Here is a 54736-nt window from a genome sequence, read left to right as displayed (position 1 = left end):
GCGGTGCCCTTCATCGGGCGCGCGGTCAGATGCCCCTCGGCGGTCAGCGCAAAGAACAGCTCGGGCGAACGAGAGAGCAACACCGGGCCACCAAGATCGACAAAGGCCCCATGTTCCACCCTCTGGCGCTGGCGCAGCCAGGCATAAAGCGCGGCGGGCGTGCCGGTATAGCGCCCCTCCAAGCCGAAGGTCAGGTTGGCCTGATAGATATCCCCTGCGGTGATAAAGTCCTGCACCTGCGCAAAGGCGGCCTCATATTGGTCAAAGTCCCAGTCCGGTGTCAGCTCAGAAAGGCTTGCATCCCCCGCCGCGTCCGCGAAACGGTGCGCATCGGGTGCGTCAAACACCCCGAAGCGCAGCAGGGGCAGCCCGCGCTCCGCAGGCATCAGATCGCGCAGCTTGTTCGAGCCGAGGTACCCCAACTCATAACTCGCATAGCCCGCAAGCCATGCGCCGCCCGCCTGCGCCGCCTCAAGAGCTGCGAAGGCTGCGGGCACCTCTGCAGGGGTCTCGGCACTGATGATCCGCTGTGGTGCGCGAAAAGCCGTGCCGTTCCCCAAAGGGCCAGTGTCAAAGAGGACGCAAGGACCAGCCATCCCCGGCCCTAAAAATCCGCAGGCACGCGCATATCGCGCAGGGGGCGCACGATATCGATGGATTCTTGGTAGATCGGATGCGCTTTATAGGCGGCCAAAGCCTCGGCATCCGGGAATTCGGCATAGACGACCACATCCACATCCCCCGACAGCGCATCAACACGGGTGTTTTCGCAGATCTCGAAGGTTGTCGAATGCGGGATGTCGGCCAGTTTCCAAAGCCCTGTCACGATCGCAGGAATGTCTTTAGGGTCTTTGGCCGAGAAAAAGACCACGTGACGGATGAAATTTCGTTTGGTCAAGGTGCGTCTCCTTTGGCGGTTTGTTCCCCGATAAATTGCCGCAGGGTCCGGGACAACGGGTGATCGTGCTCTTGGCCGCAAAATGCCGCGCTTGACGGGTGGCTCATTTGTGATCACAACCGCTTCATGAACCTCAGCGCCCGCCCTGTCGAGGCCACACCACTGGCCCATGATCGTGTCTACCGCCGCATGCGTGCGCGGATCATGCACGGCGATCTGCCGCCCGGTCACGCGCTGACCCTGCGCGGCATCGGCAAGGAATATGAGGTCTCCATGACGCCCGCGCGCGAAGCCGTGCGGCGTTTGGCGGCAGAAGGCGCGCTGACGATGTCTGCCTCGGGACGCATCTCCACCCCCGAACTCAGCAACGAACGGATCGAAGAATTGGCCGCCCTCCGCGCGCTTCTGGAGGTCGAACTCGCCTCTCGTGCCTTGCCGCGCGCACATATGGCGCTGATCGAGCGGATGCAGACCATCAACACCAATATCGCCGAGGCCGTGGCCCACCGGGATGCTGTCAGCTATATCCGCACCAACCTCGAATTTCACCGCACGCTTTATCTGCGCGCTCAGGCCCCGGCGATGCTCGCCATGGCTGAGACGGTCTGGCTGCAGCTGGGCCCCACCATGCGCGCGCTTTATGGCCGCCTGCGCCGGACCGAGCCGCCGCATTTCCACCGGCTGATCATCGCCGCCCTGCGCGCCGGGGACGAACCGGGCCTGCGGCTGGCCGTGCGCTCCGATGTCACCCAAGGCCTGCGGATGCTGGCCAGCTAACAGCCGCCCCCTGCTCAACTCGCCGCACCCTTTTTGGGCGGCGCGGGAGGTTCGACCATCCAATGTGTGCCGGTTGATAGGATGCAACTCATTCCATCGGGCCGGCTTATCAGAATCGTGAAGCTGCCACTCTCTGCAGAGGCAAAGACTTCAATCAACGCGTTTGGGTTCTGAAGGCCCCGCGCAGAGAGGGTCTCGCCATAGGCGGTTTCCAGTTGGGCGGCGAGCCCCGCGCGCGGGGCGCAGGCCAAAGCCTGAGCCCAAGCCGGTGGTCCGGTGCAGGCCATGCCAAAGAGCAGAGCGGCGGTGAGAATACGTTTATACATGACAGACTCCTTTGTGATACAAACAAGGGCGTCTGGCGGCACAGGGGTGTCGCAGACGCCCTGTACTATAAATATCGGGTGCGTGGAGGCCGTTTGCAAATCACACCGGCTCACTTATGCGGCGCTTGACAGGCGCGCGGCAGAGGCGCATCTACGCTTCATGGAAAAGACCTGCTTCACATCAGTCTATTATCCCCGCTCCTAAACGGCGCGGCACCTAATCCCATATCCACAAGCCGCCACAGCGCGGCTTTGCTTGTCTCCCTGTGGCGATCACAGAAAGACACGACATGCCCCCCATTCGCCCCGTTCATAAATCCGACCTGCCAATGGTGCTTGATCTAACCCATGCGCTGGCCGCCTACCATGGCGACACCGCCACACTCACGCTGGCCGCACTGGAGCGAGACTGCCTCGGGCCATCCCCCTGGCTGACCCTTTTGGTGGCCGAAGGCGCGACCGGGCTGCGCGGCTATGCTGCGCTCTGCCCGCAAATGCAGTTGCAATTCGGCGCAAGAGGGATGGACCTGCACCATCTCTTCGTCTGCGACACAGCGCGGGGGCGCGGCATCGGCAAAGCACTGGTGGAAGCCGCACTGGAGCACGCCAAGGCGCAGGGCTGCAGCTATGTGACCGTGGGCACAGATACAAAAAACCGGCGCGCGCAGGGTTTCTACCGCGCCGCCGGTTTCGATCAAATCACGCTTGATCCGCGCTTTCGGCGGCGGCTGGCTTAAGCTGCCAGTCCTTTTCGTCCCATCTCAAGGAACTTGGTCCGGCGCTCTTTGACCAAAGTCTTGCCGTCCTTACCGTCGAGTTCCTTGAGCATGGCTTCGATCGATTTGCCTACCGCCTTGATTGACTCTTCGGCATGACGATGCGCGCCGCCCATCGGTTCGGGAATGATCCGGTCAATGACACCAAGGGTCTTCAGCTCATTCGCCGTCAAACGCATCTGCTCAGCCGCTTCGCGCATCTTCTCGCTGTCTTTCCACAGGATCGACGCACAGCCTTCGGGCGTGATCACCGAATAAACCGAATGTTCCAGCATCGCGACGCGGTTCGCCGTGGCAAAAGCCACCGCCCCGCCAGAGCCGCCTTCGCCAACGATCACACTGATCAGGGGTACACCGATCTGCAGACATTTTTCCGTCGAGCGGGCAATCGCCTCAGACTGGCCACGCTCCTCCGCGCCCTTGCCGGGATAGGCACCGGGCGTGTCGACGATGGTGACCACAGGCAGGTTAAACTTATCCGCCAGTTCCATCAAACGCACCGCCTTGCGATAGCCCTCAGGCCGCGCCATGCCGAAATTGCGCTCGATCCGGCTCTTGGTGTCATTGCCCTTCTCATGGCCAATCACCACCACCGGCGTATCGTGAAACCGCGCCAGCCCGCCCATGACGGCCAGATCATCTGCGAAATTCCGGTCGCCCGCCAGGGGCGTGAATTCCGTGAAAAGAGCCTCAATATAGTCTTTGCAATGCGGCCGCTCTGGATGACGCGCCACCTGACATTTGCGCCAAGGCGTCAATGAGCCATAAAGGTCTTCGAGCATCCCCGCGGCTTTTTTATCCAGCGCGCGGGCCTCATCGGTGATGTCCATTTCTTCGTTGGACCGGGCCAGCGCCCGCAGCTCTTCCGCCTTGCCTTCGATCTCGGCCAGCGGTTTTTCGAAATCCAAATATTGGGTCATTGCATGCTCCGGCTTGTTGCCCTGTTATATGGAGCGCAACGCGCCGGTTTGCAACGCGGGTTTGAAAGGCAGGCAGGCCCACGCCCTTACCTCTTCATCCTTTCTCAAATACCCGCGGGGGTCCGGGGGCAGGGCCCCCGGCGATCTGCCGCAGGCGCTTAGCTCCCGGCGATCATCTCGGACTGCCGCACAACAACCTCAGCCTGTTTGATGCTGGCGATGTCCACCAGACGCCCCTTGTAAACGGTCGCCCCTTCGCCCTTCGCCTTGGCCTCTTCCATCGCCGCCAGAATCTCCCGCGCCTCGGTCACGGCCTCTTCGGAAGGGGTGAAAACCTCGTTGCTCAGCGCCACCTGTTTGGGGTGGATCGCCCATTTGCCCACCATCCCCAAGGTGGCCGAGCGCCGCGCCTGTGCCCGGAAACCTTCGTCATCAGAGAAATCGCCAAAGGGCCCGTCAACCGGCAGCACGCCATGGGTGCGGCAGGCGGCGACGATGGCGGCCTGCGCCCAGTGCCACGGGTCCGACCAATGCTTTTGCTCACCGCGCTGCATATAGTAGTTTTCCTGCGTGCCGCCGATGCCGGTGGTCTGCATCCCCATCGAGGCGGCGAAATCCGCGGCCCCCAGCGACATCGCTTGCAGGCGTGGCGAAGCGGCGGCGATCTCTTCCACATGGGCGATGCCCGCCGCGGATTCGATGATCACCTCAAAACTGATCTTCTTCTCGCGGCCCTTGGCGGTTTCCACCGCGGTGACCAGCGCATCCACCGCATAGACATCCGCCGCACAGCCGACCTTCGGGATCATGATCTGATCAAGGCGCGGCCCGGCCTGTTCCAGCAGCTCCACCACGTCACGATACCAATAGGGCGTGTCCAACCCGTTGATCCGGACCGAAAGCGTCTTCATGCCCCAGTCGATCTCCGAGATTGCCTTGATGATATTGGCGCGCGCGCTGTCCTTGTCCGAAGGTGCCACGCTGTCTTCGAGGTCGAGGTTGATCACATCGGCATCCGAAGCTGCCATCTTTTCAAAGATCGCCGGACGGGAGCCGGGGCCGAACAATTGGCAGCGGTTCGGGCGAGCAGGGGCGGCAGGCTGAATGCGGAAGCTCATGGGGCACCTATAGGTAATAAAGTTTCATCATGTGTCTTCATTCTGGTATGAAATTGCGCCGTCAATCGCAAGGAGGTTTTCGCAGTCGCAGCATTTCGATGATTTTTGTGGCCTCACGGCGCAGCGCACGAATTTTGCGCAGCCAGCGGTAATTTGCGGGAAATGCTGCGCATTTGTATGCAGATGCGTCGACAACGCCACGCACTTGCGTATTCTCGCGCGCAATATGCGGACAAATTCAATGCCGGAGGCCTGCCATGATCAAAACCCCTTATCTGCTGTTTTTGGGCGACGCGCCCGATGCCCTGTCTGCCAAGGTTGCCCAAGGCATCAAAGACTGGCGCCCCGACAACGCGGTCGGCCAGTTCCGCATGGACGGCTGCAAGGCCGATCTCGGTCTGCAAGACATGACTTTGGCCGAAGCGCGTGATGCAGGGGCAGAGACTTTGGTCATTGGCGTCGCTAATCGCGGCGGCAAAATAAGCGCGGCATGGAAAGAGGTGCTGATTGAGGCGTCGAACATGGGTTTCGATATCGCATCGGGACTGCACAACCTTTTGCGCGATGAGGCCGATCTTGTTGCGGCAAGCGCAGCCAACGGCACCACCCTGCATGACGTGCGCGTGCCGAGCGTGGAATACCCCATCGCCGACGGTAAAAAACGAAGCGGCAAGCGGGTCTTGGCCGTGGGTACCGATTGCTCGGTCGGCAAGATGTACACGGCCTTGGCACTGGATGATGCGATGCGCGAAAAGGGCATGAAAAGCACCTTCCGCGCCACGGGCCAAACCGGCATCCTGATCACCGGCGAAGGCGTGCCGCTGGACGCCGTGATCGCCGATTTCATGGCCGGGTCAGTGGAATATCTCACCCCCGCCAATGACGATGACCATTGGGACATCATCGAAGGGCAGGGCAGCCTGTTCCACGTCTCCTACTCAGGCGTGACCATGGCGCTAATCCACGGCGGCCAGCCCGACGCGCTGATCCTCTGCCATGAGCCGACCCGGACCCATATGCGCGGCCTGCCGGACTATTCCCTGCCCAGCTTGGAAGCGGTGCGCGACATGGCGTTGACGCTGGCAAAGGTGGCGAACGCCGCCTGTCAGGTCGTCGGCATTTCGATCAACACCTACCACATGTCCGAAGCCGAGGCGGATGCCTATCTGGCCGAGGTCGAAGAACGTCTTGGCCTGCCTGCGGTCGATCCCTTCCGTCAGGGTGCTGCACGACTGGCCGATGCGCTGGCGGCGCTGTGACCATGCAGATTGACGTTACCGCAGACACATTCAAACTGGCGCAGGTCTTTACCATCAGCCGCGGTTCGCGGATCGAGGCCAAAGTTCTGACCGTCCGCATCACCGATGGCGGCGTGACCGGCTGGGGCGAATGCGTGCCCTATGCCCGCTATGACGAAACCCTCGAATCGGTCACGGCTGAGATTAACGGCCTGCCGGGCGATATCACCCGCCAAGCGCTCTATGATCTGCTGCCTGCCGGGGCCGCACGCAACGCGGTCGACTGCGCGCTATGGGATCTGGAGGCCAAACGCGCAGGCAAGCGGGTTTGGGAATTGGCCGGGCTGACCGCGCCGGGGCCAGAAATCACGGCCTATACTCTATCGCTGGACGCGCCCGAGGCGATGCGTGCGCAGGCGGCGAAGCACAGCCATCGGCCACTGTTGAAGATCAAACTGGGTACGCCCGACGACATGCCCCGGCTCGAAGCGGTGCGCGCCGGTGCGCCCGATGCCACCATCATCATCGACGCCAATGAGGGCTGGTCGGCTGAGGTCTATGCCGATCTCGCCCCGCATCTGCTCCGTCTAGGTGTGGCGCTGGTAGAGCAACCTTTGCCCGCAGGGGACGACGACGCGCTTTTGGGTATGGATCGCCCCGTGCCCGTCTGCGCGGATGAAAGCTGCCATGACCGCGCCAGCCTGGGGGGCCTCAAGGGCAAATACGATGTGATGAACATCAAGCTCGACAAGACCGGCGGGCTGACCGAAGCGCTGGCCCTGCGCGATGCGGCACTTGCCGAAGGCTTCGACGTGATGGTCGGCTGCATGGTCGGATCGTCGCTGGCGATGGCCCCCGCGACGCTTGTCGCCCAAGGCGCGAAGGTCGTGGACCTTGACGGCCCGCTGCTTCTGGCCGAAGACCGCGAGAATGCATTGAAATTCGACGGCGCGGGCGTGCATCCCCCCGTGGCCGCGCTTTGGGGGTGACCATGAGAACTGTCTATGTAAACGGCGAATATCTGCCCGAGGATCAGGCCAAGATCTCGATCTTCGACCGGGGATTCCTGATGGCCGATGGGGTCTATGAGGTGACGAGCGTGCTGGATGGCAAGCTTATCGCTTTTGACGGCCATGCCGAACGGCTGACGCGCTCGATGAACGAGCTCGACATGCGCGCGCCGGCGACCACCGAAGAACTGCTGGAAATTCACCGCGAGTTGGTGCGTCTCAACGACATCAAAGACGGGTTGATCTATCTTCAGGTCACGCGCGGGTCGGATGGTGACCGCGATTTCGCCTTCCCCGATCCCGAGACCACCGCGCCCTCGCTGGTGCTGTTCACCCAGTCGAAACCGGGCCTTGCCGACAACCCTGCCGCCCGTGACGGCATCCGCGTGATCAGTATCGAAGACATCCGCTGGGGCCGTCGCGACATTAAAACGGTGCAGCTTCTCTACCCATCGATGGGTAAGATGATGGCCAAGAAAGCCGGTGTCGAAGACGCGTGGATGGTCGAAGACGGTTTCGTCACCGAAGGCACCTCGAACAACGCCTATATCGTGAAAGACGGCAAGATCGTCACCCGCGAGACCTCCAGCGACATCCTGCACGGCATCACCCGCAAGGCGGTGCTGGAACTGGCCCGTGAAGCGCAGATGCAGGTGGAGGAGCGGAACTTTACCATCGAAGAGGCACAGCAGGCGGATGAAGCGTTCGTGACCTCCGCCAGCGCTTTCGTGACGCCGGTGATAGAGATCGACGGGGCCAAGATCGGCAGCGGCACGCCGGGCAAGCTCGCTCCGCGTCTGCGCGAAATCTATCTCGAAGAGATGCGCAAAACCGCGATCTGACGGTCAGAACCGCGACAAAACCAGCCCCGCCGCCACCAGCGCGGCGGCGGCAATGCGGGTGGGGGTGATGGCCTGCACCGTCAGGCCCAAAAGCCCGGTCGCATCAATCACCAGTGCTGCGCTCAACTGGCCGAGGATCAGCGCCGAGATCACCGTCAGCGCTCCCAGCGTCGGGATCGCCCAGAGCACAGACCAGACGTAGAACGCGCCCAGCACCCCGCCCAGCAGCAAGACCGGCGAGGCCGAGGCCGCGCGGGGCAGGGCGCCCAACTCGCCTCGCAGCAGCAACACCGCCAGCAGGATCGCAAAACCGACGCCAAAAGATACCGCCGCCGCAGCCACACCGCTGCCGATGTTGCGGCCCAAGGCGGCGTTGATCGGCGTTTGCAAGGCCACGGCGGCCCCGGCGATGGCGACGACGATAAGGGCGAGGATGGGGGTGTTCATGGCGGCTCCGCTCTGCTTGGCCCCAGCATGAGAGATGTCCCGCCGGGTGCAAGGGCTTTCGCAGCGAGCGCCCGCGCGGCTAGACTGGCGCAAAGAGGAGGCCGCAATGCGCAGAGAGATTGATCGAGCAGAGATGGAAGCCTTCGTGGGCCGTGAATTGGGCGTCTCGCCGTGGTTCATGATGGATCAGGCGCGAATCGACGCTTTTGCCGATGTGACCGAAGATCATCAGTTTATTCATGTGGATCCCGTCCGCGCAGCAGAAACCGATTTCGGTGGCACCGTGGCGCATGGGATGCTGACACTGTCGATGATGTCGGGCATGGCCTATGGCGCGCTGCCGGTGATGGCGGGGGCAAAGGCGTCGATCAACTACGGGTTCGATAGCGTGCGTTTCATCGCGCCTGTGCATTCCGGCAAACGGATCCGGGGGCGGTTTACTTTGGCCGAAGCGCAGACGCGGGGGCGGGGCGATCTGATGACGCGCTTTGCTGCGACGGTTGAGATTGAAGGCGCAGAGCGGCCCGCGCTCAAGGCAGATTGGCTTGTGCTTTATCAGTTCTAGGCCAAGCTATTGGGTCGGTTGGCGCCTGGGATAGTGGCTAATGCGGGCGCACAGGGTAGCACGCCCGCTTTGCGGTCTTACTCACGCCGCGCGTTATGCAGGCGGTTCAACCTTTCCCGACATTCTCTTCGAACGCTGTCTTGAACGCTTCTTTCTGGCTGTCCTTGGCTTCGGTCTGATAGTTGGCTTTCCACTCGTCCATGGTCATCCCGTAGAATAACTCGCGCGCTTCTTCTTTGCCCATATCGATGCCGCGCTCGTTTGCGGCTTCTTGATACCAGCGCGACAGGCAGTTGCGGCAGAACCCGGCGAGGTTCATCATGTCGATGTTCTGCACATCGGTCCGGTCTTCCATCAGGTGTTTTTGCAACCGGCGAAAGGCAGCGGCTTGGAGTTCGATCTCTTGTTGGCTGGGCATGACAGCTTCCTTCTCATATCACTGGACGGCACCGCGATGGACCGTCATTCTGATGAAACCTTTGACAGGCACTCATGGGGGCGCTAGGCCACCGGATAGGCAATGTTATCGTTAACATTCGCCGTGGGGACATAGGACACGAAGGAACAGATATGAGACGTTTGCGCAATGTAAAGATCGTGGCCACACTCGGGCCGGCCTCAGAAACCCGAGAGGTGATCGCCGCATTGCACAACGCCGGTGCGGATGTTTTTCGGCTCAACATGAGCCACGGCAGCCATGAAGAAATTCGTGAAAAGCACCGGATCATCCGCGATATCGAGAAAGAGACCGGCGGCGCGATCGGCATTCTGGCTGACCTTCAGGGGCCAAAACTGCGTGTAGGGGTCTTTGAAGGCGACGGGCCGACCTTGGAAGAGGGGGCGACTTTCCGGCTCGACCTTGATGAGACGCCGGGCGATATGAACCGTGTCTGCCTGCCCCATCCTGAGATTTTCGCAGCCCTTGAACCGGGCGCGAGCCTTTTGGTCAACGACGGCAAGATCCGTCTCAAGGTGCGCGACTGTGGCCCTGACTTCGCCAATTGCGAGGTTGTGACCGGCGGCGTGATCTCGAACCGCAAGGGCGTGAACGTGCCTGACGTGCTGCTGCCGCTGGCCGCCCTGTCCGAGAAAGACCGGGCTGATCTAGAATTCGTCTGCGAGTTGGGTGTTGATTGGCTCGCCCTCAGCTTTGTCCAGCGGCCCGAAGATGTGACCGAGGCACGTGATCTGGTCAAAGGCCGGGCGGCGATCCTGTCGAAGATCGAAAAGCCTTCCGCCGTGGAGCGGTTCGAGGCCATATTGGAGGTCAGCGATGGCATCATGGTGGCGCGCGGCGATCTGGGCGTGGAACTGCCCGTGCAGAACGTGCCGCCGATCCAAAAGCGTCTGGTGCGCAAATGTCGTGCGGCGGCCAAGCCGGTGATCGTGGCGACACAGATGCTCGAATCGATGATCGAAAGCCCGATGCCGACCCGCGCCGAGGTGTCGGACGTGGCCACTGCGATCTATGAAGGCGCGGATGCGGTGATGCTGAGCGCGGAATCAGCCGCCGGTGATTATCCGTTAGAAGCCGTGGCGACGATGGACAATGTTGCCCAAGAGGTTGAGGCCGATCCAACCTATACGCAGATCATTGAATCTTCGCGCACAGCCGAACGCACCACCGTGGCAGACGGCATTGTCGCCGCCGCACGCGAGATTGCGGAGACAACGGATATCAAGGCGATCTGCTGCTTTACCCAGTCGGGCACCACCGCGCTGTTAACCGCACGCGAACGGCCCCGTGTGCCGATCATCGCACTGTCTCCGCTGGTGAACACCGCCCGTCGTCTGGCGCTCAGCTGGGGGACGAATTGCATCATCACCGATGGGCATGACCGGTTTAAACTCGCGGTCCTCAGCGCGGCGCGGGCGGCACTGTCTGAGGGGTACGCGGGTCCTGAGGATCACATCGTGGTGACCGCCGGTGTGCCCTTCAACGTGCCGGGCAGCACCAACATCCTGCGCGTGGCCCCCTGCGACGAACGTTTGATTTACGCAGCCGATCCGGAGTAACCTCTTTCCCAGATAGGGGAGGGTGGAATGAATTCTGATCTGGCTCTGGTCTTTGGCATCGTTCTGGCAGCGCTGTCGATACCCTCCATCCTTTCTGCGGTGACAGATCGAAGGTCGCCGCGGGTCTCGGCCCTCGCGATCCTGATTGCCGGGGCGCTGATCCTTTACGCGATCAACAAAAGGCCCGGCGGCTATGCCTTTGCCGATGTGCCGAATGTCTTCGTCTCAGTCGCAGCGAAACTACTGCCCTGAGGGCGCGCCAAAACCTCTTGCATCCGCTCCCGACCCCGCCTATACGGCGCATCTTAGCCTGCACGACCGGCCGAAAGTGGCATGCCGAGTCGTGTTTATACCGAACTCAAAAGACGGAGACGGAAATGCCCAAGATGAAGACGAAATCGAGCGCCAAAAAGCGCTTTAAGGTCTCGGCGACTGGTAAGGTCATCGGCAGCCAAGCTGGCAAACAGCACGGCATGATCAAGCGGACCAACAAGTTCATCCGTAACGCACGCGGCACGACAACTTTGTCCGAGCCCGATGCAAAGATCATCAAGGGCTTCATGCCCTACGCCCGCTGATATAGGAGAGCCGAGATGTCCCGAGTAAAAGGTGGTACAGTCACCCACGCGCGTCACAAGAAGATCATTAAAGCCGCAAAAGGCTACTATGGTCGGCGCAAAAACGTCTTCAAGGTCGCCACACAGGCGGTCGACAAGGCCAACCAATATGCAACGCGTGACCGCAAGAACCGCAAGCGCAACTTCCGCGCCCTGTGGATTCAGCGGATCAACGCCGCCGTGCGCAGCCACGACGAAGCACTGACATACAGCCGCTTCATCAACGGTCTGTCGCTGGCCGGTATCGAAGTGGACCGTAAGGTTCTGGCCGATCTGGCCGTGCATGAGCCCGAAGCCTTTGGCGCGATCGTCAAGCAGGCACAGGACGCACTGGCAGCCTAAGCTGACTTTGCACTGAATTCGCGAAAGCCCCGCCCCACGGCGGGGCTTTTTGCGTTTCGGGCAGTGGCAAAAGGCCTGACAACAGGCACCTCAAGGAAATGTCATCGAACCACCCCGTCGCCCATCTGTTGTGCCTGCAGGACACATTCAGGAAGGATGACACTCAATGACAATTTCCCTACGCCACCTACTGACCGGCGCTGCGATTGGCGCACTGGTTCCCGCAACAGCTTTTGCTGAAGCGCATGCCGATAAAGACAAGGTCGTTCTGCAAGCACAGACGCAGGAGTTCATCGACAGTCTTAAAGGTTCGACCCCCATCAACGAACTGTCTCCCGAAGAGGCTCGGCAGGTTTTGATCGACACGCAGACCAAGGCGGATGTCGAGATGCCCGAGGCTTCGGTCGAAAAGATGACACTGGAAATCGGCCCCACCGGCCAGACCGATGTGGTAGTGGTAAAGCCCGCGAATGCCGGTGACGAAGCTTTGCCCGCCGTGCTTTACTTCCACGGTGGCGGCTGGATTCTGGGCAACTTTACGACCCATGAACGGATGATCCGCGATTTGGCAAATCAGACAGGCGCGGCCTATGTCTTTGTCGATTACGCTCCGGCGCCGGAACAGAAACACCCGGTTCAGCTTGAGCAGGACTTCGCAGTGCTGAAACATGTGGCCGAGAATGCGGCAGACTTCGGGATCGATGCCAACCAGCTAGCTCTGGCAGGTGATTCCGTTGGCGGCCAGATGGTCGCAGTCGTCGCGCAAATGGCCAAAGAACAGGGCGGTCCGGAGTTGGATGCGCTGGCGATGATCTATCCGGTCACCACCGCTGATCTGAGCAGCGGCTCTTACCAAGAGTTTGCGGATGGCCCGTGGCTGACGAAAGCCTCGATGGAGTGGTTCTGGAACGCCTATCTGCCCGAGGACGCGGATCCGGCGGACCCAATGATCTCGCCGTTGAATTATGACAGCGCAGCGCTTGCCGATCTGCCGCCTTCGCTGGTGATTACTGGTGCCAACGACGTATTGCGCGACGAAGGGGAAGCATTCGCCGCCAAACTGATCGAGGCCGGGGTGGAGACCGAAGGTACGCGCTATGACTTTTCTATCCATGACTTCGCTATGCTCAACCCCATCTCGGGCACTCCTGCACCTGAAGCAGCGATTGAGCAGGTGTCAGGTTTCTTGAAGGATCACTTTACCAAGTGATCCTCGCGTCAATGACATGTGAAAGCTCCGCCGCTCGGCGGGGCTTTTTACCGTTCAGGGTCTCAGCCCACGCAGAGGGTCGGTCTTAATCTTGCCCTAATAAACCCTTGCCACGGTCACGCCCCTTCCTCAGCCGTTAGACAATATGCCTCATCGACGGGTCACTGTGCAGAGCCTCTGCACAGGTGCCGCAGCAATTGGTGCTGTCAGTCTGCAGGATATTTATAAAGGGTGGGGATATTCATGCCCGGGATTACTATTAATAGATTGGGTGAGGATCCGCATGAGACGGTGCATGGGATCCGCGATGATACCAGTTCACGCGGCGTTGATCTGGAAGGCGCGAAGGTCACATTGATCTATGCGGATGGAACTTCCGAAACACTCACTTGGCATGCGACGGACCCTTACACCAACGGCGCGGCAGTTGGCGATGATACGCAGATGTCCTTTGGCTATGACTGGCACCAGCTGGAGACGACCAAGCCGTTGGCTTCAATGGAGATTGACCTTCAGCCTGCCAGTTCCGTTTTTGACACCACCCGCACGTCGGACGACGATCCGAACGGCGGCTCCACCCCCAGTTCGCTTGAGGGGTTTCCCTTTCGATTGGGGGAGGAATCTCAGGATTTGGCTGGTGACCTTGAAGTCACCTATTCCGGTATCGTTAATCTGGCAGGCAGCCCGCCTGCCGGGGATCTTTTCACCACGATGACCGTTGATTTCTCAGGTCTGCCCGAAGGAGGATTGCTGGGAAGTCTGAGATGGAATTCTGACATCGATACAATGCGCGAGAAGGGCGATCTGGTCTCGGCGAGTGTGGCCTGTTTCACGCGGGGCACGTTGATCACCACGGCACTGGGGGACTTGCCGGTTGAGACCTTAGGCCCCGGCGCGCGGGTGTTGACCCAAGGCAGCGGCTATCAAGAGCTTGTCACGGCGCTCCGACGCTCAATCGAGGCGTCGGAACTGGCGAAGAACCCCAAACTCTTCCCCATCCGGATCACTGCCGGTTCATTGGGCGCGGGCCTGCCCAAACGCGACCTTATGGTCTCGCGTCAGCACCGCATGCTTGCGCGGTCCGGTATCGTAAAGCGGATGTGTGGCGCCATGGCGGTACTGGTCGCCGCGATCCGCCTGACCGAACTGCCGGGGGTCTACGTTGAGGATAAGGTCGCGCGGGTGGAGTATTTTCACCTGATCTTCAAAAAGCATGAAGTCATCTACGCCGAAGGTGCGCCGACCGAGAGTTTCTTGCTGAACGCGGAGACGGTGCAAACCATCGGCCACGCGCAGCGCGAAGAGTTTGCCGCGCTCTTTCCGGCCGCTGTAGGGAACGACGGTTTCGGCACCCCTGCGTATCAAGTCCCCTCAGGGGGCCTACAAAGGCGCTTGATTGAAAAGCACAAAAGGAATGGACGGATGCTTTTATCCGTCTAGCGTGTCGGGGTCATAAGGGTTGTGGCTGCTCGGCGTCAGGCTGATGCCGTCTTGTGCTGCCCTATGCGATATTGCCTCTTCCGTTCGGCCCAGTTGCACGGCGATCACGCCGGTCGCTGTGCCCTCTGCCGCTAAAATGCGAAGCTGGTCGAGGTCGGCCTCATTCCACGGTGCGCCGGTACTGCGGTCGTAGTCTGCCATGTCAGGGGCTCCTTCCAAGGGGCAAACGCGGCGAAGCCATCGACGGTTCCTCAGATGGAAGAGGGGGCACAGTGCTGCGCCCCCTTGATTCCGTTATTTCAGCAAAGCCAGCATCTCTTTCGCCGCTTCTTCCGAAGAGGCGGGGTTCTGGCCGGTGACCAGCTTGCCGTCGACCAGCACGTAAGACGCCCAATCGTCGCCTTTGCTATACTCGCCGCCGTTCTTCTTCAGCATATCCTCAACCAAGAAAGGCACCACATCGGTAAGGCCAACGCCCTCTTCCTCGGTGTTGGTAAAGCCGGTGACGCGCTTGCCGGAAACCAGCGGTTTGCCGTCATGTTCGGTGTCTTTGAACACGGCAGGCGCATGGCAGACTGCACCAACAGGGCGGTCGGAAGCCCAGAAAGTTTCGATTAGGCGCTTGCTGTCAGCGTCATTGGCGAGATCCCACAGCGGGCCGTGGCCGCCGGGGTAGAAGATTGCATCGAAACTCTCGGCGTCAACATCGCCCAGCACTTTGGTCGAGGCGAGCGCTTTCTGTGCGGCGTCATCGTCTTTGAACCGGCGTGTCGCGTCAGTCTGGGCGTCGTCGCTGTCGCTGTTGGGGTCGAGCGGCGGCTGGCCGCCCTTGGGCGAGGCGAGGGTCACATCGGCGCCCGCGTCCTTGAAGACGTAGTAGGGTGCGGCAAACTCTTCGAGCCAGAAGCCGGTCTTCTTGCCGGTGTCGCCCAGTTCGTCATGCGATGTCAGAACCATCAGGATTTTCATAGTCTCTCCTTTCGGGGGAGTTTGAGCGCGCCGCTACCGTGTGGGCGCGCCGGGGGATGCGGGCTAACGCTTGGCAGAGGTGGTGGTTCCCCCATGCCGTCACAACCCCTACGGCTTGCATTCGCAAGGCGGGAGGGCTAGCAGGACGGGGTATTATTCCAAGGGCCTGTCATGGACGATCTGAAGCAAAAGTACCTGAGCCAAATCGCCGATGCCGGTGACGAATCCGCATTGGAAGACATCCGGCTGGCTGCCGTCGGCAAGAAGGGCGAGGTCGCGCTGAAGATGCGCGAGCTGGGCAAGATGACCCCCGAAGAGCGGCAGGTCGCCGGGCCTGCGCTGAACGCGCTGAAGGATGAAATCAACTCTGCACTTGCCGCCAAGAAGGCAGCACTTGGCGATGCTGCGCTGGACGAGCGTCTGCGCAGCGAATGGCTCGACGTGACCCTGCCGACGCGGCACCAGCGTCAGGGCAGCATCCACCCGGTCAGCCAAGTCACCGAAGAGCTGACCGCGATCTTTGCCGAGATGGGTTTTTCCGTCGCCGAAGGCCCGCGCATCGACACCGATTGGTACAACTTCGACGCGCTGAACATCCCCGGCCACCACCCCGCGCGGGCCGAGATGGACACGTTCTATATGGCCCGTGCCGAGGGCGACGACCGCGCCCCCCACGTGCTGCGCACCCACACCTCGCCCGTGCAGATCCGCACGATGGAGGCCGAAGGCGCGCCCCTGCGCATCATCTGCCCCGGCGGTGTGTATCGCGCTGACTATGACCAGACCCACACGCCGATGTTCCATCAGGTCGAAGGTCTGGCGATCGACAAGGATATCTCGATGGCGAACCTGAAATGGGTGCTGGAGGAATTCTTCTCGGCCTTCTTCGAGATCGACGGCATCAAGACCCGCTTCCGCGCCTCGCATTTCCCCTTCACCGAGCCTTCGGCCGAGGTCGACATCCAGTGTTCCTGGGTCGATGGCCAGCTGCGCATCGGCGAGGGCGACGGCTGGATGGAGGTACTGGGCTCCGGCATGGTGCACCCCAAGGTGCTGGCCGCGGGCGGGATCGACCCCGACAAATGGCAGGGCTTTGCCTTCGGCATGGGGATCGACCGGATCGCGATGCTGAAATACGGGATTCCGGACCTGCGGGCGTTCTTTGATTCAGACCTGCGCTGGCTGCGGCACTATGGGTTCGCGAGCTTGGATCAGCCGAATTTGCATGGTGGGTTGTCGCGGTGAGTGAAGAAACGCTGAACTTGCTCAAGGTCTTCACGCCAGTTCTGCTTGGCATTCTAACGATCGTCGGCGGCTTTGTTCTGTATGGTCGTCAAAAATCTTTGGATCGAAAGAATGAAATACTGCAGGAAAGGCGACAATTGTATCGGAAGTTTGTCGGGCTCGCTCAACAGTTGCAGACCCATAGATTGACGGGTTCCGAAGCTGCAGCGAAGACTGATTACCCAAAGTTCAAGATAGTACTCGCAGAGTTAATGGTGACGGCTCCGGATCATGTCGTCAAACCTCTTCAAGAGCTTGATCGCAATATAGCTGCCCTGCTTTCAAAGCGCTTTGGGGGAAACCCTAAGACTGATCATTTTGGGGTCGAGAACAGTGAAGCCGACCTTGCTGCAACTGTGTCAGCTAGCTTCAATGAGGCCGTATCAGAGATGCGCCTTGACAGCTTTTCAGACTCCCAATTTTCGAAAGCTTTTTTTGACCAAATTCTCAACGCAAGTATTGCAGTTGTAGGAGCAAGAATCCGATGAAATTCACCCTCTCCTGGCTCAAGGACCATCTCGACACCACGGCGTCGATTGATGAGATCACCTATGCCCTGACCGACCTCGGCCTCGAGGTCGAAGGCGTCGAGAACCCGGCGGCGAAACTGGCCGACTTCACCCTCGGCTATGTGCAATCGGCCGAGAAGCACCCCGATGCCGACCGGCTGAACGTCTGTCAGGTGGAAACCGACGAAGACGTCATGCAGATCATCTGCGGCGCGCCCAATGCGCGGGCGGGCATCACCGTCGTCGTGGCCAAGCCGGGCGTCTATGTGCCGGGGATCGACACCACCATCGGCGTCGGCAAAATCCGCGGTGTTGAGAGCTTTGGCATGATGGCCTCCGAGCGCGAGATGGAGCTGAGCGAGGAGCACGACGGCATCATCGAGCTGCCCTCGGGCAAGCCCGGTGACCGTTTCATTGACTGGCTGGCCGAGAACGATCCCGCCAAGGTCGACCCGGTGATCGAGATCGCCATCACCCCCAACCGCCCCGACGCCCTCGGCGTGCGCGGTATTGCGCGCGACCTTGCCGCGCGCGGGCTGGGCACGCTCAAGCCGCGCGATTGCGATGCGGTGGCGGGCAGCTTTGCCTCGCCGATCAGCGTCAGCATCGACGAGGACACGCTCGACGGCTGCCCGGTGTTCTATGGCCGCGTGATCAAGGGCGTGAAGAACGGCCCCAGCCCGGCGTGGCTGCAAGATTGCCTGCGCGCCATCGGGCTGCGTCCGATCTCGTTCCTCGTTGATGTGACCAACTTCTTCACTTTCGACCGCAACCGCCCGCTGCACGTCTTTGACGCCGATAAGGTCAAAGGCAACCTGCGCGTCCACCGTGCCAAGGGCGGCGAAGAGATCGTGGCGCTGGATGAAAAGACCTACAGCCTGCAGGAAGGCCAGATGGTCATCTCCGACGACAGCGGCGTGGAAAGCATCGCGGGCATCATGGGTGGCGAAGCCACAGGCGTGACCGAAGACACGGTGAATGTCTTTGTCGAGAGCGCCTATTGGGACCCGGTGCAGATCGCCTATGCGGGCCGCGCGCTCAAGATCAACTCGGACGCGCGCTACCGCTTTGAGCGCGGCGTCGACCCGGCCTTCACGCCTTATGGCATCGAACACGCCACGCGGATGATCTTGGATCACGCGGGCGGCGAGGCGTCTGAGGTTGTGGTTGCAGGCCAAGTGCCCGACACCCGCCGCGCTTACAAGCTGGACGCGGCTAAGGTGCAATCGCTGGTCGGCATGACGATCCCCGAAAGCGACCAGCGCCAGACGCTGACCGCGCTTGGTTTCCAACTCGACGGTGACATGGCGCAGGTGCCAAGCTGGCGTCCCGATGTGCAGGGCGAGGCCGATCTGGTCGAGGAAGTCGCGCGGATAGCTTCCCTGACGCAACTTCAGGGCAAGCCCCTGCCCCGCCTGACAACAGGCGTGCCGCGCCCTGTGCTCTCGCCCATGCAGCGCCGCGTCGTGACCGCACGGCGCACGGCGGCGGCGCTCGGCTACAACGAATGCGTGACCTATAGCTTCATTGATCAGGCCTCTGCCGCGCTGTTTGGTGGTGGCACGGATGAGACGCGCCTCGAAAACCCGATCTCGTCGGACATGAGCCACATGCGCCCCGATCTGCTGCCCGGTCTGCTGCAAGCTGCCGCCCGCAATCAGGCGCGCGGCTTTGCCGATATGGCGCTGTTTGAGGTCGGCCCTGCTTTCTCAGGCGGTGAGCCGGGCGAGGAGCAGATGATGGTCTCGGGCCTGCTGGTAGGCCGCACCGGTCCACGCGACGTGCATGGTGCTGCGCGGGCGGTGGATGTGTTCGACGCCAAGGCCGATGCCGAAGCCGTGCTCGCGGCCATAGGCGCGCCCGCCAAGGTGCAGATCCTGCGCGGCGCGGAAGAGTGGTGGCATCCGGGCCGTCACGGCAAAATCTGCCTTGGCCCGAAAAAGGTGCTCGGGGTCTTTGGCGAAGTGCACCCGCGTGTGCTGGCGGCGATGGATGTCAAAGGCCCTGCGATGGCCTTTACCATCTATCCTGCCGAAGTGCCCCTGCCGCGCAAATCCGGTGCCACGCGCCCTGCCTTGCAGATCAGCGACCTCCAGGCGGTCGAGCGTGACTTCGCCTTTGTCGTGGATGCCGATGTCGAGGCGCTGGCACTGGTGAATGCCGCCAAGGGCGCCGACAAGGCTTTGATCGAAGACGTGCGCGTCTTTGACGAGTTCATCGGTGGCAGCCTTGGCGAAGGCAAGAAATCCCTTGCCATCACGGTGCGCTTGCAGCCCTCTGACAAGACGCTGAAAGATGCCGACATCGAAGCCGTGGGGGCCAAGGTGGTCGAGAAAGTGACCAAGGCCACTGGCGGCGTGCTGCGCGGCTGAACGAAAGGACGGAAGCGATGAAAGTCTATCTCTCCGGTGAAATCCACACCGACTGGCGCGAACAGATCATCACGGGGGCCGAAGGGCTCGACGTGAGTTTCACAGCACCCGTCACCGACCACGCCGCCAGCGACGATTGCGGCGTGGCCATCCTTGGGGCCGAGGACGACAAGTTCTGGCACGACCGCAAGGGCGCGCAGATCAACGCGATCCGCACCCGCAAGGCGATTGCCGAGGCGGATGTGGTCGTGGTGCGCTTTGGCGAGCAGTACAAACAGTGGAACGCGGCCTTCGACGCGGGCTATGCGGCGGCGCTTGGCAAGTCGCTGATCATCCTGCACGGGGCCGATCACGCCCATGCGCTCAAGGAAGTAGATGCTGCCGCGCTGGCCGTGGCCTCTGAACCCGCTCAAGTGGTCGAGATCCTGCGCTATGTGCTGACGGGCGCGCTGCCGAGGTAGGCCCGCAGCGGGGCTAGCCGCCTTAAAATTTAACATTTATTAACGCTTAGTAAGCGAATCGATTCGGCAGCGTAGTGGACGCCGCTGCTTTCCGGGCTAAACCTTCACTAGCTGGAGGTTCATCAGCCTTGATCTGCCCCCGAAAGGCAGGCCATATCCGACCCCCGCTGCCGCGCCAGAGTTGTGCGGCGGGTTGATTTTGGAAGGAGAAGGTCCATTTTAGCCGACACGCCCGCGGAGCAGGACCAGCGTCTTGAAACGCTGCACTCCTATAATGTTCTTGATACCGAAGCCGAAGCCGACTTTGACGATATCGTCGAGCTTGCGTCCAAGATCTGCGAAACGCCAGTTTCTCTGATCAGTCTGGTCGATGAGAAGCGCCAGTGGTTCAAGGCGCGCGTTGGATTCGAGCCACAGGAGACAGCACTGGATCAATCAGTCTGCTCTCACGCCATTCTCGACGGCGACTTTACCGAGATTTCGGACATGAGTGCCGATCCGCGTACCGCCGACAACCCGCTGCACATCGGTGACCCACGGGTAAAGTTTTATGCCGGTGCAAACCTTGTGGCGCCGAACGGCCAGCCGATTGGCACGCTTTGTGTGCTGGATATCAAGCCGCGCACCTTGACCGAATTTCAACGCCAAGCGCTGCAAACCCTGTCGCGTCATGTGATGATGCAGCTGGAACTGCGCAAGAAAATTCGCATCGAAGAGGCCTTGCGCGCGGAGATGGACCACCGGGTGAAAAACTCGTTCCAGACCATCGCCTCGCTGTTGCGGATGGCGACGCGCAAGGTGCAAGACCCGGACGCGAAGGATGTGCTTGCTCTTGTTGAACGCCGTTTCGGCGCGGTGGCGTCGCTGCATAGCGAATTGATGGGGCAGGGCGGCAAGAGCAAGGTGCAGACCGCTTCCTATCTTGAGCAGTTGAACAAGCTTCTCGCCGCCGGTGCGCCGGATCATGTCACCATCTTTTGTGAGGCTGAGCCGGGAGAGTTGCAAGCGGCTCAGGCGTCGGCGCTTGGGATGATTGTCAGCGAATTTGTGGCCAACTCGATCAAACATGCCTTCCCCGATGACCGGGCGGGGGAAATTAAGCTTTCGTTGCGCAAGCAGGATGATACAGGCGGCTGGCTTTTGGAGTGTCGGGACAACGGCTGCGGGCATGACGGTGCCGTCTCTGGCGCGGATAGCACGGGGTTGGGGCGAATGTTGATGGCCACGGCAGCCGAGCAGCTGAATGGGCGGCTCATGACCGATTTCGGCCCTGATGGCGCGCTGATGCGGGTCTGTTTTCGCGCTTAATGGCACTGAAAGCGGCTATTTAAGCTATAAACCTAGAAAACATTATTGACCGTCCTTTGCGGCAGTCCTCACTATCGGGCTATGGCGGCGGGACGGTCGGCAGGAATTAGAACAGGGACAAGACTATGATTCAGGAATTCAAGGATTTCATCGCTAAGGGCAATGTCATGGACATGGCGGTTGGTATCATTGTCGGCGCGGCCTTTACGGCAATCGTGTCGTCGATGGTGGCTGATTTGATCAATCCGATTGTTGGGCTCTTCACGGGTGGGGTCGATTTCACCAACCACTATGCCGTCTTGTCGGGAAATGTCCCGGCGGATGCGTCGCTTGAACAAGCGCGGGAGGCCGGGGCCTCTATCTTTGCCTATGGGTCGTTTCTGATGGCGGTGATCAATTTCTTCATCATCGCTTTTGTCGTCTTCATCCTTGTCAAAATGGTGAACCGGGTGAAGGCCGCAGCCGAAAAGCCAGATGAGGTTGCGCCAGAGGTGAAGACCGGTCCGTCGCAACTCGACGTTTTGCTGGAGATTCGGGACGCACTGAAAACCCGCTAAACGGAACTTACGAAATGAAAAGGCCCGCTCATTTGGCGGGCCTTTGTTGTGTCTGGCGGGCGAAGTTTAGCCCACGATGGCTTGATCCGCAGTAATGCTCTCGATCCCAAGCGCCTCTCCCACGGCGGCGTAGGTCAGCTTGCCCGAGTGGACGTTGAGACCCGCCTTGAGGTGGGGGTCATCCGCGCAGGCCTGTTTCCAGCCCTTATCGGCCAGTGCCAGCATGAAAGGCATGGTCGCATTGCCGAGTGCAATCGTCGAGGTGCGCGCCACGGCGCCGGGCATGTTGGCCACGCAGTAATGCATGATGCCGTCGACCTCATAGACCGGGTCTTGGTGCGTGGTGGCCTTGGAGGTCTCAAAACAGCCGCCTTGGTCAATCGCCACATCCACCAGCGCCGCGCCGGGTTTGAGTTCGGACAGTTGCGCGCGGCTGATCAGTTTGGGGGCCGCAGCGCCGGGGATCAGCACCGCGCCGATGATCATATCGGCCTGACGCGCCAGTTCGATGGTGTTTCCTGCGCTGGCATAGGCGGTCTTGAAGGTGCCGCCATAGATATCATCGAGGTAGCGCATCCGGGGGAGCGACCGATCAAGCACAGTTACATCCGCGCCCATGCCAGCGGCGATCCGGGCCGCATGGGTGCCGACAACGCCGCCGCCGATGACCATAACTTTGGCGGGGCCGACGCCGGGCACGCCGCCCATCAGAACGCCCCGGCCGCCATTGGCCTTTTGCAGCGTCCAAGCGCCGACTTGCGGGGCCAGACGGCCTGCGACTTCGGACATGGGAGCCAGAAGGGGCAGCCCGCCGTTGCGGTCGGTCACCGTCTCATACGCAATCGCGGTACAGCCCGAGGCCAGCAGATCACGGGTTTGGTCAGGATCGGGGGCAAGGTGCAGATAGGTGAAGAGCAATTGCCCTTCGCGCAGCATCTTACGTTCGCCCGCCTGTGGCTCCTTCACCTTGACGATCATATCGGCGCTGGCAAAGATTTCCTCAGCCGTGTCGATGATGGTGGCACCTGCGGCGGTGTAATCCGCATCTTCAAAGCCCGCACCGACACCCGCCCCTGCCTGCACGATGACCTCATGCCCGTGGGCGATGGCTTCTTGTGCGGCGTTGGGCGTCAGGCCGACGCGGAATTCCTGCGGTTTGATTTCTGTCGGGCATCCGATTTTCATGGGGGTCACTCCTCCTCCGTAGTGGGAAAGGATTATCACAGGCGCCGTGCATATCGTTGCGAAATTGGGGTCGCCAAGCCGGGCGGTAATCGAATATAATTGCGTCTGAATGAAGTTCGACGCGAAAGTATTGCGCATATGGCCTTGGATGAGATTGATCGGCGTGTTCTGCGCGCTTTGCAGCGCAACGGGCGGATGTCCAATGCCGAATTGTCGGAAGTGGTGCATCTGTCGCCCTCGGCTTGTCATCGCCGTGTGCAGCGGTTGGAGAAAGAAGGCTATATCCGCGATTATGTCGCCCTGCTGGACCCGCGCAAGTTGGGCATGCCGACCACGGTGTTTGTTGAGATCACCCTACAGGCGCAGGCCGAAGAGGTGTTGGAAGCCTTTGAGAAGTCTGTGTCGCGTATTCCGGATGTGCTGGAATGTCATCTAATGGCGGGGACGGCGGATTATCTGCTGAAGATCGTGGCAGAGAATACTGAGGATTTCGCGCGGATCCATCGTCAGCATTTGGCGCGGTTGCCGGGGGTGGCGCAGATGCAGTCAAGTTTCGCGTTGCGGACGGTGTGCAAGACGACGGCGCTGCCAGTGTAGCTGGAAGGTGCTGCGGAGGTTCGAAGCGGAGCAGCCCGGAATCAAGGCCGAAGGCCGCCGGGCAGCGCCAGACCGCCCGGACGGGCTGGCGCTTTTGCTGAGGTCGTGCCGTCCTGAGGTATTTCTCAAGCGCAGCTACCATAAATTGCCTAATTGGGGGATTTCGAGCGCCATCCCGCGGTCTGGCGTTGCCCGGCTCCGCTGCGCTCCCCCACAAAACAAAACCCCCGCTGCCATCGGCACCGGGGGTTCTATATCTGTCGCGTGTCGCGGGAATGATTTACATCATACCTTCGCGTTGCGCTTTTTTGCGTGCCAGCTTACGGGCACGACGGATCGCTTCAGCTTTCTCGCGCGCTTTTTTCTCGGACGGTTTCTCGAAATGTTGCTTAAGCTTCATTTCACGGAAAACGCCTTCGCGCTGTAGCTTTTTCTTCAGAGCCCGAAGGGCCTGATCGACGTTGTTGTCGCGAACACTAACCTGCATGTGGTTGTCACCACCTTTCTAGGATAAAGTTGCAAGGAATTGCAGGAATTGGGCCTATAACAGCCTATATCTCCTTTGTCCACCCCATCATGCCCCGATAGGAGCCCACCATGACCCCGCCCAAGGCCGACCCAAAGGACCAATTGCTGGATGCCGCATTGATGCATGTACCGTTCGACGGTTGGTCGCCAGCAACTTTCAACGCCGCGATCAAGGACAGCGGTCTGGACCCAGCGCTGGCCCGTGCGGTCTGCCCGCGCGGGGCGGTCGATCTGGCGGTGGCCTATCACCGGCGCGGCGATGGCAAGATGTTGGAGGGTTTGGCGCAGGCTGATCTGTCACAGATGCGGTTCAGGGACCGCATCGCCAAGGCCGTGCGCCTGCGGCTTGAAGCCGGGGATCGTGAGGCGATCCGCCGGGGCAGCACGCTGTTTGCCCTGCCGCATCACGCGCCCGAAGGGGCAGGCCTGCTGTGGGAAACCTGCGATAAAATCTGGACCGCGCTTGGCGATACCTCGGACGATGTGAATTGGTACAGCAAACGGGCCACACTGTCGGGCGTCTATTCCGCCACGCTGCTTTATTGGCTAGGCGATACCAGTGAGGGGCATCAGGCGACGTGGTCTTTCCTTGATCGGCGGATCGACGATGTGATGCAGATCGAAAAGCTCAAGGCGCAGGTGCGCGACAGCCCGACGCTGAGCCGCCTGATGGCCGGACCGAACTGGCTGCTGAGCCATATCAAAGCGCCGCGCGGGCAGCGTGACCCTAATCTGCCGGGGCGTTGGACGCCGCCTAGCTGAGGCAGCCTGCGGGCTTTCCTGCCCGCGCAGCAGATGGTAGGGCGGGGCACCCGGTTTCACACAGGCGCCCGATGACCAGTCCGACCCATCCGCTCATTGATATTGACAGGATCAGCTACACCCCCGCGGGCACGTCGGTGCTGCGTGATGTGAGCCTTAGGTCCGATGTATCGCGGATCGGGATTGTGGGGCGCAACGGGTCGGGTAAGACCTCTTTCGCGCGGGTTCTCTCGGGCTTGGTGGCCGCAGATGAAGGGCAGGTACGGATCGGCGGGATCGACGTGGCCCGTGACCGCCGCCGTGCGATTGGCGCTGTCGGCATTCTGTTTCAAAACCCGGACCATCAGATCATTTTTCCCACCGTGGAAGAGGAAATCGCCTTTGGCCTCCTGCAAATGGGCCAATCCAAGGCAGAGGCGGCGCGTGGCGTGGCCGCGATCCTCGGGCAGTTCAACAAGCGGCATTGGGCGCAGGCTTCGATCCACCAGCTCTCTCAAGGTCAGCGGCAGTTGGTTTGCCTGATGGCGGTGTTGGCGATGCAACCGCGGGTGCTGGTGTTGGACGAACCCTTTGCCGGGCTCGACATTCCCACGCGGCTGCATCTTGAACGTGTCTTGGCCGGGCTCGACCCGACGCTGGTGCATATTACCCATGATCCAGCAGCGGTGGCGGAATACGACCACATCCTCTGGTTGGAGCGCGGCGAAGTCGCCCAGCAGGGCAGCGCGCGCCCGGTGCTGCGCAATTTTGAGACGCGGATGAAAGAACTGGGGGCGAGCGATGATCTCTCTGACCTCGCCGGTTGAGACCCGCGCCCATGGCTGGCCTGCGGGGGCCAAACTGGGCGCGCTTTGTGTGGCGACGCTGCTGCTTTTCAGGGTGGAAGAACCGTGGTGGCAGGCTGCGTTTTGCGCCGGGATGCTGCTGCTCTATGCGCTGCCGGGGCGGGCCTTTCTGAAGACCGGATTGGGGCGGCTGTGGATGCTCTGGCCCATTGTTGCATTGATTTTGCTGTGGCATGTGCTGACCCGCGATGCGGAAGCGGGCGTTGTCATCGTGTTGCGGATGATCACAGCTGTGGGGCTGGCCAATCTTGTGACCATGACCACGAAACTCAGCGATATGATGGCGGTGGTGCGTTGGCTTGCCACGCCCCTGCGCCGCTTTGGGGTTCGGACCCGTAGCCTTGAGTTGGCCGTGGCGCTGGTGGTGCGTTTCACCCCGGTGCTGGCCGCCAAGGGGCAGATGCTGTCGCTGGCGTGGCGCGCGCGGTCGCGCAGACGGGCGGGCTGGCGGATTGTGATGCCCTTTACCGTGCTGGCCATAGACGACGCCGAACATGTGGCCGAGGCGCTGCGCGCGCGGGGCGGGCTGTGATTGCTTGACCGGGGAAGAGGGCTGGCCTAGGCATTGGAAACTCTAATCCAAGGACCCTCCCAATGGAACGTAATCTGACAATGATCGCCCTCTTCGCCGCGCTGATTGCGGCACTGGGCTTGATTCCGAAATTCACGCTTGGCTTCGGCGTGCCGATCACCGCGCAGTCGCTGGGCGTCATGCTTTGTGGCACGGTGCTGGGCGCATGGCGCGGCGGGCTTGCGGCGCTGCTGTTCGTTGCTCTCGTGGCGCTTGGTCTGCCACTTCTGGCCGGGGGCCGTGGCGGTCTGGGCGTCTTTGCCTCGCCGACGGTGGGTTTCCTCGTTGGCTTCCCGATCGGTGCCTTTGTGACTGGCTTTATCATGGACCAGTGGCGCAGCGCGCCGGTGGGTCTGGCCGCCGGGGTTTCGGCTGTCTTGGGCGGCATCCTTGTGGTCTATGCCTTCGGCATCTTCGGCATGATGATGACGCTGAACAAGTCACTGCTTGAGGCGACCCTGCTGGTCCAAGCCTTCATCCCCGGTGACCTTATCAAGGCCGTGCTGGCGGGTTTCATCACCTCCGGTCTGGCCAAGGCACGCCCCGCAAGCGTGCTGTCGCGCAGCTAAAACGATTGGCCCGCCCCACCCAAAGGGGGCGGGCCGCTACAGTCGCATCAGCGCGGCAGAGCCGATCCCCCCGGCTGCGGCAATCGCCGCCAATCCGGTGCCAGACCCCCGCGCCACCAATTCATGCCAGAGCCGCACCGCGTTGACCGCGCCCGAAGCGCCGATCGGATGCCCACGGGCCAAGGCGCCCCCACCCATGTTGACGATTTGCGGCGCGATCCCTGCGCCGTTGACGCAGGCGATGGCCTGCACGGCGTAGGCTTCCATGATCTCGGCAAGAGTCAGGTCGTCGGCGGTCAACCCGGTTTGGCGAAAGACTTCGGCAATCGCCACCAGGGGTGCCAAACCCGGCTCCTCGGGTCTGCTGCCCTTCGTCGCGGTGGCGATGAGTTCGATTTTTGGCACGGTGAGGTCAACCGCTACACGGTCTGACACGACCACGCAAAAGGCCGCTGCATCGGCAGCGACGGCGGCATTGGCGGCGGTGATGTCACCTGAAAGTACCTTGGCACGCCGGCAAAGCGCGGGGCTAAGGCGGCGGGTAAAGGTATCGCTCCCGGATCCCGCAAGTGGCACCAGCTCTGTTTCGGACGGCAGATGCACGCGTGCCTTCGCGTGGCTTTCCACGGCCCACTCATCCTGCGCCTGACGGGAGATGCCTTGCGACCGGCCAAGCGCTGCGGCGGCATCGGTCATGTCGGGATCACGTTCGGGCCACGGGGTGAAGGGCGCTTGCGTATAGGCTTCGGGCGGGCGGCTATCGGAAAAGGTGCGGTAGCGCAGCGGTTGGCGGGAATAGCTTTCCGCGCCGCCCGCCACGACGATATCCGCCGCACCGCTGAGGATCATCTGCCGCGCCAAGGCTAGCGCATCCAAGCCCCCCGCGCATTGCCGGTCGATGCTGAGACCCGCGACATGTTCAGGCAGTCCCGCCGCCAGCGCGATGCTGCGCGCCGGGTTGCCGCCGGGGCCAAGGGCGGTGCTGCAAATCACCTCATCAACTTGGCGCGGCGCGATGCCTGCGCGGGTCAATGCAGCGGTGAGGATGGGGGCGGCGAGGTCGGGCAACGAGAGCTGCGCCAAGGCACCGCCGCGCGGGGTAACCGGGCTGCGGCAGGCCGAGATGATGTAGGCGCTGGTCATATTTGACCCTCCAGCCAGTTGGAGAGGGCGTTAAGGTCGATCTTGCCCGAGGGGAGCAGTGGAAGATCAGAGTTAAAAAAGACGCGACGGGGGGCGGCCAGCAGGCCAAGTGCTGCGCGGCAATTGGCGATGATCTCTTCGGCGGACAGTTCTTTTGCGGCAGTTTCAACCACCGCAACCAGATGATGCCCCCGCAACGCGTCGCCGCGGGGCAGAACCGCGCAGGGCAGGCGTGTATGCGCGGCGATCACCGCCTCCACCGCTTCGGGGAAGACCATTTGGTCGGCGATCTGCACCATCCGTTGTCGCCGTCCTTTGATCCACAGATGCCCGTCGGCATCCAAATCGCCTATTTCACCCACCGTCACAAACCCATCCTGCCAACGGGTGTCGGTGCTGCTTCCAAGAGCGTAACCGTCAAAAAGGTAGGGGCTGCGCACCCAAATCTCGCCCACATCAGAGGTGGGCCGCCCCGCCCTATCCAAAAGGCGCAGATCGACGCCGGGGTAGGGGCGGCCGACGGACCCTTCGGGGGTATGCGCATCGGCCAGAGTGATAAAGCTCGTCTCGGCCGCGCCATAGAAGACATGCACCGCAGCCTCGGGGCAGAGCCGCTTGACCACCGCCCGCGTGGCCGCGTCGAGCGCGCCGCCGCCACAAAGAACCAGACGCAGCGAAGGCAGTGGCGCGGCTGCACCCCGCGCGAGCAGCCGCAATTGCGTCGGCGTGGCATAAAGGATCGTCGCCCCCGCCTCGGCAACACATACCGACTGTCTCCGGGGGGATTGATCCGCCAAGACATGCGCGTCAAGGCCGAGGTGCAGCGCCTCCAGCACGGCATAGAGCGACAGGGAGTGGCTGAGATGGCCCAGCACAGCAACGCTATCGCCACTGCTCAGCGCAAAGCGGTCGGCATTCACGTTGAAACTGGCGATCCAAGAGGCTTGGCTGCGGCGCACGGCTTTGGGCTGACCCGACGCGCCCCCGGTGAGGGTGAGGAAGGCACCGGGCGGGCAGGCGATGTCATCGGGCAGACAATGGTCGCTTAGGCAAAATGGGGCTTGCTGGGTGATCGCAGTGGTCAAAGCCTTCAGCGCGTCAAAAGCCGGGAACGCGGGCAGGGCGCAGAAACGGTCGCTTTCGCCTTCAATCGCGCGGGGGACTTCCGACTGCCCAGCGAAGAGCCGCGCGTCCTTATGCCACCTAAACCGATCCTGCGCGACCATCCGCCTCTCCCTCTTCCGCCCGGTTTCAAATTCCGGGTGCATGCCCCGGGGCCGCCCGTTAGGCTGCGGCAAAACCAGACCCGAGGATACTTCAGACATGACACAGACCATGCGTGCAATCGAAATCACCGAACCCGGCGGTCCGGACGTTCTGCAGGGCACCACCCGCCCCCGGCCCCAACCGAAACACGGGCAGGTCATCATCAAGGTCGCCTATGCCGGGGTGAACCGCCCCGATGCACTACAGCGCGCGGGCAAGTATGCACCGCCTGCCACCGCCAGCGATCTGCCGGGGCTGGAGGCCTCGGGCGAGGTGGTGGAGGTCGGCCCCGGCGTGACGACCCTGGCACCGGGCGATCTGGTCTGCGCCCTGCTGCCGGGTGGCGGCTATGCCGAATATGTGGCCACCCCCGCCGCCCACTGCCTGCCGGTCCCCGAAGGGATGGGGCTGAAAGAAGCCGCCTGCTTGCCTGAGACTTTCTTCACCGTCTGGTCCAACCTTTTTATGCGGGGCGGGCTTAAGGCCGGAGAGAAAGTGCTGATTCACGGCGGCTCTTCCGGCATCGGTACGACCGCAATCCAACTGGCGCGCATCTTGGGGGCGCGGGTCTTCGTGACCGCTGGCACGGACAGCAAATGCGCGGCCTGTATGAAGCTGGGTGCCGAGGTGGCGATCAACTACCGAGACACGGATTTCGTCGATGTGCTGAAGGCCGAAGGCGGCGCGGATGTGATCCTTGATATGGTCGGTGGCAGCTATATCGACCGCAACCTAAAAGCGCTGGCCGAGGACGGCAGGTTGGTGCAAATCGCCTTTTTGCAGGGGGCCAAGCAGGAGGTGAATTTCGTCACATTGATGACCCGCCGTCTAACCATGACCGGATCGACCCTGCGCCCGCAAAGCGATCTGGCCAAGGCGCGGATTGCGGAAGAGCTTTTGCAGAACGTCTGGCCGCTGCTGGAACAGGGCCGCGTGGCCCCGGTGATTGACAGCACATATGAGTTGTCAGAGGCGAATGACGCCCATCGCCGGATGGAGGCCAGCGGCCATATCGGCAAAATCGTCCTGAAGGTCGGCGGCGATCTGGAGGCTGGGGAAGATCAATAAAATTTGAGGCAGTAACGAATTGTTAACCAGCAATTTGTTAACGTTAAGCGCGGGTGGCCGGGACGCTGGCCACCCGCGTTGGAGAGAGAGCCGAAAGGCATTGATAGCGGGGGAGGAAATTACGCCTCTCCCGTTTTCACCTAAGGTCCTTCCCGCAATATTTAGCGCAGTGGTGTGAACAGAGCGTTATCAAGATTGCAATCGCGCCGCACATCCGGGCCGCAAGGAATAAATTCAAGGCTACGCGACAAACAAATGCGCGCCTCCTGAATGTGCCCTTGGTTACAGGTGATCGTGATCCCTTGGGCGGTTAGATCAGGGTTGGCTTTCAAGAACGCATCTTCGACCACGGAGGCTGGCAGGGCGACTGTTCGGTCCAGCTTGCGAAAGACCTCGGGGCGGTTGATGCGGGCGTAGGCCTCTCGCGAGAGGGCGAAATAATCCGCCGGGTCCAGCCCGCTGCAAGAGCCGTGCTTCTTCCATTGGTGCCAAGCCAAGCCGCCGGTGCCCATGATATCGGACATGCCCCCGGTCTGTGTTCGGCTGGGCGGGCGTTGACCGCTTTGACAGTAAGACGGATAGCCGCGGGTGAACTGCGGCCAGAGGCCGTGCAGGGTCCAGCCGTGGTCCTTGTCCGCATCGCATTGCGGGGACTGGCGGGCGTCGCCGGTCAATTCGCACCAGTTTGGCGACCACGAAAGGGACATAACGTAGTAGTCGAACTCGCCCGAACGCTCCCCTTCGGCCAGTGTGACTGTGGGGGCAAGCAGCCCGAGGATCAGCAGACAGGCGCGCAGTGGCCGCATTGGGTCTTCCCTTATGATGTTTGAGTTAGTATACAGCCGCCAACTTCCCCGACAATGAAGACCGTTCTGCCAAGCAGGACAGCCTTTCAGGCGACGGGAAAATTGCGTTTTTAGGAGAGTGACATGGCAAAACCGATTATGGCCAAAGCCACCGCCGTCTGGCTGGTGGACAACACCACCATCAGCTTCAAACAGATCGCCGATTTCGTTGGTATGCACGAATTGGAAGTGCAGGGCATCGCCGATGGCGACGTGGCGCAGGGCGTGAAGGGCTTTGATCCGATTGCCAACAACCAGCTCACTCAAGAAGAGATCGACGCGGCGCAGAACAACCCGATGCATAAGCTGAAGCTCAAGTTCAACGCTGCTGCTGAAGGCGAAGAGAAACGCCGCGGCCCGCGTTATACGCCGCTCAGCAAACGTCAGGATCGCCCCGCGTCGATCCTGTGGCTCGTCAAGTTCCACCCCGAACTCAGCGACGGTCAGGTCAGCAAACTGGTAGGCACCACCAAGCCGACGATCCAAGCGATTCGTGAGCGCACCCATTGGAACATCTCCAACATCCAGCCGATCGACCCGGTCGCTTTGGGCCTGTGCAAACAGTCCGAGCTTGACGCCGCCGTGCAAAAGGCTGCCGCGAAAAAGGCTGCGGCGGGCGAAGTGATGAACGACGACGAGCGTCGCAAGTTGGTGTCGACCGAGCAGAGCCTCGGTATGGACAGTGAGCCCAAGATTCCGACGGCCATCGAAGGTCTGGAAACCTTTACTCTCTCCGGCAATAGCGCGGATGACGAGGAAGATGATCACTCGAAGGGCGATTACTCCGACGCCGACAGCTTCTTCTCGCTGCCTGAGAAGGCCGATGAAGACGACGAGGATGAAGACAAAGCTAAGGGCTAAGCGCCCAGAGGGCGCTGTGGCGGAAGGAACTTTCGCCGCAAGGATGTGTTGAAGTAACAGGGCGTCGGTTTCTCCGGTGCCCTGTTTTGCATTTAAAATCGGGCGCTTTGCGCCAGGGGATGGATTTGGAAACGGCATTGAACTGGATGATCTGGGGGCTGGCGGGACTGCTGATATTTTGCAGCCTGCTGCCGCTGAGCAAACTGCCTTTCGGGGCGATCCGGGGGCTGGCCTTTCCGCGTGAGCAATTCCTCGGTCTGGCGCTGCTGCTGGCGGTAGCCTTCGCGCTGGTGCATGGGCCGATGACGACTTCGGGTATGATTGGCATCGCGCTGATGCTGGGCGTTGCGGCGCTTCAGGCGCTTTATATCACCAAGTTCACTCCGATCTGGCGCAAACAGTCGCTCGCCGCCTCGCCAGAGCTGCGCCGGGAGACGGACCGCCACGTCAGTCTGCTGGCGGCCAATGTGAAAAAATCAAACCGCGATTACGGCAAGCTTATCGCGCTGGTCGAAGCACGGGTGCCGGATATTTTCATGGCGATTGAAGTGGATCAGGATTGGATCGACGCGCTGGACGACGGTCTGGGCAAAAACTACGAACACCACATCGATGTGCCGCTTGATAACGGCTACGGGCTTTGCGTCATGTCGAAACTGCCTCTGTCTGAAATAGAGGTGCGGGAGTTAGTGACCCGTGAGGTGCCGTCAATCCGCGTGCGCGTACATCTGCCTGTGGGGGAGGACTTCCGCCTCTATGTCGTCCACCCCGAGCCGCCGGTGTTTGAGCATGACACCAAGGGCCGCGACAGCGAGATTGCGATGGTCGGACTGGAAGCTGAGGATGATCCGCTGCCTGCCGTGGTGTCCGGCGATTTGAACGATGTGGCGTGGTCCACGACGACGCGCCGATTCCAGCGGCTCTCTGGCCTGCTGGACCCGCGCGTGGGGCGCGGCATGTACAACACGTTCAGCGCGACAATGCCGTGGATGCGCTGGCCGCTGGATCACCTGTTCCACGACCCGCAGTTCCGCCTGCTTGAGATGGACCGGCTGGATAAGATTGGGTCGGATCACTTCCCCATGTGGTTTGTCTTGGCCTTGGCCCAGACCGAGGCCGCCGAGAGCGACCCCGAAGAAACCGACCCTGAAGAGGAGAAAGAGACCAAAGATATGATCAAAGAAGAACGTGAAAGAGACCGCGACCCCATCGGTAGTGACTGGGAAGACGAAGAAAAATAACTATTTTCGCGAGGGCCAATTTTACCCCTTGTACGAATCCTAAAACGGCGTACATGGCGCAATACAGACGCCAACGCACGCGCCTCTGGCCGGTCAGTTCCTACCCTGACTGACCCGCGTTTATGTAGCGACGGTAACGTCTCTTGAAACGACACGCGGGGAACCAGCCCCACCTGCTCTTTGGAGATGACCATGAACGCTACAGTACCCGGTGCCCTGCGCACCGCATCCAATTCATTTGCCGATCCGGCCGCTGCCTATATTGCCGCCAACAGCTTTGACAAGCCAACGCTTGTCATCAGCCGTGAGCGCGTGGCCGCGCAATATGATGCGCTGCATAGCGGTCTGGGCGATGCACATATCCATTACGCGGTGAAGGCGAACCCGGCGGCGGAGATCATTCGTCTGCTGGTTAAAAAAGGCTCTGGATTTGACGCGGCATCCCGTGCCGAGATTGAGCTTTGCCTTAGCCAAGGTGCGAAGCCGGAAAACATCTCTTTCGGCAACACCATCAAACGCGCCTCAGACATCGCCTTTGCGCATTCGGCAGGCGTGACCCTATTCGCCGCCGACAGCGAAGCCGAACTCGACAAAATCGCCGCCCATGCACCCGGTGCACGGGTCTACCTGCGCCTGATCGTCGAAAACTCCATGGCAGACTGGCCGCTCAGCCGCAAATTCGGCTGTGCCGGTTCGGCCCTGCCTGCGCTGTTGAACCACGCGGTTGCCGTAGGCCTCGTGCCCTTCGGCCTGTCCTTCCACGTCGGTTCGCAGACCCGCAAGGCGGAGTTCTGGAACCCGGTGCTGGATCAGGTGGCACCGCTTTGGCACGCTGCCCGCGCCGACGGGCATGACCTGCAACTGCTGAACCTCGGCGGTGGTTTCCCGGCGTTCTACGGCGAAAGCATCGAAGCGCCGCGCGCCTATGCGGCTGCCGTAATCTCGGCTGTCAAAGCCCGTTTTGGCGATGTGCCGCAGCTGATGGCAGAGCCGGGCCGTGGTCTGGTGGCCGAGGCTGGTCACATCGCTGCCGAAGTCATGCTGGTGAGCCGTAAATCCGCGGATGATCTGCACCGCTGGGTCTATCTGGATATCGGTCGTTTCTCGGGTTTGGCGGAAACTGAAGGCGAAGCGATTCGCTATCAGATCGTCACCCCGCATGACGGCGAAGAGACCGGACCCTGCGTTTTGGCTGGCCCGTCCTGCGATTCGGCGGACATCCTTTATGAAAAACGACCGATTCATCTGCCTTTGGCCCTGCGCGATGGCGATAAAGTGATGATTCGCGCTTGCGGAGCCTACACAAGCTCCTACAGTTCGGTCGGGTTCAACGGATTTCCGCCGCTTGATGTGATCGTGCTCTGACAGCACGATCTGCGTCGCCCCGGAAAAGGGCCGCCAGCTTTGGGAGGAGCGGGCGGCCCGCTTTGATTCTGGGGAGGGCTAGATCGACTTGCGCGCCTGCATAGCGGCGGTGATCGTCCCGTCGTCGAGGTAATCCAACTCCCCGCCAATCGGCACACCTTGGGCGAGGGAGGTGAGCTTGACCCGGCCGTCCAATTGATCGGCGATGTAATGCGCGGTGGTTTGCCCGTCGATCGTGGCGTTGAGCGCGAGGATCACTTCGCTCACACCTTCGGTGTCGATCCGGTCCACCAGACGGGGGATGCGCAATTCCTGCGGGCCGATGGCATCCAGCGCCGAGAGCGTGCCGCCCAACACATGATAGCGCCCTTTGAACACGCCGGAGCGTTCCATCGCCCAAAGATCGGCCACGTCTTCGACCACGCAAAGCTCACCATTCGCGCGTTTTTCGGAGGTGCAGATATCACAGACATCAGCGGTGCCCACGTTGCCGCAGTTCAGACATTCCCGCGCCGTGACGGCGACGGTCTGCATCAGGTCAGACAGGGGGGTCAGCAGCAGCGCGCGCTTGCGGATCAGGTGCAGCACCGCGCGCCGGGCCGAGCGGGGGCCAAGGCCGGGCAGTTTCGCCATCAGCTCGATCAGGGCGTCGATGTCGCGGGTAGAGCTCAAGGCGGGGCACCTGTGGGAAAAGGGAAGGGAGGGGCGTTTCCGCCCCAACCGTTTAGAAGGGCAGTTTCATACCTGCGGGCAGGCCCATGCCTTCGGTCAGCTTGGACATTTCGGCCTGCGCACGGTCCGAAGCTTTGCTCTGCGCGTCTTTGATGGCGGCGAGGATCAGGTCTTCGACGACCTCTTTCTCGTCTTTGTTAAAGATCGACGGGTCGATATCGAGACCCTTCAACTCACCCTTGGCGCTACAGGTCGCTTTGACGAGGCCCGCACCAGATTCACCCTCAACCGTGATATTGTGCATCTCCTCTTGCAGTTCGGCCATCTTGCCCTGCATTTCCTGCGCTTTTTTCATCATCCCGGCCATATCGCCGAGGCCGCCTAATCCCTTGAGCATCTGGGTCTCCTTGTTGCGTTGTCGTTTATATGTGGCGTGAGGGGGCGTGGATCAACCGTCCTCGAACGGATCCCATTCGTCTTCGACCTCGGGCAGCGCCTCTGCCGTGGCGGCGGCGGCGATGTCTTCGGGCGTGCGGATCGCGGTGATCCGGGCTTTGGGGAATTGCGCCAGCACGGCCTGCATCATCGGATGCTCCTCGGCCTGTTTTTTCAGCGCCAACTCGCGCGCGTCGCGGATCTGCGCGATGGTCTCGGCACCGCCTTCATTGACCAGTGATACCGCCCAGCGGTTGCCGGTCCAGAGTTGCAGCTTTTGCCCAAGCCGCTGCGCTAGATCGCGGGGTGCGTCGTCGGTGGGCACGAATTCGATCCGACCGGGTTGGTAGGCCGCAAGCTGGACGCAGGTTTCCACCTCAACGAGCAGTTTCACATCGCGGTTCACGCGTATCAGTTCGATCACATGTTCAAAGGTCGGGAAGCGGGCGAGGGCGGCGTCAAGGTCTTGCGCCAGCGCCGTTGTCTGCCCCTGCGGGCCGGGGTTTGACGCCATGCGCTGCTGCGCGTGCTGCACGGCCTGCGCGCCGGTGCTGCCCTGAGCCACGCCATTGCCGCCACCACCACCGCCGACGGGGGCAGGGGGCGGACTGCTGTTTTGCAGCTTGCGCACCAGTTCTTCGGGCGAGGGCAGGTCGGCCACATGGGTCAGGCGGATCACGGCCATTTCGGCGGCCATCATCGCATTGGGGGCCGCGGCGACTTCGTCCAGCGCTTTCAGAAGCATCTGCCACAGGCGGGTCAGCACGCGCATCGGCAGGGTCTCGGCCATTTGCTGACCGCGGGCGCGCTCTTCCGGGGCGATTGTAGGGTCTTCGGCGGCATCAGGCGTGATCTTCACGACCGACACCCAGTGGGTGATCTCGGCCAGATCGCGTAGCACGGCCATTGGGTCTGCCCCGTCGGCATATTGGCCGCTGAGTTCCGTCAGCGCCGCTGCCGCATCGCCGCGCAGGACCATGTCGAAAAGGTCTAGCACCCGGCCACGGTCGGCCAGACCCAGCATCGCGCGGACCTGTTCGGCCCCGGTTTCACCCGCGCCGTGGCTGATGGCCTGATCCAGCAGCGAGGTCGCGTCACGGGCAGAGCCTTCGGCGGCGCGGGTGATGAGTGCGAGCGCGTCGTCGGTGATCTCGGCATTCTCAGACGTCGCGATCTTGCGCAGCAGGGCGATCATCACCTCGGGTTCGATCCGGCGCAGATCAAAGCGCTGGCAGCGTGACAGCACCGTCACCGGCACCTTCCGGATCTCGGTGGTGGCAAAAATGAATTTGACGTGCTCCGGCGGCTCTTCCAGTGTCTTCAGCAGTGCGTTGAACGCGCCGGTGGAGAGCATGTGCACTTCGTCGATAATATAGACTTTGTAGCGGGCAGACGCCGCGCGGTAATGCACCGAATCAATGATCTCGCGGATGTTGGCGACGCCGGTGTTCGAGGCCGCGTCCATCTCCATCACATCAACGTGGCGGCCTTCCATGATCGCAGTGCAGTGCTCGCAGACACCGCAAGGATCGGTTGTCGGCCCGCCGTTGCCGTCAGGCCCGATGCAGTTCATCCCCTTGGCGATGATCCGCGCCGTGGTGGTCTTACCGGTGCCGCGAATGCCCGTCATCACAAAAGCCTGCGCGATCCGGTCGGCTGCGAATGCGTTCTTGAGCGTGCGGACCATGGCATCTTGGCCGACGAGATCGGCGAAGGTTTCGGGCCGGTATTTGCGGGCCAGAACGCGGTAGGCGGATGTATCTGTCATGGTGCCCCAGATCGGATTCGGTCAAGGCCGTAAACTAGGCGCTCCGCGCCGTGGCGTCCACCGTGCTTGGGGACGGGTCAGAGCATCCAAAGGATTGCGCCGACACCGATTGACGCGAAGGCGAGGATTGCCGCAAGTATTTTCATACGGCTGTTGGGCTGGGCATTGGCATGGTGGTCGCTTAGCCGCTGTTGGGTTTTCGCCGCCGAGGCCTGCGCCGCCCAATAGACGTAAAGCGCGGCGAGGATGAAAGCCGAAGCCACCGCTTTGGCCACCCATGTCGGCTCGAACTCTCCGAACACGGCGCGCAGACCGATTGCTACGGCCACACAGGCCATACCGGTGCGCATCCAGCCTGCAAAGGTGCGTTCATTGGCCAGAATCGTACGATCCTCGGCCCAATCGGTGCGGTCTTCGGCTAGGTCATTCTTATCACTCATTGAACCAAACTGCGCTTTGCGCGTTCATGTGGCAATAAGCTTTGACATAGCGGGGGACGGTTTATGCGGTTGCGGGGAATTGGGCGGAGCAAGAATGTCATCCGTCGCAGCGGTGGGGCCGGCAAGGCGGGGGGGCTCGGCCTGGTCGGTGTGCTGGCGGTTTTGGCAATCGGCTATTTCACTGGCATTGACGTTACCCCGCTGCTGACCGGCCAAGGCGGCGGTCAGGTCCAACAGTCACGCCCGCTGAGCGACAGCGAAGATCCGCAGGTCGATTTTGCTGCCCGCGTGCTCACCACGACCGAGCAAGTCTGGAGCCGCGTTTTCCAAGAACAGTTGGGTGAAACCTATACGCCGCCCCAACTCGTTGTGTTTGAGAACGTGACTCAAAGCGCCTGCGGCGGGGCCTCGGGCGCGACGGGGCCGTTCTATTGCCCGGCGGATAATATGGCCTATCTCGACACCGCGTTTTTCCGCACGTTGGAACAGCGCCTAGGTGCCGGAGGGGATTTCGCCGCGGCTTATGTGATCGCCCATGAGGTCGCGCACCATGCGCAGAATGAGATTGGCGTGCTGCCGCAGGTGGCACGGATGCGGCAGCAGTCCTCCGAGGTTGAGGCAAATGCCCTGACCGTGCGGCTTGAACTGATGGCTGATTGTTTCTCGGGAATCTGGGCGTCGAACGTCGAAGGGCTGATGGAGAAGGGTGACCTTGAAGAGGCGCTGAACGCGGCGCGGATGATCGGGGATGACCATTTGCAGCGTCAGGCCGGACAGGTGCCCCAGCCACATACCTTTACCCACGGCACGTCAGAGCAGCGCGCGCGATGGTTCGAGCGCGGCTATGAAAGCGGCGAGATGGCGCAGTGTGATACGTTTAAGGCGGATCGGTTGTGACGGGGTAAGAGGGAGCCCTGCTGGTGGGGCGGTGTCGGGTGTGCTGAAAATCAGGGCATCTTGGCGGGCCTTGAGTTTCTCAAAAGCATCATTTTTAGGAGGGCTTCCCCTCTCATCGCTTCTGCGAAGCGACTGCCGGGGCGTTGCACTGCGCAGCAATGCAACGGTGGTGAGAGGCTGATAACGACCCAAGCGGGGCTCGTTACGGCTGCTTCCTTCCGGATCTGACCGGGTTGGCGAGGCGCCTGCCCGCACCAACCTCTCAAGCCCCATATAGGAGGGCGAGGCGCGAAGTGCAAGTCTCACAAGCAGATCTGTATCTGTGCAAAACCTGAGGGGGTCATGCCGCAGGGGACGGGCGATAGATGTGCTATATCTTCAATGAAAGGCAGCGCTTCGGGGGAGGTGTGTAGGATCGAATGCGCCCCCGCAGCGTTAAAGCGCCACGGCGCGGCGTCGGGCCAGAAACACTCACCCGGCTCAGCGAGCGCCGCAATCAGCGCGTCGGCAAGTGGCAGCGGGCTGCGCAGTGCAACATCGGCTTCGGCCGCGCCTTCAAAGCCGCCACCGCCCGCTGCGCGGAACTGGTTGGTGGCGAGCAAAAAGCCTTGCTCTGACCGCACGGGCTCGCCTTGCCAGGATAGGTCGATAATGCGGTCTCCACGCGCTCGGCGGGGGTCGATTTCGTAGGTAACACCATAGATGGTATCGAAGTGAAACGGCGGACGGCGGGGATCGACAAGAGGGCCTACCGCACCCCCAAGCAAGGCAAAAACCTCTGCCGCAGTCTCCAGCCGCCTGCGAAGGTCAGCGCCAGTCAGGCGCAGCGCCCAAACCTCGTTACGATAGGGGATCAGCCCGGCGATATGGTTGCGCTGCACCGGTCCCTGCGGAATATGCAGGAAATGCCCCGGCCCGCCGCGTCCACCCGCCGTATGGGCCGCTGCGGCAGCGAGGATCGGAAGATCGCCGTCAGGCGTGCCTGCGACACTTTCGCGTATCACCTTAGCCTGAGCGCGGGCGGTCAGCGCGTCGATAGCAGTAGGCATGGCGAGCGAAAAAAAGTTGTGCAACGCCCGGTCGGTATGGCCAACGATTTCTTCCAAATGGGAGCGGACGCCAATGTGGCTTAACCGCGCGGCACTCAGCACCACAGGGTCGGCCAGTGTCTCCGCGCTGTTGCAACGCAGGCGGCTTTCATGGCGCAATACCGTCCAGAGACCGCTTGCATCCCGTTCAAGGGCAAGCTCCAATACCGCCAAATCGGACCCACCAAACCCCGGCATTGCAGCGGGGCGACCGGAGAGTGTCCCGATCTGCGTGTCGACCCCGCTGCGTGCGCGGTGGTCCTGTCCGGGAAAGCGTCGGTGGGTGTGGCCGGTGATCACCGCATCGATGCCGTCAACTTCGGCAAGGGCGCAGACGTCTTCTTCTGTCACGCTTTCCGCCTCATCGGCGATGCCCATATGGGCCAGCAAGACAATCAGATCAGCGCCGGCGGCGCGCAGCTTGGGCGCGGCTGAACGGAGGCTCTCGAGCGGACATGTGATCTTGGCCTCGTCTTCCAAGACATCGCGGTTCCAAATCGCAGTCTTGCCGGGGAGGACGGAAAGCAGGCCAATCCGCAGCGTAGACGACGGACGGCCCTCCGCAGATGGCAGCGGGCAGGGAACGATCGCCCACTGACGCAGCGGGCCCGGTTCGCTCAGGTGCAGGTTGGTCGACACCAGCGGCATATCGAGCGCCCCAGCCACGGCGCGCAGATACGGCAGCCCAAAGTCGAGATCGTGGTTGCCCAGGCCCAAAGCGTCATAGCGCAGGTGGTTCAGGCAGGCGACAAGAGGATGCGTCGGTGTGACCGGCAATTGCGCCAGTTGGTCGGCCATCGCATTGCCCTGCAACAGATCGCCATTGTCGAGCAGGATGCAAGCCGCGCCGTGCTCGGCGGCCTCCTGTCGGGCGGTACGGATCAGCGTGGCGATCCCGGCCAGCCCATGATGCCCGACCGGGCGGTCACGCACATAGTCATGTCCGCCGAGTTGCATATGTAAATCAGTAGTCGCCAAAATGCGCAGACGTGCGACTGCCGGGGTGGCTCCGGTGGGGGGAGGGGCACCGGCCGAGGCATATGCGCTGCGCTTGTTCACCGTAAAGGTAAGTACTCGCTAAGAATTACAACTTTAAGATGTTTTTATATGAGCAGATTTCAACCCCTGTGGCAAGAGCGCTTGGGATTGCCAATATCGCCTGCGCCGTGGCATGGCTGGGTCAAAGGCAAACAGCCTTCATCGGGGGAGCGCCATGCGTCACGCGGAAACGGTAACTTTTGGTGGCTCGGCGCTTGATCGGGCGGGCGAGGTGCGGGGCGATGCGCAGGCCATCGCCCAGCTACGGGCCGACCCAGCGGCGCGGGCCATCGTGTTCTGGCGTGGCAAACCTTTGATCGCACCTGCGCGTCCCGCCGCCTTGGTGAGGCTGCCGTTGGACCACCCGGTGTTGAAGGAGGCCGAGGGTACGGCAATCTTGCTGGGGCGCGAAGACGGCGCGGCGAGGTTTGCGGTTGATATCTCAAACTGGGCGCCAGCCGATCTGGATCAATCGCAACTGGGGGCATTTCTTGATCCAAGTGAGCAACGCCATCCGCTTTTGGGCGATGACATGGTCTTTGCCGAACTGCGGCGTGTCATGACATGGCTTGCCCCCCGCGATGCCGAACTCGCCGCCAGCGGTAAGGCGATTCTCGGCTGGCATGAGACACACCGCCACTGCGCGCGCTGCGGCAGTGCCACCGATCTGGCACAGGGCGGATGGCAGCGCGTCTGCCCAGACTGCGGCGGCGCGCATTTTCCGCGTACCGATCCGGTGGTCATCATGCTGATCACCCAGGGTAATTCCGTTCTCATGGGGCGTTCTCCCGGCTGGCCAGAGGGGATGTATTCGCTGCTTGCGGGCTTTGTTGAGCCGGGCGAGACGGTTGAGGCTGCCGTGCGCCGGGAGGTGTTCGAGGAGGCGGGCGTACAAGTCGGGGCGGTTAGCTATCTCTCCAGCCAGCCTTGGCCCTTCCCGGCGTCATTGATGCTGGGCTGCGCCGGCGAAGCGCTGAGCCGCGAGTTAACCATTGACCCGGCTGAGATTGAAGACGCTCTGTGGGTCACCCGCGAAGAGATGATGGATGTCTTTGCTGGAAGCCACCCGCGCCTGCTGCCCGCCCGACGCGGGGCTATCGCACATTTCTTGCTGGAAAACTGGCTTGCAGATACACTGCGTTGACAGGCCCCGCCGTAACGGCGGCGGGATGGAAACGCGAGCAGAAGAATTGGAACGGACGGAATGAAATTCTCGACCAAAGAAGACGTCGAAGCACCGATTGAGGCAGTCTTTGACATGTTGTGCGACTTTGAGAGCTTTGAGCGGTCTGCCATGCGGCGCGGGGCCGAGGTGCAGCGCGTAGATACAATGTACAAACCCGGTGTCGGCATGACGTGGAACGCGGTTTTCCCCCTGCGCGGCAAGCGGCGGGAGTTGACGATTGAGGTAGTCACCTTTGACCGGCCCAATGAAATCGTGATCGACAGCATGTCGCAGGGGCTTGCCGGGCAGATGTCGTTCGAACTGATGCCGTTGTCACGCAACACCACACGGGTGCTGGTGGCGCTTGAGGTCAAACCGTTGAACCTTTCCGCGCGGCTGTGGGTGCAGTCGCTCAAGCTGGCCAAAGCGACCTTGAGCAAGAAGTACAAAGACCGCGTGGCCGAATACGCGCGTGGCATGGAAGACCGTCACACCCGCAGCGTTAAGGTCTGAGCCTTGGTGCCCCGCTTACATCCCGGTCGGCGCGCCCCGGTCGGGATGTGCAGGATAAGCGCCGAGGATCTCTAGCATATTCGTAAAATACCCCAGCTCATCCAGCGCGCGTTTGACCGCTGGGTCTTCGGGATGGCCCTCAATATCGGCGTAGAACTGCGTCGCGGTGAAAGACCCGCCCACCATATAGCTTTCCAGCTTGGTCATGTTCACGCCATTGGTCGCGAAACCGCCCATCGCCTTGTAAAGCGCCGCAGGGATGTTGCGCACCTCAAAAACGAAGGTGGTCAGCATCCGTTCTGCGCGGCGGCTGAGGTCGATCTTGGGTGCCATCAGCAAAAAGCGGGTGGTGTTGTGGTCCATATCCTCAATGTCGCGCGCCAGCACATTGAGGCCGTTGATCTCTGCCGCGACCTCTCCGGCCAGAACGCCATCGGTGCTGCCCTCGGTCGCGGCCAGCTCGGCGGCGGCCCCAGCGGAATCGGCGGCGGGTTCAGAGGTGATGCCATGTTGTTGCAAAAAGCTGCGTGCCTGCGGCAACAACACCAGATGCGCGCGGACGTGTTTGATGTCTTCCAATGCCACGCCAGGCCGCGCCATCAAGGCGATGCGGACCCGCACAAAAGCTTCGCCGATGATGTGCAGCCCGCTTTCGGGTAGCAGGCGGTGAATATCTGCAACACGGCCATAGGTCGTGTTCTCCACAGGCAGCATGGCCAGTTCGGCGCGGCCTTCATTTACGGCGCGGATCACCCCCTCAAACGACTGGCAGGGCACCGGCTCCATATCGGGGCAGGCTTGAATGCAGGCCTCGTGGCTATAGGCACCAAGGGCCCCTTGAAAGGCGATGCGCGGCGTGGTCTGGGCGGTCATGGAACGTATCCTGCTGCAAAAGGCGCGGGGAAGGGCAATTGGTCGCGGTAACTACACCTTGCCTGCGCCAAGGGAAAGCAATAGATACGCGGGCAACGATGCCAAGAACCATGGCCCGCCCATGGTACCAATACCAAGTGATGGACCCTGACGCATGTTCGATACAATGACCCTGACCAAAATCGCAGCCGGCGTATTCGGCGCCTGGTTGGTACTTCTGCTGGGCAAATGGGTGGGTGAAGAGATTTACCACGCCGACGCTCATGGGGAGCCGTCCTATGTGATCGAAGTGGCTGATGCCGGTGGCGACGAAGGTGGCGAAGAGATCGACTTTGCTGCTGTCATGGCCGAAGCCGATGCCGACAGCGGGTCCAAAGTGTTCCGCAAATGCGCCGCGTGCCACAAGGTAGACGGCACCAACGCCACCGGCCCGCACCTTGACGGTGTGGTTGGCCGTGACATCGCCGCCGTTGGTGATTTCGGCTACTCCGGCGCGCTGTCCTCGATCGACGGCAGCTGGACCCCGGAAGAGCTGAGCGCCTTTCTTGCCAGCCCCAAAGGCTACGCACCCGGCACCACAATGGGTTTCGCAGGTCTGCGCAAAGTCGAAGACCGCGCCGACGTGATCGCCTACCTGCAAAGCGTTTCGAACTGATATCGCGCTACATTGCGTGAGTGAGAGCCGCCCCTAGGGGCGGCTTTTGCTTTTGTTGGGGGCGGAACGTCTTCTTTAAGCAGGTGTTGGGCCATGGAACGTCCACACCGAAAGGAGACGTGTCATGCAAAGCCACAGAGCTACCGTCACTGGAATCGAAATGCGGTGGGAAGAGACGGGGGCGGGTGACCCTGTCATCCTGCTTCACGGTATTCCTACCTGCCCCGCGCTATGGCGCGACGTTGCTCCGAAGATAACAGGTCGACGGGTCCTTGCTTGGGAGATGCCGGGCTACGGTGCGTCGATCCCGCAGGGCGAAGGACGCAATATATCAGTCTCGGCACAGGCCGATTATTTAGTCGCTTGGATGCGAGATCAGGGCATAAGCCGTGCGGTTCTTGCCGCTCATGATCTTGGCGGCGGGGTCGCGCAGATCGCGGCGGTGCGCCACCCGGAAATGGTCAGCGGGCTGCTGCTAACGAATGCGATCAGCTATGATTCATGGCCCGTGCCGCTGGTGAGTGCTGTGGCCAAGACCGGGGGCGTTGCGAAACACGCCCCTGACGGTTCTTTTCATCAACTGCTCAAGATGATCTTCTCAAAGGGCCATGAGACCGACGCCGCTGCTGAGGCTGCCTATGATGCCCATGCCCCGCATTACGCACAACACGGGGAGGCCGAAGCCTTCGTACGGCAAGCACAGTCGCTGGACGTGGAAGATACCAAGGCCATCGCGGACAAGCTGCCCAGGCTCAACATCCCCGTGCGGATCGTTTGGGGGGCCGATGATGAGTTTCAAAAGATCGAGTATGGTGAGCGTTTGGCCAAAGACCTGAACGCGCCGCTGCACCGGATCGACGGGGGCAAACATTTCACCCCAGAAGATCACCCTGATGTAATTGCGGCCGAAATCAATGCGCTGATCCGCACGGTCGACGGCAGCTAATCAACGTGGGCAGGCGTGGCAGAGGTCGCACCCGCTCTGTTCCTACTGAGCCGCGATCACCGGCACGTCGACATTCGCGGCTCTGATCCCGTTGATGTCACACCGCCAAGCGGGAAGGCGGATGACGGCGCGGCTTTGATCTTCCTCTGCGTGCACCTCAAAATCCCCGCCATGCATCTCAATCAGTTTGCGGGTCAGCGGCAGGCCCAGGCCTAGCCCACCTTTTGTGCTTCGGTGATCCATCACGCCGCCGACGACGAAGGGCTTGTACAGCTCGGCAAGATCGACGTGGTCGTCGAAAGACCCGTTGTCGATGACAGAAATCTCAATATTGCCTTCCGCGTCTTTGAAGGTCTCAAGCGCGATCTCACTTCCACCGTGGAGCACCGAGTTCAACACCAGCGCTGTGACGGCAAGTTCGATCTGATCGCCATCGATATGCATCTCTTCCAGCGGCAGGCTGTCGCGCAGGGTGATCGTTTTGGCGGTGGCATCCGTGGTGGCAAAGTGCAGGGCCGAAACCGATTGCAGCAGGTCGCTCAGGTTGCATTCACGCTCGTTCAGGCGCAGCTCGCCCGTGCTGACGTTGCTGTAGGAAATGATCGTTTCGATCAAGGCGCTGAGGTGATCGACTGATCGCCGGGCAGAGCGGATCAGCAGCGGGTTAATGCCTTGCTCAGCCTTGGCCTCCAACATGCGCAAACTGCCAAAAAGCACAGTCAACGGCGTGCGAAGCTCATGCCCGACCAGTGTCAGGAATGTAGATTCAGCGCTGCTGTCGATCTCTTGGTGAGGGGCTTCCGGCTGGCGGCGCTCAAGTGCGGCGATAACCATACGGCCCAAGTCTTCAAGCAAGGCGATCTGCTTCTCAGACGGGTATTCATGCGGTTGCAGGTCCAGTGCGCAAAGACTGCCAAAGCGGTGACCCGAAGACAAGATCAACGGCACACCGCAGTAATAACGCGCCTGTGGACCGCCCTCGGCGACCATTGGATGACGCTCAAAACGGGGATCTTTGCTGAGGTCCGGGACGATCAGGGGGGCGTCCGACATGATGGTATGGCTGCAAAAGCCTGTGTCCTTGGGCATCGGTTCCAAAGGGTAGCCAACCACGGATTTGTACCACTGATTGTCTTCTTCCACGACGCTGATATGCGCAATTGGACAGTCGAGCAGCCGTCGAGTGGCCTCGCAAATGGTGTCGAACAGAGCTTCATTCTCAGCCGTCAGGCCGGGGACATCAAAAACGGCGCGCAGACGGGCTTCTTCGTTAAAGGGAATCGGGTAGGTTCTCATGCTCAGCTCCAGTTTACGCGTCGTTAACCTGGGTGAAGAATTTGTTAACTTTAGGGCGAGAAATGGACTGGCCCGGGAAGTTACTAGGGCGCGGGCCTACACAATCCCGCGAGCGGGAGCGGGGCATTTTGCCGTTGCGTGGGGCAACCTTCGCGGTAGTTCGCCCGTACAGGTCAACCTAACATATTCGCAACTTGTATCTTGGCGTATCACAGCGTTAGCCTACATGACGCCTACCCGGACTATGCCACGCCAAGGAGTGACCTATGCCCCGTGCCCAGACCCGCGCCGCGACCCGTCCATCGGTTTTCGACAACCTTCCGCTATGGCTTGCGACGGTGACGCTTACGGGGGCTGTGTTATTGGCCGGTATGGCCGCCGCTCAGGAGCAGAAGATCATCAAGAGCCACGGATACTCCTTCTACGGCGACCTGACCTATCCGGCGGATTATGAGCATTTTTCCTATGTGAACCCTGATGCGCCCAAGGGGGGGGAGATCTCGCTCGCCTTTGTAGGCACGCTCGATTCGATGAACCCCTATTCCGGCAAGGGCCGCGCGCATCTCTTCTCTATCTTCGGGTTCGAAAGCCTTTTGGGTGAGGCACCAAGCGGCGAGTCGCTGCCGGCGGATGTCTATGGCGAAAGCTACTGCCTGCTGTGCGAAAGTTTGGAGTATCCCGAAGATAAATCATGGGTGATCTTCCACATGCGCCCCGAGGCGACGTTCTCGGACGGCTCTCCGGTCACCGCACATGACATCGTGTTCTCACACAACTTGCTCTTGGACGAGGGTCTGAAATCCTATGCCGATGCGGTGCGCAAACGCATCCCCGAGGTCGAGGCGATTGACGATCACACCGTGAAGTTCACCTTTGCCGATGGCATCTCGCGCCGCAGTCTGATCGAAACAGTGGGCGGCGTGCCCGCTTGGCCCAAGAAATGGTTCGAAGAAACTGGTAACGGCTTGAAAGACAGCTGGATGGACCCACCCCCGGGATCGGGTGCCTATGTTGTCGAAAGTGTTGATCTGACCAAGCGCATCGTGTTGAAACGCAACCCGGATTATTGGGGCAAGGACCTGCCGATCAACCGGGGACGGATGAACTTTGACCGGATTCGGCTGGAGATCATCAGCGACGACACCTCGGCGTTTGAAGCGTTTAAAGCGGGAGAATACACCTTCCGGGCTGAGGGCGATTCCAAGAAATGGGCGACGGGCTACGACTTTTCCAAGGTGACCGACGGCGATATCGTGAAAGCGGAATTGCCCGACGGCTCGCCCCCCACGCCCTCGGGAATCATCTTCAACCTTGGACGTGAGGCGCTGCAAGACCGTGCGGTGCGCGAAGCCGTGGCGCTGATGTTTAACTTTGAGTGGACGAACGAGTCGCTGCAATACGGGCTGTTCAACCACCGCGCCTCCTTTACCCAAGACACACCGCTGATGGCTCAAGGCGCACCCGAAGGGGCGGAACTGGCGCTGCTGGAAAGCCTCGGTGATCTGGTGCCTGCTGAGATGCTGAGCGAACCTGCTGTGGTGCCGCATACCTCCGATCCCAGCCGCCTGCTGGACCGCCGCAACGCGCGGCAAGCCTCCAAGCTCTTGGAAGGGGCAGGCTGGACCGTGCAGAACGGCATGCGCGTCAACGAGGCGGGTGAGCCTCTGCGGCTGAACTTCCTGATGAACTCCTCCGGCTCGCCGACGATCTCCGCAGTGATTGAGAATTTTGTCGGCAACCTGCAGTCTATCGGCATTGATGCGCGGCTCGAAAAAGTCGACAGCTCGCAATACACGGCCCGTGAGCGCGACCGCGACTATGACATGATCTATGACGCCTATGCTGCCTTCCTTGGCACCGGAACGGGGCTGTCGCAGCGCTACGGATCTGAGGCGGCGGAGTTCTCCCTCTTCAACCCTGCCGGCCTCGCCAGCCCGCTGGTAGATGCCATCATTGAGGCTTCGCTTGATGCCGAAACGGCTGAGGTTGAGGATGCTGCACTGATGGCGCTGGACCGCGCGCTGCGGCATGAGTTCTTCATGATCCCGACGTGGTACAACGACAGCTATTGGGTCGCCTTTTACGACCAATACGACCACCCCGAGACCATCCCGCCCTATGCCTTGGGTTACCTTGATTTCTGGTGGTACGACAAAGACCGCGCAGAGCAATTGCGCGCCTCGGGCGCATTGCGGTAAAGCGACCAAATGGGTTCCTATATTCTCAGACGGCTGTTGCTGGTTATTCCGACGTTGTTCGGGATTATGCTGGTGAACTTTGCCTTGGTTCAATTCGTCCCCGGTGGCCCGGTGGAGCAGGCTATCGCGCGCATTCAAGGTGGTGGTGATGTCTTTGGCGGCTTTGCCGGGGGCAATAATGATGCCGGAGTGGATACAATGGCGCGCGGGTCTGACAGCACCTATGTCGGCGCGCGCGGGCTGCCGCCTGAGTTGATCGAAGAGCTGGAGAAGGAGTTCGGATTCGACAAGCCGCCCGTCGAGCGGTTCTTGCACATGCTGTGGAATTACGTGCGGCTGGATTTTGGCGAGAGCTATTTCCGCTCCATTGGGGTGATTGATCTGATCAAGGAAAAGCTGCCCGTGTCGATCACGCTGGGGCTGTGGTCGACGCTCATTGCACACTTAATCTCAATCCCGCTCGGCATCCGCAAAGCCGTGCGCGACGGCAGCCGCTTTGACACATGGACTTCGGGCGCGATCATCGCCGCCTATGCGATCCCCGGGTTTCTGTTCGCGATCCTGCTCTTAGTGCTTTTTGCTGGCGGGTCTTATTGGCAGGTTTTTCCCCTACGCGGCCTGACGTCCGACAATTTCGACAGCCTGAGCCCCTTGGGTAAAGTGGCCGATTACTTCTGGCACATCACCCTGCCGGTGCTGGCCTCGACCATCTCGGCCTTCGCCACGCTGACGCTGCTGACCAAGAACAGCTTTCTGGATGAGATCAAAAAACAATATGTCATCACCGCCCGCGCCAAGGGACTGTCGGAGAGCAAAGTTCTCTATGGCCATGTCTTCCGCAACGCGATGCTGATTGTGATCGCCAGTTTCCCGGCGGTATTCATCTCGGTCTTCTTCGGTGGTTCGATCATTATTGAGACGATCTTTAGCCTCGACGGCTTGGGGCGCTTGGGCTTTGAAGCCGCCGTGGCTCGGGACTATCCGATCGTCTTTGGCACGCTGTTCATCTTTGGTCTCATCGGCCTCGTCGTCGGCATCCTGTCTGACATGATGTATGTGCTCGTCGATCCGCGCATCGACTTTGAGAAGAGGGAAGGCTGATGGCGCTGTCCCCCCTGAACCAGCGCCGCTGGCGCAATTTTACTGCGAACCGCCGCGCCTATTGGTCGCTGTGGATCTTCGCGATCCTCTTCGGCATCTCGCTGTTCGCCGAGTTCGTGGCCAACGACAAGCCGATCTTGGTAAGCTACCGCGGCGAGTATTACACGCCGATCTTTAACTTCTACCCAGAAACCGCCTTTGGGGGCGACTTTCAGACCGAGGCTGCCTATCGCGATCCGGAGGTGCAATGCCTCATTGCCACTGGCGGATTGGATGCCTGTTTCGACGATCCCGAGGGCTATATCCTCGATGCGGAAGATGGCGAAGTAGAAGGCGAGGCGATCGACAAGGGCTGGGCGCTCTGGCCGGTCATTCCCTATTCCTTCAACACCGCCGTCGACCGTCCCGGTGCGGCACCGCTGCCGCCCAATGGGCAGAACTGGCTGGGCACGGACGGCACCAAACGCGATGTCATGGCACGGGTGATCCATGGTTTCAGACTGTCGGTGGTCTTCACGCTGATTGTCACGGGGGCGGCTTCAATCATCGGCATCCTCGCGGGCGCGGTGCAGGGTTTCTTCGGCGGCTGGCTCGACCTGATCTTTCAGCGCATCATCGAGATCTGGTCCTCGACCCCGTCGCTCTATGTCATCATCATCATGTTCGCCATTCTGGGCCGAAGTTTCTGGCTTTTGGTCATACTGCTGGTGCTGTTCTCATGGACTGCGCTGGTGGGCGTGGTGCGGGCCGAGTTCCTGCGGGCGCGCAACCTTGAATACGTCCGCGCTGCCCGTGCGCTTGGCGTGAGCAACGGCACGATCATGCTGCGCCACATGCTGCCCAATGCGATGGTGGCGACGCTCACGATGCTGCCCTTCATCATCACCGGCACGATCTCCACGCTGGCGACGCTCGACTTCCTTGGCTTTGGCCTGCCGTCCTCGGCCCCGTCGCTGGGCGAGTTGACGCTACAGGCCAAGCAGAACCTGCAAGCGCCTTGGTTGGCCTTCTCGGCCTTCTTTACCTTTGCCATCATGCTGTCGCTGCTGGTCTTCATCTTTGAAGGTATCCGCGACGCATTCGACCCCAGAAAGACCTTTTCGTGACCGCGCTTTTGGACGTCAAAGACCTGCAAGTCTCCTTCCGGCAGGATGGTCAACTGATCCCCGCCGTGCGCGGGGTGAGCTTTGCCGTGAACCGCGGTGAGACTGTGGCGCTGGTGGGTGAGAGCGGTTCGGGCAAGTCTGTCTCGGCGCTCTCTACTGTGTCGCTCTTGGGCGATAGCGCGCAGGTCAATGGGTCGGTCACCTATGACGGGCAGCAGATGATCGGCGCGGATGATACGCTGCTGCGCAAGGTGCGCGGCAACGACATCTCCTTTATCTTCCAAGAACCGATGACCTCGCTCAATCCGCTGCACACAATCGAAAAGCAATTGGCGGAATCACTGGCGCTGCACCAAGGTCTGCAAGGCGCAGAGGCCCGTGCGCGGGTGTTGAGCCTGCTCGAGCAGGTCGGGATCAACGACGCGGAAAGCCGCATGGGCGCCTATCCGCACCAGCTCTCCGGCGGGCAACGGCAGCGTGTGATGATCGCCATGGCGCTGGCCAATAAACCCGACATCCTGATCGCGGATGAGCCGACTACCGCACTTGACGTCACCATTCAAGCGCAGATCCTCGACCTATTGAAAGATCTCAAGGACGAGATGGGCATGGGGCTGCTGTTCATCACCCATGACCTTGGCATCGTGCGGCGGATCGCCGACCGGGTGTTTGTCATGCAAAAGGGGATGGTCGTCGAAGAAGGGCCGACAGCCGAGATTTTCGACAATCCGCAGCATCCCTACACGCAAAAACTCCTGGGGGCCGAACCCACCGGTGCGCCCGCGCCTGTGGCCCAAGATGCGCCCGAAGTGCTGCGCACTGATAACCTCAAGGTCTGGTTTCCTATTCAGAAAGGCCTCCTTCGCCGGACCGTGGGCCATGTGAAGGCTGTCAATGATGCGAGCCTATCGGTCCGCGCCGGAGAGACGTTGGGCATTGTGGGTGAAAGTGGCTCTGGCAAGACCACCCTAGCGCTGGCGATCATGCGTCTGATCGGCTCGGACGGGGAGGTGACCTTTCGCGGCGAAGACCTACGCAAATGGTCCACCCGGCAACTGCGCAAACTACGCGCGGATATGCAGATCGTGTTCCAAGATCCTTTCGGCTCGCTTAGCCCGCGTATGACCTGTTTTCAGATCATCTCGGAAGGGCTGGCGATTCATAAGGTGGATAAGGGCCGCGACCGACGGGAGGTGGTGGCGGAAGTTATGCAGGAGGTTGGTCTCGACCCCGCAACGATGGATCGCTACCCGCATGAGTTCTCGGGCGGCCAGCGTCAGCGGATTGCGATTGCCCGCGCGATGGTGCTGCGGCCCAAGCTGCTGGTGCTGGACGAGCCGACTTCGGCGCTGGACATGACGGTACAGGTGCAGATCGTTGATCTGTTGCGGCGTCTGCAGGTGAAATATGGGCTGGCCTATCTCTTCATCAGCCACGACCTCAAGGTCGTGCGTGCCATGTCACATAAGGTGATGGTGATGAAGCGCGGCGATGTGGTGGAATATGGCGATGTCGATGCGCTCTATGACAACCCGCAGACCGAATACACCCGGACTTTGTTGCAGGCCGCAGGATAAGCAGGCGTCGCTGATGGGGGAGGGGTAGCGGGGGCGCTGCCCCCATCGCGCCATTGGCGCGATTCCCCCGCGGGTATTTTTGAAAGAATGAAGATGGGTTGGGGCGCTTGAGGGCGGCGGTGTGCTCCGCCTCAACCTTCGCTTGGGCCAATCATGAAGCAGCTGACGTTGCGCGCGGCGAGACGGCGGCAGGCCAGATCGGCGCTTTCGCGGGACATGCCAAGGAAGTTCGCGTCATAGCCCTGAGGGCGCTGCACCACTTTGCGCAGAGTGCCATCCAGCGTCGACATTTCCGCCAGCGCGGTTTTCAGCAGTACCTTTTCCGCAGCATAGCGGCTTGGGTAACGGCCCACGTTCACGCCCCAGTGGCGACCGCCAGAGGTTGAAACGCGGGTTACGATTTCCTGCTCTACCGCTTGCTGAACAGCCAGTGTCACGTCTTGCGGGCGCGGTTCGGGGCGGGCGGAGGCTTGGGCCTTGGCGAGGACCACTTCGGCTTCTTTAGCTTCTGGCGTGGCTGTAGATGCCGTGGCTGGCGGTGTGGGGGCCGTCTGCACGGCTTCGCGCAGCGCGGCTGTGATATCGCTGTTTGAGACCACGCTGGTCGCGTCAGGTGCCGTGGCGGTCGCGACGAGCACAACTTCGCTGCGGGGGCGGAGCTGGGGGCGTTTGGAGGCGGTGACGGCTCCGACAAGGCGGATCGTTTTGCCTGCGGCGCCGGGGGCGGCGGGCGTGTCTTCTACATCGGCATAGACCGGGGGGACTGGCTTGCTAAGAGGTGCCGAAGATGGCGCGCGGCGGAAACCGAGGTCCATCAGTTCGGCCACTTTGGCATTGCGCGAGGCGGTCGAGTTGCCGCCAAAGACCGTAACAATGATCCGCTCGTTGCCGCGTTCCGCCGAGGCGGTCAGGTTAAAGCCGGCAGCGCGGGTGTAGCCCGTTTTAATCCCGTCTGCCCCTTTGTAAGAGCTTAGGAAGCGGCGGTTTGTGTGCGAGACCTTGCGCACACCGGCGTCGGCAGTGATGCGCGAGAAAAGGTTGTAGTACTGCGGGTAATCATAAAGCAGATGACGGCCCAGGGCCGTCATATCGCGCGCAGTAGAGAGGTGGCCGTTTTCGGTCAGTCCGTGCATGTTTTTGAAGGTAGTCCGGGTCATGCCAAGCTGTTTGGCGGTGCGGTTCATCCGGCGGGCAAAGGCGGCTTCGGACCCTTCGATGGCTTCGCCGATAGCGGTGGCGGCGTCATTGGCGGATTTCACGGCGGCGGCGCGGATCAGGTAGCGCAGGGCGATTTTTTGCCCCGGGCGCATGCCCAGTTTGCTGGGCGGTTCAGATGCCGCGTTTTGGGAGATGGTGACCTGCGTATCGAGAGACAGTTCGCCCCGCTCCACCGCCTGAAAGGCAATATAGAGGGTCATCATCTTGGTGAGAGAGGCAGGGTGCAGGCGGGTATCGGCGTTCTCGGCGTGGATTTCTTTGCCGGTGCGGGCGTCGATAACATAGGCGGCATAGGGGGCAGCCATGGCGCTGAGCGGTAAGATGACCAGAACCCAGAGTGCTGCGAATAGAAATAGCCCGTAACGGGCCGGCTGAATGCGCCGAGCCTTCATGTTAGCCTGCCTTTTTACTGCCTCGAGCCGCCGATTTTCGACTGACCATTTATTAATTGGTTTAAGGCTAGCATAGGACGGCGCATCGCGGAAGCCGTCGAATCTATGGGACAGGTGAAAAATCGGGGGATCTCTCCTCCAATATGTAGAGGCTGGCATAGCTCAACCCACTATAAGCGCGAATAAGGCGAGAATTGGGCAGGAATTGGGCAGTAGTTGGGCGAGTTTCCGGGGTGTACAGAGGCGACTCACCGCCCCTTGCGAGTCACCCTGAGACGATCTTTCTAACTGTTTCAGTGAGCCCCGAAAGATCGCTAATCTCGGCAAATCGGGGCGAATTGGTTGGCGGTTCGGCATGTTCCATCGCCCAGGTGAGGTCATGGGGGACATAGACACCCCAACCGCCCGCATCGATCATTGGGCGCACGTCAGAGGCCAGAGAATTGCCGACCATCAGCCCGCGCGCGGCGCCGTCGCCGTGCTGCTTGAAAATGCGGCGATAGGCGGCTT

59 protein-coding genes and 1 other RNA gene (2 of these 60 cut by a window edge) are annotated in these 54736 nt (G+C 61.2%); 36 read left to right on the top strand and 24 right to left on the bottom strand.

All coding sequences use genetic code 11. The annotated features are described in order from the left end of the window. Together K3759_RS15575 and K3759_RS15570 are read right to left on the bottom strand one after the other, a co-directional pair. Positions 1-596: the 5' portion of an aminodeoxychorismate synthase component I gene (locus K3759_RS15575; protein ID WP_259983153.1), read on the bottom strand. It extends 526 nt beyond the left edge of the window; only the first 596 of its 1122 coding nucleotides appear in the window; the start codon lies at positions 594-596; the stop codon falls past the left edge of the window. Positions 597-604: 8 nt separating this feature from the next. Continuing rightward, complete coding sequence (locus K3759_RS15570) at positions 605-898, bottom strand: Dabb family protein (protein ID WP_259983152.1); 294 nt, start codon at positions 896-898, stop codon at positions 605-607. A 126-nt stretch (positions 899-1024) separates the two neighbouring features. Here K3759_RS15570 and K3759_RS15565 point away from each other — a divergent pair, with 126 nt between their 5' ends. Beyond that, positions 1025-1675 (top strand): GntR family transcriptional regulator, encoded by a 651-nt coding sequence (locus tag K3759_RS15565; RefSeq protein WP_259983151.1) that lies wholly within the window; start codon positions 1025-1027, stop codon positions 1673-1675. Between the two features lie 14 nt (positions 1676-1689). On the opposite strand, the gene K3759_RS15560 is transcribed toward K3759_RS15565, so the two are convergent. Beyond that, positions 1690-2001 carry a hypothetical protein gene (locus K3759_RS15560; protein WP_259983150.1) on the bottom strand — a complete coding sequence of 104 codons (312 nt, stop codon included), beginning with the start codon at positions 1999-2001 and terminating at the stop codon, positions 1690-1692. A 290-nt stretch (positions 2002-2291) separates the two neighbouring features. Here K3759_RS15560 and K3759_RS15555 point away from each other — a divergent pair, with 290 nt between their 5' ends. Beyond that, positions 2292-2738, top strand: coding sequence for a GNAT family N-acetyltransferase (locus K3759_RS15555; RefSeq protein ID WP_259983149.1), 447 nt, complete (start codon positions 2292-2294; stop codon positions 2736-2738). On the opposite strand, the gene K3759_RS15550 is transcribed toward K3759_RS15555, so the two are convergent. Both K3759_RS15550 and K3759_RS15545 read right to left on the bottom strand, forming a co-directional pair. Further along, complete coding sequence (locus K3759_RS15550; RefSeq protein ID WP_259983148.1) at positions 2735-3697, bottom strand: acetyl-CoA carboxylase carboxyltransferase subunit alpha; 963 nt, start codon at positions 3695-3697, stop codon at positions 2735-2737. The genes K3759_RS15555 and K3759_RS15550 overlap by 4 nt on opposite strands. Before the next feature lie 158 nt (positions 3698-3855). Then, positions 3856-4815, bottom strand: coding sequence for an L-malyl-CoA/beta-methylmalyl-CoA lyase (locus K3759_RS15545; RefSeq protein ID WP_259983146.1), 960 nt, complete (start codon positions 4813-4815; stop codon positions 3856-3858). Between the two features lie 257 nt (positions 4816-5072). On the opposite strand from K3759_RS15545, the gene dgcN reads away from it, so the two are divergent. The 3 genes from dgcN to K3759_RS15530 are packed head-to-tail and all read left to right on the top strand — an operon-like array spanning position 5073 to position 7905. Continuing rightward, complete coding sequence (dgcN, locus tag K3759_RS15540; protein ID WP_259983145.1) at positions 5073-6074, top strand: N-acetyltransferase DgcN; 1002 nt, start codon at positions 5073-5075, stop codon at positions 6072-6074. A gap of 2 nt (positions 6075-6076) precedes the next feature. After that, a complete protein-coding gene (dgcA, locus tag K3759_RS15535; protein ID WP_259983143.1) occupies positions 6077-7042 on the top strand; it encodes an N-acetyl-D-Glu racemase DgcA in 966 nt (321 codons plus the stop codon). A 2-nt stretch (positions 7043-7044) separates the two neighbouring features. Next, a complete protein-coding gene (locus K3759_RS15530; protein ID WP_259983141.1) occupies positions 7045-7905 on the top strand; it encodes a D-amino-acid transaminase in 861 nt (286 codons plus the stop codon). Between the two features lie 3 nt (positions 7906-7908). Here the strand turns inward: K3759_RS15530 and K3759_RS15525 are convergent, their stop codons facing one another. Beyond that, complete coding sequence (locus K3759_RS15525; protein ID WP_132443799.1) at positions 7909-8352, bottom strand: DMT family transporter; 444 nt, start codon at positions 8350-8352, stop codon at positions 7909-7911. A 106-nt stretch (positions 8353-8458) separates the two neighbouring features. Between K3759_RS15525 and K3759_RS15520 the strand changes: the two genes are divergently transcribed. After that, positions 8459-8917 carry a MaoC family dehydratase gene (locus tag K3759_RS15520; RefSeq protein WP_259983140.1) on the top strand — a complete coding sequence of 153 codons (459 nt, stop codon included), beginning with the start codon at positions 8459-8461 and terminating at the stop codon, positions 8915-8917. A 106-nt stretch (positions 8918-9023) separates the two neighbouring features. Here the strand turns inward: K3759_RS15520 and K3759_RS15515 are convergent, their stop codons facing one another. After that, a complete protein-coding gene (locus K3759_RS15515) occupies positions 9024-9335 on the bottom strand; it encodes a DUF1244 domain-containing protein (protein WP_259983137.1) in 312 nt (103 codons plus the stop codon). A gap of 152 nt (positions 9336-9487) precedes the next feature. On the opposite strand from K3759_RS15515, the gene pyk reads away from it, so the two are divergent. The 6 genes from pyk (at position 9488) to K3759_RS15485 (ending at position 14542) form a co-directional block, all read left to right on the top strand. Next, positions 9488-10933, top strand: coding sequence for a pyruvate kinase (pyk, locus tag K3759_RS15510; protein WP_259983136.1), 1446 nt, complete (start codon positions 9488-9490; stop codon positions 10931-10933). 27 nt (positions 10934-10960) lie between these two features. Beyond that, positions 10961-11185, top strand: a complete 225-nt coding sequence (locus tag K3759_RS15505) for a hypothetical protein (RefSeq protein ID WP_259983135.1) — start codon at positions 10961-10963, stop codon at positions 11183-11185. Positions 11186-11310: 125 nt separating this feature from the next. After that, complete coding sequence (gene rpmI / locus K3759_RS15500; RefSeq protein WP_007118125.1) at positions 11311-11511, top strand: 50S ribosomal protein L35; 201 nt, start codon at positions 11311-11313, stop codon at positions 11509-11511. 15 nt (positions 11512-11526) lie between these two features. Continuing rightward, positions 11527-11892 carry a 50S ribosomal protein L20 gene (gene rplT, locus K3759_RS15495; RefSeq protein WP_007118124.1) on the top strand — a complete coding sequence of 122 codons (366 nt, stop codon included), beginning with the start codon at positions 11527-11529 and terminating at the stop codon, positions 11890-11892. 166 nt (positions 11893-12058) lie between these two features. Beyond that, on the top strand, positions 12059-13102 hold the full coding sequence (locus K3759_RS15490) for an alpha/beta hydrolase (protein WP_259983134.1): 1044 nt from the start codon (positions 12059-12061) through the stop codon (positions 13100-13102). A gap of 243 nt (positions 13103-13345) precedes the next feature. After that, positions 13346-14542 (top strand): Hint domain-containing protein, encoded by a 1197-nt coding sequence (locus K3759_RS15485; protein WP_259983133.1) that lies wholly within the window; start codon positions 13346-13348, stop codon positions 14540-14542. Here the strand turns inward: K3759_RS15485 and K3759_RS15480 are convergent. Then, a complete protein-coding gene (locus K3759_RS15480) occupies positions 14531-14743 on the bottom strand; it encodes a hypothetical protein (protein WP_259983132.1) in 213 nt (70 codons plus the stop codon). The genes K3759_RS15485 and K3759_RS15480 overlap by 12 nt on opposite strands. Before the next feature lie 93 nt (positions 14744-14836). Next, positions 14837-15511 carry a type 1 glutamine amidotransferase domain-containing protein gene (locus K3759_RS15475; protein ID WP_259983130.1) on the bottom strand — a complete coding sequence of 225 codons (675 nt, stop codon included), beginning with the start codon at positions 15509-15511 and terminating at the stop codon, positions 14837-14839. Between the two features lie 171 nt (positions 15512-15682). Here K3759_RS15475 and pheS point away from each other — a divergent pair, with 171 nt between their 5' ends. The 6 genes from pheS (at position 15683) to mscL (ending at position 22002) form a co-directional block, all read left to right on the top strand. Further along, complete coding sequence (gene pheS, locus K3759_RS15470; RefSeq protein WP_259983129.1) at positions 15683-16756, top strand: phenylalanine--tRNA ligase subunit alpha; 1074 nt, start codon at positions 15683-15685, stop codon at positions 16754-16756. Next, positions 16753-17283: a hypothetical protein gene (locus tag K3759_RS15465; protein WP_259983128.1), complete on the top strand. Its 531-nt coding sequence runs from the start codon at positions 16753-16755 to the stop codon at positions 17281-17283. Before pheS ends, K3759_RS15465 begins: the two co-directional genes overlap by 4 nt. Then, positions 17280-19676 carry a phenylalanine--tRNA ligase subunit beta gene (gene pheT, locus K3759_RS15460; protein ID WP_259983126.1) on the top strand — a complete coding sequence of 799 codons (2397 nt, stop codon included), beginning with the start codon at positions 17280-17282 and terminating at the stop codon, positions 19674-19676. The genes K3759_RS15465 and pheT overlap by 4 nt, the downstream gene beginning before the upstream one ends. A gap of 17 nt (positions 19677-19693) precedes the next feature. Further along, positions 19694-20137, top strand: coding sequence for a YtoQ family protein (locus K3759_RS15455; protein WP_259983125.1), 444 nt, complete (start codon positions 19694-19696; stop codon positions 20135-20137). 183 nt (positions 20138-20320) lie between these two features. Then, positions 20321-21445, top strand: coding sequence for a histidine kinase dimerization/phosphoacceptor domain -containing protein (locus K3759_RS15450; RefSeq protein ID WP_259983124.1), 1125 nt, complete (start codon positions 20321-20323; stop codon positions 21443-21445). A 125-nt stretch (positions 21446-21570) separates the two neighbouring features. Then, positions 21571-22002, top strand: a complete 432-nt coding sequence (gene mscL, locus K3759_RS15445; RefSeq protein ID WP_259983122.1) for a large conductance mechanosensitive channel protein MscL — start codon at positions 21571-21573, stop codon at positions 22000-22002. Positions 22003-22068: 66 nt separating this feature from the next. Here mscL and ald read toward each other — a convergent pair whose 3' ends face one another. Continuing rightward, positions 22069-23187: an alanine dehydrogenase gene (gene ald / locus K3759_RS15440; RefSeq protein WP_259983120.1), complete on the bottom strand. Its 1119-nt coding sequence runs from the start codon at positions 23185-23187 to the stop codon at positions 22069-22071. 138 nt (positions 23188-23325) lie between these two features. On the opposite strand from ald, the gene K3759_RS15435 reads away from it, so the two are divergent. Further along, positions 23326-23784 (top strand): Lrp/AsnC family transcriptional regulator, encoded by a 459-nt coding sequence (locus K3759_RS15435; protein ID WP_259983118.1) that lies wholly within the window; start codon positions 23326-23328, stop codon positions 23782-23784. A gap of 280 nt (positions 23785-24064) precedes the next feature. On the opposite strand, the gene rpsU is transcribed toward K3759_RS15435, so the two are convergent. Next, a complete protein-coding gene (gene rpsU, locus K3759_RS15430; RefSeq protein ID WP_007118112.1) occupies positions 24065-24271 on the bottom strand; it encodes a 30S ribosomal protein S21 in 207 nt (68 codons plus the stop codon). A gap of 110 nt (positions 24272-24381) precedes the next feature. Between rpsU and K3759_RS15425 the strand changes: the two genes are divergently transcribed. The 4 genes from K3759_RS15425 (at position 24382) to K3759_RS15410 (ending at position 27059) form a co-directional block, all read left to right on the top strand. Then, positions 24382-25074, top strand: coding sequence for a COQ9 family protein (locus tag K3759_RS15425; RefSeq protein WP_259983116.1), 693 nt, complete (start codon positions 24382-24384; stop codon positions 25072-25074). A gap of 71 nt (positions 25075-25145) precedes the next feature. Continuing rightward, a complete protein-coding gene (locus tag K3759_RS15420) occupies positions 25146-25880 on the top strand; it encodes an energy-coupling factor ABC transporter ATP-binding protein (protein ID WP_259983114.1) in 735 nt (244 codons plus the stop codon). Then, positions 25855-26451, top strand: coding sequence for a CbiQ family ECF transporter T component (locus K3759_RS15415; protein WP_259983111.1), 597 nt, complete (start codon positions 25855-25857; stop codon positions 26449-26451). Before K3759_RS15420 ends, K3759_RS15415 begins: the two co-directional genes overlap by 26 nt. 62 nt (positions 26452-26513) lie before the next feature. Then, positions 26514-27059 (top strand): biotin transporter BioY, encoded by a 546-nt coding sequence (locus tag K3759_RS15410; RefSeq protein WP_259983109.1) that lies wholly within the window; start codon positions 26514-26516, stop codon positions 27057-27059. A 36-nt stretch (positions 27060-27095) separates the two neighbouring features. On the opposite strand, the gene K3759_RS15405 is transcribed toward K3759_RS15410, so the two are convergent. Further along, entirely contained in the window at positions 27096-28202 is a 1107-nt protein-coding gene (locus K3759_RS15405; RefSeq protein WP_259983108.1) for a thiolase family protein, read from the bottom strand. Continuing rightward, positions 28199-29428, bottom strand: a complete 1230-nt coding sequence (locus K3759_RS15400) for an AMP-binding protein (RefSeq protein WP_259983106.1) — start codon at positions 29426-29428, stop codon at positions 28199-28201. Before K3759_RS15400 ends, K3759_RS15405 begins: the two co-directional genes overlap by 4 nt. Before the next feature lie 97 nt (positions 29429-29525). Between K3759_RS15400 and K3759_RS15395 the strand changes: the two genes are divergently transcribed. Further along, complete coding sequence (locus K3759_RS15395; RefSeq protein ID WP_259983105.1) at positions 29526-30536, top strand: NAD(P)H-quinone oxidoreductase; 1011 nt, start codon at positions 29526-29528, stop codon at positions 30534-30536. Positions 30537-30697: 161 nt separating this feature from the next. Here K3759_RS15395 and K3759_RS15390 read toward each other — a convergent pair whose 3' ends face one another. After that, positions 30698-31342, bottom strand: coding sequence for a ribonuclease T2 (locus K3759_RS15390; protein ID WP_259983102.1), 645 nt, complete (start codon positions 31340-31342; stop codon positions 30698-30700). Positions 31343-31465: 123 nt separating this feature from the next. Between K3759_RS15390 and K3759_RS15385 the strand changes: the two genes are divergently transcribed. The 3 genes from K3759_RS15385 (at position 31466) to K3759_RS15375 (ending at position 34848) form a co-directional block, all read left to right on the top strand. Beyond that, complete coding sequence (locus tag K3759_RS15385; protein WP_259983099.1) at positions 31466-32242, top strand: DUF1013 domain-containing protein; 777 nt, start codon at positions 31466-31468, stop codon at positions 32240-32242. Between the two features lie 119 nt (positions 32243-32361). After that, complete coding sequence (locus K3759_RS15380) at positions 32362-33483, top strand: endonuclease/exonuclease/phosphatase family protein (RefSeq protein ID WP_259983097.1); 1122 nt, start codon at positions 32362-32364, stop codon at positions 33481-33483. A gap of 186 nt (positions 33484-33669) precedes the next feature. Continuing rightward, positions 33670-34848 carry a type III PLP-dependent enzyme gene (locus K3759_RS15375; protein WP_259983096.1) on the top strand — a complete coding sequence of 393 codons (1179 nt, stop codon included), beginning with the start codon at positions 33670-33672 and terminating at the stop codon, positions 34846-34848. A gap of 78 nt (positions 34849-34926) precedes the next feature. Here the strand turns inward: K3759_RS15375 and recR are convergent, their stop codons facing one another. The 4 genes from recR to K3759_RS15355 form a co-directional block, all read right to left on the bottom strand. Continuing rightward, positions 34927-35520 (bottom strand): recombination mediator RecR, encoded by a 594-nt coding sequence (recR, locus tag K3759_RS15370; RefSeq protein WP_259983095.1) that lies wholly within the window; start codon positions 35518-35520, stop codon positions 34927-34929. Between the two features lie 52 nt (positions 35521-35572). After that, positions 35573-35917: a YbaB/EbfC family nucleoid-associated protein gene (locus tag K3759_RS15365; protein WP_067624876.1), complete on the bottom strand. Its 345-nt coding sequence runs from the start codon at positions 35915-35917 to the stop codon at positions 35573-35575. A gap of 51 nt (positions 35918-35968) precedes the next feature. Next, positions 35969-37723 carry a DNA polymerase III subunit gamma/tau gene (locus K3759_RS15360; RefSeq protein WP_259983092.1) on the bottom strand — a complete coding sequence of 585 codons (1755 nt, stop codon included), beginning with the start codon at positions 37721-37723 and terminating at the stop codon, positions 35969-35971. A gap of 77 nt (positions 37724-37800) precedes the next feature. Next, positions 37801-38163, bottom strand: coding sequence for a YidH family protein (locus K3759_RS15355; protein ID WP_259983089.1), 363 nt, complete (start codon positions 38161-38163; stop codon positions 37801-37803). Positions 38164-38226: 63 nt separating this feature from the next. Between K3759_RS15355 and K3759_RS15350 the strand changes: the two genes are divergently transcribed. Beyond that, positions 38227-39060 carry a neutral zinc metallopeptidase gene (locus K3759_RS15350; RefSeq protein WP_259983087.1) on the top strand — a complete coding sequence of 278 codons (834 nt, stop codon included), beginning with the start codon at positions 38227-38229 and terminating at the stop codon, positions 39058-39060. Positions 39061-39227: 167 nt separating this feature from the next. On the opposite strand, the gene ffs is transcribed toward K3759_RS15350, so the two are convergent. Beyond that, positions 39228-39325, bottom strand: an RNA gene (gene ffs, locus K3759_RS15345) — signal recognition particle sRNA small type. A gap of 37 nt (positions 39326-39362) precedes the next feature. After that, positions 39363-41207: a 5'-nucleotidase C-terminal domain-containing protein gene (locus K3759_RS15340; protein WP_259983084.1), complete on the bottom strand. Its 1845-nt coding sequence runs from the start codon at positions 41205-41207 to the stop codon at positions 39363-39365. Positions 41208-41361: 154 nt separating this feature from the next. Here K3759_RS15340 and nudC point away from each other — a divergent pair, with 154 nt between their 5' ends. Continuing rightward, positions 41362-42330, top strand: coding sequence for an NAD(+) diphosphatase (gene nudC / locus K3759_RS15335; protein WP_259983082.1), 969 nt, complete (start codon positions 41362-41364; stop codon positions 42328-42330). A 60-nt stretch (positions 42331-42390) separates the two neighbouring features. Beyond that, positions 42391-42864 carry an SRPBCC family protein gene (locus tag K3759_RS15330; RefSeq protein WP_259983080.1) on the top strand — a complete coding sequence of 158 codons (474 nt, stop codon included), beginning with the start codon at positions 42391-42393 and terminating at the stop codon, positions 42862-42864. A gap of 15 nt (positions 42865-42879) precedes the next feature. On the opposite strand, the gene K3759_RS15325 is transcribed toward K3759_RS15330, so the two are convergent. Continuing rightward, positions 42880-43737 carry a prephenate dehydratase gene (locus K3759_RS15325; protein WP_259983079.1) on the bottom strand — a complete coding sequence of 286 codons (858 nt, stop codon included), beginning with the start codon at positions 43735-43737 and terminating at the stop codon, positions 42880-42882. A gap of 154 nt (positions 43738-43891) precedes the next feature. On the opposite strand from K3759_RS15325, the gene K3759_RS15320 reads away from it, so the two are divergent. Then, entirely contained in the window at positions 43892-44392 is a 501-nt protein-coding gene (locus K3759_RS15320) for a cytochrome c family protein (RefSeq protein WP_259983078.1), read from the top strand. Between the two features lie 124 nt (positions 44393-44516). Next, entirely contained in the window at positions 44517-45338 is an 822-nt protein-coding gene (locus K3759_RS15315; RefSeq protein ID WP_259983076.1) for an alpha/beta fold hydrolase, read from the top strand. A 42-nt stretch (positions 45339-45380) separates the two neighbouring features. Here K3759_RS15315 and K3759_RS15310 read toward each other — a convergent pair whose 3' ends face one another. Beyond that, on the bottom strand, positions 45381-46634 hold the full coding sequence (locus tag K3759_RS15310; RefSeq protein ID WP_259983075.1) for a GAF domain-containing sensor histidine kinase: 1254 nt from the start codon (positions 46632-46634) through the stop codon (positions 45381-45383). A gap of 266 nt (positions 46635-46900) precedes the next feature. On the opposite strand from K3759_RS15310, the gene K3759_RS15305 reads away from it, so the two are divergent. Genes K3759_RS15305 through K3759_RS15290 form a run of 4 tightly spaced genes read left to right on the top strand, consistent with a single transcriptional unit; the run spans position 46901 to position 52616 of the window. Then, positions 46901-48832: an extracellular solute-binding protein gene (locus K3759_RS15305; RefSeq protein WP_259983073.1), complete on the top strand. Its 1932-nt coding sequence runs from the start codon at positions 46901-46903 to the stop codon at positions 48830-48832. A 9-nt stretch (positions 48833-48841) separates the two neighbouring features. Next, positions 48842-49933, top strand: a complete 1092-nt coding sequence (locus K3759_RS15300; protein WP_259983071.1) for a microcin C ABC transporter permease YejB — start codon at positions 48842-48844, stop codon at positions 49931-49933. Beyond that, positions 49933-51039, top strand: coding sequence for an ABC transporter permease (locus K3759_RS15295; RefSeq protein ID WP_259983068.1), 1107 nt, complete (start codon positions 49933-49935; stop codon positions 51037-51039). The genes K3759_RS15300 and K3759_RS15295 overlap by 1 nt, the downstream gene beginning before the upstream one ends. After that, positions 51036-52616, top strand: a complete 1581-nt coding sequence (locus tag K3759_RS15290) for an ABC transporter ATP-binding protein (RefSeq protein WP_259983066.1) — start codon at positions 51036-51038, stop codon at positions 52614-52616. The genes K3759_RS15295 and K3759_RS15290 overlap by 4 nt, the downstream gene beginning before the upstream one ends. 131 nt (positions 52617-52747) lie before the next feature. Here the strand turns inward: K3759_RS15290 and K3759_RS15285 are convergent, their stop codons facing one another. Together K3759_RS15285 and K3759_RS15280 are read right to left on the bottom strand one after the other, a co-directional pair. After that, positions 52748-54226 carry a D-alanyl-D-alanine carboxypeptidase family protein gene (locus K3759_RS15285; protein WP_259983065.1) on the bottom strand — a complete coding sequence of 493 codons (1479 nt, stop codon included), beginning with the start codon at positions 54224-54226 and terminating at the stop codon, positions 52748-52750. A gap of 265 nt (positions 54227-54491) precedes the next feature. After that, positions 54492-54736 carry the 3' end of an HAD family hydrolase gene (locus K3759_RS15280; protein ID WP_259983064.1) on the bottom strand. 463 nt of this gene lie beyond the right edge of the window, so the window shows 245 of its 708 coding nt (coding positions 464-708); its start codon lies off the right edge, out of view; its stop codon occupies positions 54492-54494.

Source organism: Sulfitobacter sp. W027 (genome assembly GCF_025143985.1).
Taxonomy (GTDB): domain Bacteria; phylum Pseudomonadota; class Alphaproteobacteria; order Rhodobacterales; family Rhodobacteraceae; genus Sulfitobacter.
The sequence above is the reverse complement of the archived record's forward strand: the minus strand, read 5'-3'. Positions and strand labels throughout refer to the sequence as shown.

What these genes read in the sequence shown, in the direction of transcription:
- K3759_RS15420 (WP_259983114.1), top strand. Translation starts at nt 25,146, where the DNA reads ATGACCAGTCCGACCCATCCGCTCATTGATATTGACAGGATCAGCTAC.
- K3759_RS15405 (WP_259983108.1), bottom strand. Translation starts at nt 28,202, where the DNA reads ATGACCAGCGCCTACATCATCTCGGCCTGCCGCAGCCCGGTTACCCCG.
- K3759_RS15550 (WP_259983148.1), bottom strand. Translation starts at nt 3,697, where the DNA reads ATGACCCAATATTTGGATTTCGAAAAACCGCTGGCCGAGATCGAAGGC.
- dgcA (WP_259983143.1), top strand. Translation starts at nt 6,077, where the DNA reads ATGCAGATTGACGTTACCGCAGACACATTCAAACTGGCGCAGGTCTTT.
- K3759_RS15545 (WP_259983146.1), bottom strand. Translation starts at nt 4,815, where the DNA reads ATGAGCTTCCGCATTCAGCCTGCCGCCCCTGCTCGCCCGAACCGCTGC.
- K3759_RS15330 (WP_259983080.1), top strand. Translation starts at nt 42,391, where the DNA reads ATGAAATTCTCGACCAAAGAAGACGTCGAAGCACCGATTGAGGCAGTC.
- pheT (WP_259983126.1), top strand. Translation starts at nt 17,280, where the DNA reads ATGAAATTCACCCTCTCCTGGCTCAAGGACCATCTCGACACCACGGCG.
- K3759_RS15505 (WP_259983135.1), top strand. Translation starts at nt 10,961, where the DNA reads ATGAATTCTGATCTGGCTCTGGTCTTTGGCATCGTTCTGGCAGCGCTG.
- nudC (WP_259983082.1), top strand. Translation starts at nt 41,362, where the DNA reads ATGCGTCACGCGGAAACGGTAACTTTTGGTGGCTCGGCGCTTGATCGG.
- K3759_RS15480 (WP_259983132.1), bottom strand. Translation starts at nt 14,743, where the DNA reads ATGGCAGACTACGACCGCAGTACCGGCGCACCGTGGAATGAGGCCGAC.
- K3759_RS15555 (WP_259983149.1), top strand. Translation starts at nt 2,292, where the DNA reads ATGCCCCCCATTCGCCCCGTTCATAAATCCGACCTGCCAATGGTGCTT.
- K3759_RS15525 (WP_132443799.1), bottom strand. Translation starts at nt 8,352, where the DNA reads ATGAACACCCCCATCCTCGCCCTTATCGTCGTCGCCATCGCCGGGGCC.
- K3759_RS15530 (WP_259983141.1), top strand. Translation starts at nt 7,045, where the DNA reads ATGAGAACTGTCTATGTAAACGGCGAATATCTGCCCGAGGATCAGGCC.
- K3759_RS15390 (WP_259983102.1), bottom strand. Translation starts at nt 31,342, where the DNA reads ATGCGGCCACTGCGCGCCTGTCTGCTGATCCTCGGGCTGCTTGCCCCC.
- pheS (WP_259983129.1), top strand. Translation starts at nt 15,683, where the DNA reads ATGGACGATCTGAAGCAAAAGTACCTGAGCCAAATCGCCGATGCCGGT.
- K3759_RS15475 (WP_259983130.1), bottom strand. Translation starts at nt 15,511, where the DNA reads ATGAAAATCCTGATGGTTCTGACATCGCATGACGAACTGGGCGACACC.
- K3759_RS15560 (WP_259983150.1), bottom strand. Translation starts at nt 2,001, where the DNA reads ATGTATAAACGTATTCTCACCGCCGCTCTGCTCTTTGGCATGGCCTGC.
- K3759_RS15415 (WP_259983111.1), top strand. Translation starts at nt 25,855, where the DNA reads ATGATCTCTCTGACCTCGCCGGTTGAGACCCGCGCCCATGGCTGGCCT.
- K3759_RS15360 (WP_259983092.1), bottom strand. Translation starts at nt 37,723, where the DNA reads ATGACAGATACATCCGCCTACCGCGTTCTGGCCCGCAAATACCGGCCC.
- K3759_RS15285 (WP_259983065.1), bottom strand. Translation starts at nt 54,226, where the DNA reads ATGAAGGCTCGGCGCATTCAGCCGGCCCGTTACGGGCTATTTCTATTC.
- K3759_RS15310 (WP_259983075.1), bottom strand. Translation starts at nt 46,634, where the DNA reads ATGAGAACCTACCCGATTCCCTTTAACGAAGAAGCCCGTCTGCGCGCC.
- K3759_RS15435 (WP_259983118.1), top strand. Translation starts at nt 23,326, where the DNA reads ATGGCCTTGGATGAGATTGATCGGCGTGTTCTGCGCGCTTTGCAGCGC.
- mscL (WP_259983122.1), top strand. Translation starts at nt 21,571, where the DNA reads ATGATTCAGGAATTCAAGGATTTCATCGCTAAGGGCAATGTCATGGAC.
- K3759_RS15365 (WP_067624876.1), bottom strand. Translation starts at nt 35,917, where the DNA reads ATGCTCAAGGGATTAGGCGGCCTCGGCGATATGGCCGGGATGATGAAA.
- ald (WP_259983120.1), bottom strand. Translation starts at nt 23,187, where the DNA reads ATGAAAATCGGATGCCCGACAGAAATCAAACCGCAGGAATTCCGCGTC.
- K3759_RS15380 (WP_259983097.1), top strand. Translation starts at nt 32,362, where the DNA reads ATGGATTTGGAAACGGCATTGAACTGGATGATCTGGGGGCTGGCGGGA.
- K3759_RS15400 (WP_259983106.1), bottom strand. Translation starts at nt 29,428, where the DNA reads ATGGTCGCGCAGGATCGGTTTAGGTGGCATAAGGACGCGCGGCTCTTC.
- K3759_RS15565 (WP_259983151.1), top strand. Translation starts at nt 1,025, where the DNA reads ATGAACCTCAGCGCCCGCCCTGTCGAGGCCACACCACTGGCCCATGAT.
- K3759_RS15490 (WP_259983134.1), top strand. Translation starts at nt 12,059, where the DNA reads ATGACAATTTCCCTACGCCACCTACTGACCGGCGCTGCGATTGGCGCA.
- K3759_RS15385 (WP_259983099.1), top strand. Translation starts at nt 31,466, where the DNA reads ATGGCAAAACCGATTATGGCCAAAGCCACCGCCGTCTGGCTGGTGGAC.
- K3759_RS15485 (WP_259983133.1), top strand. Translation starts at nt 13,346, where the DNA reads ATGCCCGGGATTACTATTAATAGATTGGGTGAGGATCCGCATGAGACG.
- rpmI (WP_007118125.1), top strand. Translation starts at nt 11,311, where the DNA reads ATGCCCAAGATGAAGACGAAATCGAGCGCCAAAAAGCGCTTTAAGGTC.
- K3759_RS15515 (WP_259983137.1), bottom strand. Translation starts at nt 9,335, where the DNA reads ATGCCCAGCCAACAAGAGATCGAACTCCAAGCCGCTGCCTTTCGCCGG.
- K3759_RS15300 (WP_259983071.1), top strand. Translation starts at nt 48,842, where the DNA reads ATGGGTTCCTATATTCTCAGACGGCTGTTGCTGGTTATTCCGACGTTG.
- K3759_RS15355 (WP_259983089.1), bottom strand. Translation starts at nt 38,163, where the DNA reads ATGAGTGATAAGAATGACCTAGCCGAAGACCGCACCGATTGGGCCGAG.
- K3759_RS15320 (WP_259983078.1), top strand. Translation starts at nt 43,892, where the DNA reads ATGTTCGATACAATGACCCTGACCAAAATCGCAGCCGGCGTATTCGGC.
- K3759_RS15455 (WP_259983125.1), top strand. Translation starts at nt 19,694, where the DNA reads ATGAAAGTCTATCTCTCCGGTGAAATCCACACCGACTGGCGCGAACAG.
- K3759_RS15395 (WP_259983105.1), top strand. Translation starts at nt 29,526, where the DNA reads ATGACACAGACCATGCGTGCAATCGAAATCACCGAACCCGGCGGTCCG.
- K3759_RS15425 (WP_259983116.1), top strand. Translation starts at nt 24,382, where the DNA reads ATGACCCCGCCCAAGGCCGACCCAAAGGACCAATTGCTGGATGCCGCA.
- K3759_RS15325 (WP_259983079.1), bottom strand. Translation starts at nt 43,737, where the DNA reads ATGACCGCCCAGACCACGCCGCGCATCGCCTTTCAAGGGGCCCTTGGT.
- K3759_RS15350 (WP_259983087.1), top strand. Translation starts at nt 38,227, where the DNA reads ATGCGGTTGCGGGGAATTGGGCGGAGCAAGAATGTCATCCGTCGCAGC.
- K3759_RS15375 (WP_259983096.1), top strand. Translation starts at nt 33,670, where the DNA reads ATGACCATGAACGCTACAGTACCCGGTGCCCTGCGCACCGCATCCAAT.
- K3759_RS15315 (WP_259983076.1), top strand. Translation starts at nt 44,517, where the DNA reads ATGCAAAGCCACAGAGCTACCGTCACTGGAATCGAAATGCGGTGGGAA.
- rplT (WP_007118124.1), top strand. Translation starts at nt 11,527, where the DNA reads ATGTCCCGAGTAAAAGGTGGTACAGTCACCCACGCGCGTCACAAGAAG.
- K3759_RS15305 (WP_259983073.1), top strand. Translation starts at nt 46,901, where the DNA reads ATGCCCCGTGCCCAGACCCGCGCCGCGACCCGTCCATCGGTTTTCGAC.
- K3759_RS15410 (WP_259983109.1), top strand. Translation starts at nt 26,514, where the DNA reads ATGGAACGTAATCTGACAATGATCGCCCTCTTCGCCGCGCTGATTGCG.
- dgcN (WP_259983145.1), top strand. Translation starts at nt 5,073, where the DNA reads ATGATCAAAACCCCTTATCTGCTGTTTTTGGGCGACGCGCCCGATGCC.
- rpsU (WP_007118112.1), bottom strand. Translation starts at nt 24,271, where the DNA reads ATGCAGGTTAGTGTTCGCGACAACAACGTCGATCAGGCCCTTCGGGCT.
- pyk (WP_259983136.1), top strand. Translation starts at nt 9,488, where the DNA reads ATGAGACGTTTGCGCAATGTAAAGATCGTGGCCACACTCGGGCCGGCC.
- K3759_RS15295 (WP_259983068.1), top strand. Translation starts at nt 49,933, where the DNA reads ATGGCGCTGTCCCCCCTGAACCAGCGCCGCTGGCGCAATTTTACTGCG.
- K3759_RS15520 (WP_259983140.1), top strand. Translation starts at nt 8,459, where the DNA reads ATGCGCAGAGAGATTGATCGAGCAGAGATGGAAGCCTTCGTGGGCCGT.